Here is a 57671-nt window from a genome sequence, read left to right as displayed (position 1 = left end):
AGGAAGCCGGGCCTCTGCCCGGCTGCGATCAGCCCCCTCGCCTCGGCCATCGCCTCGCGCGCGGTCATTACAGGTTTCACCATGCCACGCGGGCGCGCCGTTGTGGCGTACAGCACCGTGCAGCCTTCCAGCGCGTCATCGAGATCATCGCTGACGCGGGCGGATGTGTAGAGGGGCGAACCGGCGCTCATCGCCTCGGCGCGCTCATTGGGCCAGCCGTCGCGCGGCGCATGGATGCGCAAATCATCAAGGCCGAAATTGGCCATCACTCGCATGGCCGCGCCGATATTCTCGCCCATTTGCGGATTGACCAGCACGAAAGCGGGGCCGGGCACGCCTGCGCCCTCACTTGATGACATACCTGCCCTTTCTTAAACGGGTGGGCGATGCTAGATGACCGCCCGAACCAGTAAGGCCCACCTCTAGCGCGTCCCTTCGCGCGCCCTCAAGAGAAGAGCACACCGCACATGGCAAAGATCAAAGTCGATACCCCCGTTGTTGAGCTTGATGGCGATGAGATGACCCGGATCATCTGGGATCTCATCAAGCAGAAGCTGATCCTGCCCTATCTCGACATTGATCTGAAATACTACGACCTCTCCATCCAGAAACGCGACGAGACCGATGACCAGATCACGGTCGAAGCCGCCGAGGCGATCAAGCATTACGGCGTCGGCGTGAAATGCGCCACAATCACCCCGGACGAGCAGCGCGTGGAAGAGTTCGGCCTGAAGAAGATGTGGCGCTCGCCCAACGGCACGATCCGCAACATCCTTGGCGGCGTGGTGTTCCGCGAACCCATCGTCATCAAGAACGTGCCCCGCCTTGTGCCGGGCTGGACCAAGCCGATCGTCATTGGCCGCCACGCCTTTGGCGACCAGTATCGCGCCACCGACATGGTGGTGAAGGGTCCGGGCAAGCTGACCATGACCTTCACGCCGGAAGATGGCAGCGAGCCGATCACCCACGAGATTTTCAACTTCCCCGGCGGCGGCGTCGCCATGGGCATGTATAATCTGGACGAGTCGATCCGCGATTTTGCCCGCGCCTGCCTGCGCTATGGCCTGGACCGTGGCTGGCCGGTCTATCTGTCGACCAAGAACACGATCATGAAAGCCTATGACGGGCGCTTCAAGGACATCTTCGAGGAAATCTACCAGAAAGAGTTCAAGGCCGATTTCGACGCCAAGAAAATCACCTATGAGCACCGCCTGATCGACGACATGGTGGCAGCGGCCATGAAATGGTCCGGCGGCTATGTCTGGGCGTGCAAGAACTATGATGGCGACGTGCAGTCCGACACCGTGGCACAGGGCTTTGGCTCGCTCGGCCTGATGACCTCGGTGCTGATGACGCCGGACGGCAAGACGGTGGAAGCCGAAGCCGCCCACGGCACGGTCACCCGCCACTATCGCCAACACCAGCGCGGCGAGCAGACCTCGACCAACTCCATCGCGTCGATCTACGCCTGGACGCGCGGCCTCTATCATCGCGGCAAGATGGATGGCAATCAGGCCGTTATCGACTTTGCCGAGAAGCTTGAGCTTACCGTCACCAAGACGGTCGAGAGCGGCTATATGACGAAAGACCTCGCGCTTCTGGTCGGCGACCAGCAGGGCTGGCTCTCCACCGAAGGCTTCCTGGACAAGCTGGGTGAGCGCTTCGCCGACGCGATGAAGAATTAGGGCTTATTGCCTGGTTTCATGTAAAAAGCCCCGCTGGAAACGGCGGGGCTTTTTTTGTTGTATTGGCGGGCTGGAGGCTACCCCCTCGTCATTCCGGCGAAAGCCGGAACCCAGTCTTTTTGAGAAACGCTGGGTTCCAGATAAGCGCTGACGCGCTTTCTGGAATGACGATGTAGAGGGCGCGCGAGCCAAATTGGCCTGACTTGTCCGAATACCTATCAACCGGGGGCTGCCCCCGAGCTGGGAGCCATGAGGTGGCGACGCGAGCCCTCTACCCTCCGAACGCCTCCTCGCACGGCGCAAAGCGCGCCTCCAGCGCGGCCAAATCGTCAGCGAGGATCAGTTCCTGATTGACCGGAAAGAGCGCGTCCTGGACCGATATGATGTGGTCGCGGGTGGTGCGGCCATCAGCGACGGCCTGATCCAGCCACTCAGCCGTTTCCATCATCAGGTTTTCAGCAAACTGCGTATCGGCGAGATATTGCGTCATGATACCGGCCTGCGCGTTGCAGTAGATGTGCAGGTCCACCTCGTTCACCTCCGGTGCGGGCGTGAAGACGAGGCTGGCGGCAATAAGGGCGATCATGGCGTGTCTCCTGTCTTGGACATGCACTAGAGCCTGCGCCGGACCAACGCGCCTGCCAACTGACAAACCGTGTCAGCGCCACCCCTGCCTTGCCAAGCCCGGCAAATGGCGTATGCGTGGGGCCATGAGCGAGCTTGCCCAACGCCTTGTGTCCGGAGACCGCGCCGCACTGGCGCGCGCCATCACGCTGGCTGAATCCACCCGCGCGGATCATCAGAGCGAGGCACGCGCGCTGCTGACGCAGGTGATGAGCCATACGGGCGGGGCGGTGCGCATCGGTCTGACGGGCGTGCCGGGCGTTGGCAAGTCCACCCTGATCGAGGCGTTTGGCACCTTCCTCACCCGTCAGGGCCACAAGGTGGCCGTGCTGGCGGTGGACCCGTCCTCCACGCGCACCAAGGGTTCGATACTGGGCGACAAGACGCGCATGGGCGCGCTGGCCACCGATCCCAATGCCTTCATCCGCCCCTCGCCCTCTGCCGGCACGCTGGGCGGGGTGACGCGCAAGACGCGCGAGAGCCTGCTCCTGTGCGAGGCGGCGGGGTTTGATGTCGTCATCATCGAGACGGTGGGCGTTGGCCAGTCAGAGACCGAGATTGCCGGCATGGTCGACGTGTTCGTCGCCCTGATGCTGCCGGGCGCGGGCGATGAGCTGCAGGGCATCAAAAAGGGCCTCTTGGAGCACGCCGAGATATTGTTCGTGAACAAGGCCGATGGCGAGAACGAGAAGCGGGCGAAACGCGCCGCGCGCGATCTGGAAGCCGCACTGCACCTCTTCACGCCGGCCAATCCGCACTGGCAGCCCAAAGTGCTGACCGGCTCCGCCATTGAGGGGCGCGGCATGGACGCGCTGTGGGAGGCGATTACCGCCCACCGCAGTGCCATGCAGGGCGCGGGCGCGTTTCAGGCCCGGCGGCGCGAGCAGCAGGTCGGCTGGATGCGCGCCATGGTGGAAGCGATGGTGCTGGAGCGCTTTCACGCGAGCCCGGCTGTGCGTAGCGCTTTGCCCGGTCTGGAAAGCGATGTGGCCAGCGGCACCCTGCCCGCAAGCGAAGCGGCAGAGCGCGTGATCGCCCTGTGGAACAAGGCGCGGCTGGACTAGCTCTCCGCCAGTTCCTTCGCCTGCCCGACCCAGTCATCGCGCACGATACGCCCGCGTGCATTCAGAAGCGCGTCATACTTCTCGATATCGGCGGCGCTCCACGCGGCGACCTGGCGGAAATGGAAGACGCCGGCCTCGGCCAGCGTGCTTTCCGCTTTCGGTCCCAGCCCCTTGATGCGGGTCAGATCATCGGGCCCGGCCGTTGCGTCTGCGCCCGTCTTGGCTGCAACCGGCGCAGGTCTTACCGTTTCGGGTTTCGCCGGCTCTGGCGATGACATGGGCTTAGCCGGCTCTGCGGCAGGCACAGGATCGGCGGCGACGGGCTTTTCCCGCGGCGGCAGGCGCAGCGTGCCTTCGGGACGCGCGCCGCGCAGTATCCAGCCAATCACCCCGCCCAGCAGCGCCGAGAGCGCCAGCAAGACCCACATATGCCACATCAGCCACATCATTACGGTTCGATCCTAACTTGCTTCGGACACGTCTTCAGCGCCGCCACGCGCAATCACTTCCAGCGTGACCCCCGTCTCCCCGGCCGGGCCGCTGGCGCGCACCATCAGGCGCAGCGGATCGGCCCCGCCCGCAATCAGCGGTGACATCAAACCTTCAGCAATGGCGGTTCCTGAGCGTGATGGCGTCGTGATCACAAGCTCGCCGCGCTGGCAGCGCGAAAAGGCAGACCCCGCCTCTGCGAGCGCCTCCACGGCATCTGGCGATATCGGCAGGCGCGCCTCCAGCGCACTGCCATCCGGCCCCAGCGCAGCCTGCACCAGAAGGTCACACAGCGCGACAGACCGCAAAGGCGCAGCAAAAACGGTATTGCCCGCGCGCACATGGGCGGCTGAGCCAAAGGGTGGCGGGGGCGACATCATTCCACCGGCAACGCTCTCGCCTGTCTGGGTGCTGCCAGCAAAGCCGGCAAGCGCAAGCCCCTCATCAAGCAGAAAGGCCGTGCCCTCCTCCAGCCGCACCAGCTCGCCCAGAAGCAGACGCACAGCCGCTTCCCAGCCATCGGGCATCTGGCCTGCAGACTCTTCAAGAAACACATCTGCATCGACTATCAGCACACGGGCGATTTCCTCGACGCGGGAGGCCGCACCGGGATCGGGCGCAAAGCCGCGAACCACCAGCGCGTTGCGGTCCAGATCCGCGCGCAGGGCAAGGCCAGCTTCCGGCAAGGCAAGGCGTGTCTCGTCCACTACGCGCGTAACACCGCCCGCAACAGCGCCGCCCGCCCAGTCGGCCTGGCGTACCGCCCTTACCGCGCGGGCGCGGGCATCTTCGGAAGGGGCATAGCCAGAGATGATGGCGCGCTGGCCGCGCATCTCCACAACCGCCCATCCCTGCTCGCCCACGCGCTCCAGCCCTGCCTCTGCGGCCGCGCCAAGACGCGCCTCCATGGCGCGCGCTGACCAGGGCGAAAGATACACCGCCCATATCCCGAACAGGATGAAAACACCTGCGGCAATCAGCAGGCCACGATGACGAATCAGAGGGGCGAAACGGTTCATGTCCGCCACTCTAGCGCGAATTGATTACGGGTTTTAGGGGGAAAGCGGAACTGAAAGCCCCCTACTCCCTGATCTTCTCATAGGCAGGCAGGGTGAGGAATTCCTCGAACGCGTCATCCAGCGCCAGCGATGTGAGAATGTCCTCAGCCTCGCCGAACCGGCCTTCTCCCCACGCATTATCGCCGATCTCGGCGCGGATGGCTTTGGCTGCCTCGCCAATCACCTCTTTCACGTAAGCGGCATCGACCACGCGGCCCTCCGCCGTCTTCGCGCCGTGCGTGCGCCATTGCCAGAGCTGGGCGCGGCTGATCTCGGCGGTTGCCGCGTCTTCCATGAGGTTATGGATTGGCGCAGCGCCCCGCCCCTGCAGCCAGGAGGCGATATAGCGGATGGCGACATCGGCGTTCCCCAGCACGCCCGCATGCGTGACCGTGCCTTCCGGCGCGGTCAGCAGCGCTGCGGCATCTTCGGTCACGTCCGGGATTTTGGAGAGCTGGTTCGGGCCGGTCATCACGGCGTCGAACGCCTCCATCGCGACCGGCACCAGCGCCGGGTGGGCGACCCATGCGCCGTCATGGCCGATACTCGCTTCGCGCGTCTTGTCGGCCTTCACCTTGGCGATGGCGGCTTCATTGGCGGCATCATCGCCCTTCACGGGGATGAAGGCACTCATCCCGCCCATGGCGTGCGCGCCGCGCCGGTGACATACGGCGATCAGCCGCTGGGCGTAGGCGGCCATGAAAGGCACCGTCATCGTCACCTGGCCCCGGTCGGGCAGGATGGCTGCCGGATTGGTCTTCTGACGCTTGATATAGCTGAAGATATAGTCCCAGCGCCCGGCATTCAGCGCGGTGATGTTCTCGCGCAGGACGTAAAGGATTTCATCGAGCTCGAACGTCGCCGGGATCGTCTCGATCAATATGGTGACGCGCACGGTGCCTGTGGGCAGGCCCAGCACCGTCTCGCAATGGCGGATGACGAGCGACCAGAGCTGCGCCTCCTCCATCGTCTCCAGCTTGGGCAGGTAAAAGTAAGGCCCCGTGCCGTTCTTTTTCAGCTGGGCGTGATTGTGCAGCAGGTAAAGCGCGAAATCGGCAAAGCCGCCGCTCATCGGCGCGCCGTCAATCTCGATATGGGCTTCATCCAGATGCAGGCCGCGCGCCCGCACGATGAGGACCGCATGGTCCTTGTTCAGCGCGTAGGACTTGCCGCTATCGGGATCGGTGTAATCGATTTTCTTGTGGACGGCGTCGCGCAGATTGACCTGCCCGTCCATCATGTTGGTCCATGACGGGGTGGAGGCGTCCTCAAAGTCCGCCATGAAGCATTTCGCGCCGCAATTGAGCGCGTTGATGATCATCTTGCGGTCCACCGGACCAGTGATCTCCACGCGCCGGTCAGCCAGATCAGCCGGGGCGGCAGGGACGCTCCATTCGCCCGCCCGGATCGCGGCGGTATCGGCGCGGAAGCCTAGCGTCTCAGCGCCGGAATCCAGCCGTTTCTGACGCTCGGCCCGCGCCGCCATCAGGCACTTGCGCTCGCCATCAAAGCGCCGGTGGATGTCTGCCAGCAGGGACAAAGCCTCGCCGGTCAGGATCGTCTCGTAACCGGGACGCATCGCGCCCTTTATTTCAACGCCTGCGGGCGGGGTGATGGCTTGTCCGGTCATGTGCATGTCCTTTTTTACTCGTTTTCCCGGCGCAAGCCGGGATCCAGAAAAGTTGACTGGGCACCGGCTTGCGCCGGTGAAACGCAAGAGGGGAGCGATGTCCTCCCCCGTTTACGGGGGAGGTGTCGAGCGCCAGCGAGACGGAGGGGGGAAATTTATTGCAATCCCCCCCTCGGCCCTTCGGGCGTTCGAAGCTTCGCTTCTCACCCCGCCCGTAAACGGGGGGAGAAAACATGGGAAGCAGGGTCCCAGATCAGATTTCCAACTTCCCCGCCGATACCACAACCCCGTCGCGGTCAGCATAAAGCCAGTCTCCGGGTGCGAAGGTCACGCCAGCAAAGCTGACAGAGATGCCGCGCGTGCCGAGGCCCCGCTTGTCGGTTTTACGCGGGATGAGGCCGAGGGCCAGCACGCCCAGCTGTTCGGCCGCCAGCTCGTGCGCATCGCGCACCGCGCCATGGACCAGAATGCCGGCCCAGCCGTTGGCCGCCGCAAGCTTTGCAAGGTCTCCGCCGACCATGGACCGGCGAAGGCTCGCCCCGCCATCGATGACCAGCACCCGGCCCTCGCCCGCCTCGCTCAGGGCTTCGCGTACCCGCGAATTATCTTCATAGGCCAGAATGGTCTCGATAGGGCCATGAAACACCTGCCGCCCGCCATAATGGGTGAAGAGCGGCGCCAGCGCGCGCACCTTGTCCGGGTAGGTGTCGCAGAGGTCTGCGGTGTGGGGCATGGGTTTTGTCCCTCGTCCTTCGAGCACCACGTGTCCGATGGATGAGGGGCGCATCAAGCATTCCCCCGTCCTTCCAGACACAACTCTCAGCGTCATTCCGGAAAGCGCGTCAGCGCTTATCCGGAACCCAGAGATCATCAAAAACGCTGGGTTCCGGGTCTACGCTGCGCTTCGCCCGGAATGACGCATAAGAGGTGCGAATTACTCCGCCGCGCTCGCCTTGAACTGGGCGGTTTCGGTGCTTTCGCCCATGGCGGTCGTGGAGGCATTGCCGCCCGACAGGGTGAGGTTCACCTTGTCGAAATAGCCGGTGCCCACTTCGCGCTGGTGGCGGGTGGCCGTGTAGCCATCCTTCTCGGAGGCAAACTCGGCCTGCTGCAGCTCGGAGTAGGCACCCATGCCACGATCGCGATAGCCGCGTGCCAGCTCGAACATGCCGTAATTGAGCTGGTGGAAGCCAGCCAGGGTGACGAACTGGAACTTGTAGCCCATCGCGCCCAGCTCGCGCTGGTAGGTCTCGATCGTGGCCTTGTCCAGATTGGCTTCCCAGTTGAAGGAAGGCGAGCAGTTATAGGCCATCATCTTGCCCGGATAGGCTTTCTGGATGGCTTCGGCAAAGCGCTTGGCCTCTTCCAGGTTCGGCTTGGAGGTCTCCCACCACAAGAGGTCAGCCACTTTCGCGTAGGCAAGGCCGCGCTTGATGCAGTGTTCCACGCCAACGCCGCTCTTCAGGCGGAAGAAGCCTTCTGCAGTGCGGCCCGCATCGAAATCGATAAATTCGTGGTCGCGCTCGTCGATATCGGAATTGATGAGGGTGGCTGATTCAGCATCGGTACGCGCGACGGTGATGGTCGGCACGCCCATGATGTCCGCGGCCAGGCGCGCGGCATTGAGATTGCGCTCGTGCTGGCTGGTCGGGATCAGCACCTTGCCGCCCAGATGCCCGCACTTCTTCTCGGCTGCCACCTGATCTTCAAAGTGGACGCCGGCAGCGCCCGCCTCGATGAAGGCCTTCATGATCTCAAAGCAGTTCAGCGTGCCGCCAAAGCCGGCTTCGGCATCGGCCACGATGGGGGCAAACCAGTCGCGGCTTGCCTTGCCGGTCTCGGCCACTTCGATCTGGTCGGCGCGCTGGAGCGTGCGGTTGATCTTGCGGGCCAGCTCCGGCGCGGAATTGGCCGGATAGAGCGACTGGTCGGGATACATCGCGCCTGCGGTGTTGGCGTCGGCGGCAACCTGCCAGCCGGACAGGTAGATGGCTTTCAGGCCAGCACGCACCATCTGCATGGCCTGATTGCCCGACAGGGCGCCCAGCGCATTGATGTAAGGCTCGCTATTGAGCAGCTGCCAGAGGCGGGCCGCGCCGCGCTCGGCGAGCGTGTGGCTGATCTGCACGGAACCGCGCAGCTTGATCACCTCTTCAGGCGTATAATTGCGCTCAATGCCGTCAAAACGGCCCGGTGCGGCGGCGGGGACGAGATCGTAAAATGTGGTCATGGCAGACCTCCTCAAGCTAAAACTTGTAGGTTTCATACACCCAGCAGCCGCGAACGGCACATATGACCGCATATAAAAGCGGAATGCGTGTCGCATATTGATGCAAATCAATTTGTGTGGTTGTAATTATTCATACATGGAGCTAACGCTGATGGACGCTGGCCAGCAGGAAAAACTATATGCGGGCGCGCGCTTGCGCAGGCTGCGCCGTGAGCTGGGCCTGTCACAGGCAGAGTTCGCCGAAACCGTCGGCATATCGGCAAGCTATCTGACCTTGCTGGAGCGCAATCAGCGCCCGGTGACGGCACGCGTGCTGCTGGCGCTGGCCGAAAGCCATGATGTGGATGTACGCGCCTTTGCGGCCGAATCGGACCGCCAGACGGTCAGCGATCTGACGGAAGCGCTCGGCGATCCGGTGCTGAAAGGCGCGGAGCTGGACCAGCGCGATATAAGCGAGCTGGCCGACGCCCATCCGCGCGCGGCCGAGGCCATGGCGCGCCTGTTCCAGGCCTATCGTGAAGCGCAAGGCAATGCGGCTGAGCTGGCCTCGCGCCTGGCGGACGGGCCTTCAGCCCCCACGGGCTCGCTCCTGCCGCTGGAAACGGTACGCGACGCGCTGGACAACGCGCAGAACCATTTTCCCCAGCTGGAGGATGCCGCCGATGCCCTGCGCGAGGCCGCCCGTCTTGACGATCTCGGCCGGACGCAAGGCATGCATGACTATCTGCGCCGCCAGCACGGTGCGGCGGTGCGCGTCTATGATGACAGCGTAATGGCCGGCACGCTGCGCCGTTTCGACTTTCATGCACGCAAGCTTCTGCTGTCCGAACTCCTGTCGCCTGCCGGCAAGGACTTTCAGACCGCGCTGACCATGGTGCTGCTCGACTGCGCTGACGTGCTGGACGCTGTAACCGCGCGCGCCGCCCTGCCAGATCCTGTCACCGCGCGCCTCCTGCGGGCCAATCTGGCCGGATATACCGCTGCCGCCCTTCTCATGCCCTATGACAGCTTCCATCAGGCCGCTGAAGGCACCGGCTATGATGCCGAAGCGCTGAGCTACCGCTTTGGCATCAGCTATGAGCAGGCCGCCCATCGGCTGACCACGCTGAACCGCCCTTCCCGGCGCGGCGTGCCCTTCTTCCTCATGCGCATCGATCAGGCGGGCAATGTGACCAAGCGCTTCGGTGGCGGGGTGATCCCGTTTGCGCGCTCTGGCGGGGGATGCCCGCGCTGGCCGGTGCACGATGCCTTCCGCATGCCTGAGCGCAGCCACACCCATACCGTCGAGCTTTCCGATGGCACTCAGTACGTATCCGTTACCCGCGCCGTGACCCGCCCCTTGCCGGGCGGCGGCGCAGCGCTGCAGGCCGTGGTGCTGGGATGTGAGGCGAAACACGCGGCAAGGCTGGCACAACAGCCTGCAAGCAGCGCGTCCATCGGCATCGGCCTGACTTGCCGGCTATGCGAGCGCGTTGACTGTGCCCAGCGCGCCTTCCCGCCACTGCAGCGCAGCCTGAAGATCGAGCCCCACACAAGGCCGGTTGCGCCCTTCGCGTTCAGCTAGGTTTGAAAGAAAAGGGCCGGAGCAATGCTCCGGCCCTTCCCGTCTCAAGGTTTGAATGAAACCTAGAAGCGCGTGCGCAGCGTGACGCCGTAAGTGCGCGGGGCACCCAGGAAGGCAGCATAGCTGGCCGTGTTGCGCGGCTGGGTCCATTCCCCGCCATCGGCACCCGCCGTGCCACGGCGGCCTTGCGCGAAGGCGTCAAACGCGACCTGAGCGTAGGTCTCGTCGGTGAGGTTGCGGCCCCACAGTTCGAGGAACCAGCGCTCATCATTCGAGCCAACACCGATACGGGCATTAAGCAGGGTGAACGATTCCTGGAACTTCTCCGGGTCGTTGTCAGAGCCGGTGTTATAGCCGGACACATAACGCGTATCGAAGCCCATGCGGGTGATCAGATTGCCACCCAGATCGCGCTCATAATTGACCGCGAGGTTGAAGAAGTGCTCCGGTGAAAGCGAGAAGCTCTCCCCCTGCAGCGCCGCGATCAGCGGATCGGTGGTGGTGATCGTCTCATAGCGGGTGTTCACGTAGGCATAGCCACCTGAAATATCGAGACCGTCCACCGGGGTCAGCCAGAGGAAGTCAAACTCGGCGCCGTAGGAGCGCGCCTCGTCCACTGACTCCACCACGAACGCCGTGCCGTTGAACGTGTTCAGCTGGAAGTCCTCAATGTCCTGGTAGAAGAAGTTACCATTAAGCTGCAGGACATTGCCGAACAGGGTCGACTTGAAGCCAGCTTCCCATGCCGAGATGGTTTCCGGCGCGAACGACGTGTCCACATTGGTGTAGCCAACGCCCGGGGTAAGCGGACCGTTGAACTGGCGATCGAGGTTGAAGCCGCCGGCCTTGAAGCCGCGCGAATAGCCACCATAGATCATCACATCGTCGGTAAGATCGAACTGGGCACGCAGCGTGCCGGAGACTTCCTCGTCGGTGCGCGACTGGTCATAGCCGGTATTGTCCAGACCAGACCGGGCGTAGGGCAGACAGATATTGCCGATGGCAACAGCACCGCCGGTAATCGTGGCAGCTGGAACGCCGCCCAGTGTCGCAGCCTGGACCCACCCGCTGACCGGGTTCAGGCCGAACGCGCCCTCAAGAGCGGCACAGGCCGCCGGAGAGTTAGTCGAGAAGCTCGCCGTCAGGTCTTTTTCTTCACGCGTGTAGCGCAGGCCGCCCGTGATCGCGAAGCGGTCTGTGAGCTGGTAGGTATTGTGCGTGAAGATGGCCCAGCTGGTGGCGGTCTGGTTGTAGATGTCCTGATTGACACCCGAACCCGCCGTGATGGCAGCCCCCGGAGGAATGCTCACCGCACCGCCCGTCAGGTTGAAGACGGTCTGGCTGACGCCAGCCGGAGACGGCGTACCGCTCGGCGCCGTCAGCAGAATGCCCAGGAAGGGCTCCCACTGCGTGCCGAAACGGATGGCATCGCCCAGTTCCAGCTCTTCACGCGAGTAGAACCCGCCGATCAGCCAGTCGAGATTGCCGCGTACGCCTTGCAGGCGGAATTCCTGGCTGAAACGGTCCAGATCGGTGAAGTTGCCGTCCAGACGCGAGGCAATGTCGAGGCCGGAATAGTCGATGTCCTGCGTGCGCTCATTCTCCCAGTGGCGGAACGCCGTGATGGAGGTGAGGGTCGCGCCGTCAAAATCCACATCGAACTCCGCCGACAGCCCCCAGTCCGTCACGTCCTGCTGATAGGGCGTGTTGGCGAAGGCTTGACGGGCAGACGGGTTGGCCGGGCTCAGGACCTGGCCGCCGAGTGAGCCGACAATGGCCGCGATGGTCGGATCGTAATCCCACTGCACGGCCGAGCAGCAGAACTCGCTACGATCGGAGAAGTCGGCAATGAAGCGGCCGGTCACGGTTGCGCTGGGTGTCCAGAGCAGCTGGCCGCGAATGGAGTAATAGTCCTGGGTTTCAGAGTCGGTGACCGTTGTCGTGCCGCCCTGGCGCAGGTTCATGGTGGTGAAACCATCGCGCTGATGGGTGACAGCAAACAGGCGGAATGCCAGCTGGTCTTCAACAATCGGGCCCGTGATGGAGCCGGACAGGCGGCGAAGATCATAATTGCCGACCTGAAGCTCTGCCTGGCCGCCAAACTCGAATTCGGGCTGCTGCGTCATGATGTTCAGAACGCCAGCCGAAGTGTTCTTGCCGAACAGCGTGCCTTGCGGGCCGCGCAGAACCTCGATGCGCTGCAGCTCGCCCAGATCGCCGAAGCCCACACCGTTACGGGCGCGGAACACGCCGTCAATGTAAACGCCGACGGAGCTCTCAAGACCGAAATTGTCGCCCACCGTGCCCACGCCGCGCACGCGCGCCGTCGTGATCGTCTCCGACTGGGTGGATGTAACCATCAGACCCGGCGCAAGGACGATCAGATCCTTGATGTCACGGACGCCGGAGTTTTCCAGCTGAACCTGGTTAAACGCCGACACAGCCACCGGAACCTCTTGCAGGCTCTGTTCGCGCTGCTGCGCTGTAACGGTGATCACTTCGAGCTGGCGCTGGGCGCCGGGCTCGTCGGCAGACTGCGCAAATGCGCCGCCAGCCAGCACGATCGGTGAAGCTGCGGCGAGTAGCGCCGCGCGCACGGATGCCATTTTCATTGAATTCCTCCGCGAATACCGGACGGGGAGCGCCCGCATTTCTTGTTGCAACGCAGCATTTCTCTGCGCTGCAACCAGACTGTCCTTATTCGCGCAGAAGAGAAGGCCCCGCTGGCCAATATCTACAGAAAACCGTCGCAAAAGCCGACCTCCTGCTGCACTCGCGTCGAACGTGTTGCGTTGCGAACACGCAACTGCGTAAAATCCCCACCATGTATTGGCAATATTTATGCTGCAGTTGCAAATACACTATACGCATCCGCAGCATACCGTCCGGATGCCAATTTGCCCAAGCAAAATGCTGTCTGACGGCAGTAATCCGGTCATGGAAAAAGGCCGGAGCGATCGCTCCGGCCTTCTCTCCTCCCTGACGGTTCTGATGACCGTTTAGGGTCTATGGATAGATCGTATCAGAATCGCGAGCGCAAAGTAACACCATAAGTACGCGGCGCACCGAGGAAGCCACCATACGTTCCCGTCTGAGCGAACTGATCAAACGCAACCTGCACATAGGTCTCGTCGGTAAGATTGCGTCCCCAGAGCTCAACGGCCCACTGACCATTCTCGCTGCCGATGCCTACACGCCCGTTGAACAGCGCAAAGGACGGTTGCGCCTTGCCCGGAGCCAAATCCGATCCGGTATTGTAATCGGACACCCAGCGCGCATCACCTGCCAGCTGGAACAGCAGATTATTGCCGATCGGCTGCTGGTAGATGAACTGGCCGTTCACCGAATGCTGCGGCGTCAGAGAGATACGCGAACCCGGCAAGCGAGACAGGGCGGGCGGCAGTGTGCCCAGATTGTCGCCATACCGCGCATCGACGTAGGCGTAGCCACCAGAGATATCGAGCCCGTCAACAGGGGTGGCCCAAGTGAAGTCGAATTCAACGCCGCGCGATTCAATTTCGGCGACGTTCTCCACGACGAAGGCAAGACCAGTGAAGGTGTTCAACTGGAAATCATCAATCGTCTGGTAGAAGAAGTTTCCGTTCAACTGCAGCGAGTTGTTAAACAGCTGCGACTTGAAACCGATTTCCCACGAATCCACCGTCTCAGGACGGAAGGAGCTATCCGGATTGACATAGCTTCCGCCCACGGTCGGGCCGTTGAACTGACGGTCGAGATTGTAACCACCAGCCTTGAAACCGCGTGAATAGCCAGCGTAGATCATGACATCGTCGGAGATATCCAGCGTTGCCCGTATCGTGCCCGATAGCTCTTCGTCGGTGCGCGACTGGTCATACCCGTTTGCGTCGAGGCTGGAGCGGGCATAGGGAAGGCATATCAGTGGAGCGAGTCCGGCCAGCGGTGTGCCGGCAGTTCCTGCGATGGGATCAGGGCCGAATATGCCTTCCAGGAACGCACAGCCGGGCGTCGGTCTGGTGGAGAAACTGGCAACGACATCCTTGGTCTCGCTGGTCCAGCGCAGACCACCCGTAATCGCAAAATTCTCAGTGAGTTGATAGGTGTTATGCGTAAACACCGCCCAACTCTCGCTGCGCTGATCATACACGTCCTGATTCACGCCAGACCCGGCCGGCAAAACTGATCCCGGCGTGAATAACGGGACGCCCGCCACGGTGTTCAGTGTTTGGGAAAGGAAAAGCGGGTTCGGCGCAAGTCCTGCACCCGCGGAGGCAGCCAGACCGAGATAGAACTCCCAGTCCGAGCCAAAGCGGATGGCATCATTGAGGTCAAGGTTTTCGCGCGAGTAAATGCCGCCGACCAGCCAGTCTAGCGGGCCATTGACGCCGGTAAGGCGGAATTCCTGGTCGAACCTTTCAACGCGGGTCGAGTTCCCGTCAGCCCGGTAACCGATGTCGGCCGATGTATAGTCAACATCCTGGGTCCGGTCATTTTCCCAGCGGCGCCATGACGTCACGGAAGTCAATGTCGCGCCGTTGAAATCAAAATCAAATTCTGCAGATATGCCGCGATCAGTCACGTTCTGCGCGTATTCCCGGTTGGCAAAAGCCTGACGGGCAGACGGATTGGCCGGATTGAGCACCTGCCCGCCCACTGCTCCAATAAGCGCTGCTGGCCCAGGTGCTGTCACATATTGCGCAGCGGAACAGCAGAATTCGCTACGGTCAGTGAAATCAGCGATAATCCGGCCGCTTACCATCGCGTTGGGCGTCCACAGTAATTGCCCGCGGATCGAGTAGTAATCCTGATCATCAGACTGTGTAGTGCGTGTGCCGCCCGGCTCGCGAACAGTGAGGTTCATGTAGCCATCACGCTGGCCGCGAACGCCATAAAGCCGGAATGCCAGCTGGTCCTCCACGATGGGCCCGGTGACGAAGCCCGATGCGCGGCGCAGGTCGTAATTACCAACCTGCAGCTCGGCACCGGCACCAAACTCGAACTCCGGCCCGCGCGTTACTACGTTCAGAACACCCGCTGACGTATTCTTGCCAAACAGCGTGCCCTGCGGACCGCGCAGCACCTCGACGCGTTCGATTTCCCCCAGATCACCGAAGCCCACCCCGTTGCGGGCGCGGAACACGCCATCGATGTAAACACCGACTGAGCTTTCAAGGCCAAAATTGTCGCCAACGGTCCCGATGCCGCGAATCCGAGCGGTCGTGATGGTTTCGGATTGCGTCGACGTGACCATCAGCCCTGGAGCCAGTGATATGAGGTCCTTGATATCCCGCACACCCGCCGCTTCCAGCTGTTCGGCACCGTATGCGCCGATTGAAATCGGCACCGACTGGGCAGCTTGCTCACGCTGCTGCGCGGTTACCGTAATTACCTCAACCTGGCGCGGAGACGAGTCCTGTGCCTGCACGCTTGCTGTAAAGACGAGCGGCGATGCTGCTGCCAGCAAAGCCACCTTCAACAGTGAAACTTTCATCGCGTTCGTTCCTCCCGCTCCGGGAGTTCCGCCCCGGATATATTTGTTGCAGCGCAATACAGCACTGTACATCCGAGATTGGCTGATCCGCCATGCAAGTAAAAGCGGGCCAATCCGAACAGCAGGCGGGAAATTCGGCGTTTCTGACCCATATAGTCCGAAAAGAGCCCTTATGTTGCAAAACTGACACGCAATTTCGCTGCTCATTATTTGTTGAATCTGAAACTATTTTTTGCAGATGCGAAGCGCGTAGCGCCAGCGCAGCAAATCAGGCCGATGCCGAGGGCCTGGCCCTTACGGCTTCCAGCCACCCCGCCAGTGCGTCGTGATTTCCAGACGGCGCGATCTTCACCCACGCCGCGAACTCGACAAAGACGAAAGCGGCTATGTCCGCGACTGAAAACGCATCCCCCGCAAGCCACGGCGTGTCCCCAAGACGCGTGTCCAGAACATCAAGAAAACGATGCGCCCTGGCCCGGCCGCGTTCTGCCAGTTCGGGTATCTGCTCCACCGCATGCGGGCCCGGCAAGGCCCGTCCCGCCATGGCTCTCGAGCTGTTTCGCAACACCTCCATGATGGCCATCAGCCCCTCGAACTCGGCTCGCCACAGCCATTCGGCCACCCGCGCCTTCTCCAGCGGTCCGGTACCCATCAGCGGCGGGTCAGGATACACCTCCTCCAGCCAGCGCGCGATGGACGCATTATCACACAAGGCCTCCCCCTCCGGCGTCACCAGCACCGGCACCGTGCAGGCCGGATTGACCGCCCGGAACTGTTCGGAAAATTGCTCCCCATTGCGCAGATCGATTTCCACCCGCCTCACCTCCACGCGCTTTTCGGCAAGGATCATGCGCGCACGTCTGGGACTGGGCGCGGTAGCACAGTCATAGAAAATGATAGTCATGGTGGGGCCTCCGCCTGGGTTGCGCGCCGGGATGCTGTCCCGGTTCACCGTCAGGGCAATGCTTGGGACACAAGGCCTGCCCCGATTCTGCCCAGATGTGTCCAAAATGGCCTTATTCTGTCCAAGTCCTGACGCGAAGCATAATTACGGTTAATACGGGTTGAACACTAACGGAGGGGGGCCTCCTCATGTCATCGTATGAATTGAGAGATACTATTATACGCCGGCGTCCCGAATACCGCACCGCGGACACCACTGTTTCGGGAGACGTCAGACAGATGAGCCGTATTGACCAGAAGACACACCAGATTGTCGACCGGCTGAGCGACGCCTTCTATCGCGCGGCGGGTGATTTCAACGCCTATCTGGATTTCAGGGCTACGCGCGGCCGGATGTTCGGCGGGGCACTGCCGCCCCATCGCTGGGTGCAGCGCGCGGCGCAGTATCCTGACAGCCATATCATGCACTTCTCCATTCTGGCCGCCCTCATCCTGTTTGAAGGCCTGGCCAACGCCTATTTCTTTTCCAAGGCATCAGACCTCGGCCTGCTGGGCGGCTGGATCCAGGCCATCACGGTGGCCTTCACCAACGTCATTGCGGCCTTCTTCCTGATCGGGTTTGTCGGCCTTCGCAGCCTGTCCAATCCGGACCGGCCCTTCTCCTTCATCGCGGCGCTGATCGGCGTTCCTGTTGCGCTGAGCTTTGTTGTCTTCCTGAACTTCTCGGCCGCGCACTATCGCGACCTGCTGGAGATCAACGAGGCGGTTCTGGCAACGGGCACGCTGGCCGGTACCGGCGAGATACTCGCCCCTGTCACCCGCGCGCTCACCTTCCAGCCGTTTGAAACACTTGAAGCGCTGCTGCTGTTCATCCTGGGCATCACGTTTGCCGCGATTGCCGCCTTCAAGGGCGCGACCTTTGATGACCGCCTGATCGGCTACGGCGCCGTACAGCGCCGTGCCATCCGCTCTGCCGCCCACCTCGCCGCCGTCATCAAGCAGGTGCCGCTGGACCGCAGCCAGGAGCCGCAAGGCGTCAGCAACACAGTCGGCAGCAGCACCTATGAAGACGCGGTCCGGCTGAAGCTGGATATTGACGCCTTCTTTGCCGAGCAGACCCAGCGCGCGCTCAACCGCCACCGCGAAGCTGCCGATTTTCAGGATGACGCCGCCCGTCATGGCAGCGAGACCCGCTCGCGCGACGACAAGCCGCCCTTTCCGGGCTAGTATCCGATTGGCCGGTGCGGGGGCGCTGGCAGAAAAGGGGCTGGAACCATGAGAGGCAAGGATCTTGTAGGCCTGTTCAACATGGTGGTTGTCGCCGGGGTGCTCGGCGCAATCAGCTATGCGGCTCTGGTCCTGCAGCCAGAAGAGTATGATCCCGAAACGCTCTGCCTGGTCGGGGAAACACCTCCGCACACGGTCATCATGATTGACCGTACCGAGGTCCGCTACACGCCCTCGCAGGCCCGCCGGATCAACGACGTCATCCTTGCCGCACGCAGTCAGCTGGAAATCGGCGAACGCCTCTCCCTTTTTGAGCTGAACCATCGCGGCGAGGTACGCAATACCAACCGCTTTTCGGTCTGCAATCCGGGGCGCGGCGACCAGATCAACCCGCTCTATCGCAACCCGAACCGGGTGCAGGCGCGCTACGACGCCCTGTTTGACCGCCCGCTGAACCGCGCGCTCGACGGGTTGATGGATCTGATCGACTCGCCCGTCACCCCGCTGCTGGAGTCGCTGGCCGAGCTGGGCAATAGCGAGGATTTCAACCCCGCTGTCCCGCGCCGGCGCATCATCCTGATCTCCGACATGCTGCAGAACACGCAGCTATATTCGGTTTACGGCCCCGCCCGCGCGGACCTGGCCAACCGCCTGCCTGATCCGTCGGTGATCGCGCGCCAGATCGAAGCGCGCTATGGCCGCACTCTGGCTGGCGTAGAGATCGAGATACTGTTCGTCGCACAGGATCATGATGGCTGGACGCCGGAACAGCGCGCCGCCATCCGCGCACACTGGCAGGCCATTTTCGCCCAGCTGGGCGTGCGCCAGAGCTGGCAGGAATTCGCCCAGTAGGGGAAATGTTCCGTCTGAACTCCCGGCCAAGCGCAGCGCAGAGCCGGGACCTCGTGCAGAATAGTCCTGAGAGAGGCCCCGGATACCGCTGCGCGGTTCCGGGGTTTCAGTGACAATATTGTCTTGAAACCGTGGACATCCAAAGGGCCATCAGGGGAGCTGCCCCGTATGGCCCCTAGCTGTCTCTGGGGAAAGTCCCAGAATTTAACTGCGCTTTAACTATACCAATTATTTCAGCAATTTACCAAAAATAAAGCACGAATTTTTACCGGACTGAAACGCTCCCCGGTGTTTACTCTGCTCACGTTCAGGACGGGTCGGGATGGACTTGGCTCTGGGCAGCCAGCGAGCAAAACAACAAGGAGTAGTGGGATGAAAAATCTGGTTTCGCGTTTCTTCAAAGACGAATCGGGTGCAACGGCCATCGAATATGGTCTGATCGCCGCCCTTATCGCCGTTGTGATCATCGGTGCTGTGACGGCACTCGGCAACGGCCTGACCGGCACCTTCAATGAGGTCGCCGCTGAACTCGGCGCAGGCGAATAAACTTCCGGCCAACGCCAAATCCCGACCCAGAGTCGGCTGGATGGGCCGCCCCTTGAAGGGGCGGCCTTTTCAGTTTGGGCACTAATTTATCTCCCGTATGGAGGCGGGAACTTCCCTCCCGCGCCCCGCCGGTATACTCACTGGCACCATGACAGATCAGATCATACCGCTCGCTGACGGATTTGCGCCCGCCACGCCGGATGCGTGGGAAGCGCTTGCCGTCAAGGCACTCGCTGGCAAGCCCGTCGACTCGCTGGTGCGCCGTACGCGCGACGATGTTGCACGCGGTCCGCTGTTTGCGCCTCACAATGCGGCGGCGCCTGATGCGGCGCTGCCCGGCACACCGCCCTTCGCTCGCGGGCGCGTACTGGCGCGCGATGCGTATCTGCCCTGGGCGATGCGTCAGGCGCACGACACCGCCGCTCCGCGCGAAGCCAATACCGCCATACTGGCCGACCTGGCAGGCGGGGCGAGCGAGATCACGCTGGAGATCGACCCGTCCGGCAAATCGGGAATCGCCGCGCGTAATTCAGACGAGCTCGAAGCGGTCCTCGCCGATGTGATGCTGGATCTCGCCCCGGTCCATTTGCGCGCGGGCGCGTGGGATATTGAGGCGGCCGGCCTGCTGCTGGACGTGCTGGAGCGCCGGGATGCGGTAGCGGGCGGCGGGCTGGGCCTGTCAGCCGCGCTGGGCCGGGAGGCAGGCAAACGCATCGCGCTAGCCACGCGGGCGCGCGAAATCTCGCCTGCCATCCGCGCTTTCCGGGCTGATGGACGCGCCGTATTCGAAGCGGGCGGCACCGAGGTTCAGGAGCTGGCTTTTGCCGCTGCAAGTGCCGCCGAGGCCATCGACGCGCTGGTAAAGTCGGGCTGGGATGCGGGCGACGCCGCCGCCACGATAGAGGTGGAACTGGCCGCCGACACCGATATTCACCTGACCATTGCCAAGCTGCGCGCCATGCGCCTGATCTGGGCGCAAATGATGGATGCGTGGGGCGTCAGCGATGAGCGCGCCGCCCTATACCTGCACGCCACGACCGGCGAACGGGGCCTGTCCGCCATTGATCCGTGGACGAACCTGATCCGTGCCGCCTGCGCAGGCTTTGCCGCCACGGCGGGCGGGGCAGATGCGCTGACCATCACACCGATGACGCGCGCCGCAGGGCGCTCCACGCCCTTCTCACGGCGTCTTGCGCGCAATCTGCACATCTTGCTCGCCGAAGAGACCCATGCCGGAAAGATCAATGATCCGGCAGGCGGCAGCTATCTGCATGAAACGCTCAGCCATAAGCTTGCCGAAGCCGCATGGGGCGAAATGCAGCGCATCATCGCGCTTGGCGGTGCCAGCGCGGCGTTGCGTTCCGATATATGGAAAGCCGATATCGCCAAGGCCGCTGAGGGGCTGATGAAGCTGGTCAGCACGGGCAAGGAGCCGGTTATCGGCGTCACCAGCTTCCCGGATCTCGATCCGCGCGCCCTGAAAGCTGAAGACAGCGACTACACCCCGCCCGCCTTGGCCAACTCTGCCTTCGCAGACGCGCCGGTGGACGCGATCCCCCTGCCCGCACCGATGCGCACAGCCGCGCCCTTCGAGGCTATCCGCGCCAAGGTCGAAGCCGCCGCGCCGGGGCCGGTTTTCCTCGCCACGCTTGGCACTTTGCCGGAATTCAATGCCCGCGCGGGCTTTGCCATCAACCGGCTGGGCGTGGCCGGGCTGCGCGCAGCGCCTGCCATGGCCCATGACAGCGTAGAAGCATGCGTTGAGGCGTTCAGAAGTTCCGGCTCTGCCCTCGCCATTATCTGCGGCACGGATGACGCCTATGGCGCGCACGCCGCCGGGCTCGCCGCAGCGCTGAAAGCCGCCGGTGCAACATCCGTCTGGCTGGCCGGGCGGCGCGACAGTGCGCCAGCGGAGGCCGCCATCGATCACGCGATCCATATGCGCTCTGACGCGCTGGAAGACGCCCGCCTTGCCGCGCGCGCGATGGGAGTGGATGCATGACCCGTCAGACCCCGCCCGATTTCACGCGCCTGCCCTTCAATCCGCCGCGCGCAGCGGCCAGCAAGGCCGCCCGCCCGGACGGCTGGATGAGCCCTGAAGGCATCGAGATCGCCCCCGCCTACGGACCGCAGGACACCGCGCCGCTGGACTTTGCAGGCGGCCTGCCGGGCCTTGCCCCCTTCCATCGCGGCCCCTACCCGACCATGTTCGTGCAGCGCCCGTGGACGATCCGCCAGTATGCGGGCTTCTCCACGGCAGAGGATTCCAACGCCTTCTACCGGCGCAATCTCGCCGCCGGGCAGAAAGGGCTTTCCATCGCCTTCGATCTGGCCACGCACAGGGGCTATGACAGCGATAATCCGCGCGTCATCGGCGATGTCGGCATGGCCGGCGTGGCGGTCGATTCCATCCTCGATATGCGCCAGCTTTTTGACGGCATCCCGCTGGACCAGATGAGCGTGTCGATGACGATGAATGGCGCGGTGCTGCCCGTGCTCGCGCTCTACATCGTCGCGGCAGAGGAACAGGGCGTAAAACCGGCTCAGCTTTCAGGCACGATCCAGAACGACATCCTGAAAGAGTTCATGGTGCGCAACACCTATATCTACCCGCCTGCGCCCTCCATGCGGATCATTTCGGATATTTTCGCCTTTACCTCGGCGGAAATGCCGCGCTTCAACTCCATCTCCATCTCCGGCTACCACATCCAGGAGGCTGGCGCCCCGGCGGACCTGGAGCTGGCCTACACCATCGCCGATGGCCTCGAATACATCGCAGCCGGCGTAAAGGCCGGGCTGGACGTGGACACATTCGCCCCGCGCCTCTCCTTCTTCTGGGGCATTTCCATGAATTACTACATGGAAGTGGCCAAGCTGCGCGCCGCGCGCCTGATCTGGGCGAAGCTGGTGAAGGAGCGCTTTGCGCCGAAGTCCGACAAATCTCTCTCCTTGCGCGCGCACAGCCAAACCTCCGGCTGGTCGCTGACCGCGCAGGACGTGTTCAACAATGTCGCGCGCACCACCATCGAGGCGATGGCCGCCGTCGATGGTCACACCCAGTCGCTGCATACCAATTCGCTGGATGAGGCGCTCGCCCTGCCGACGGACTTCTCCGCCCGCATCGCGCGCAATACCCAGATCGTGCTGGAAACAGAAGCGCATCTGACCGACACAATCGATCCGTGGGGCGGGAGCTGGTTCGTTGAGCGCCTGACCCACGATCTAGCGGCCCGCGCGCTGGCCCATATCGAGGAAATCGACGCGCTGGGCGGCATGGCGAAAGCCATCGAGGACGGCACGCCGAAACTGCGCATCGAGGAGGCGGCTGCCAAGACACAGGCGCGCATCGATTCCGGCCAACAGACGATTGCGGGCGTGAACAAGTTCCGCCTGACCGAGCCGGAAGACGTGCCGGTGCTGAAGGTGGACAATGCGGGTGTGCGCCGCCAGCAGCTGGAAAAGCTGAAAAACCTCAAAGCCAATCGCGACGGGGCGAGGGTGGAAGCGGCGCTGCACGCCCTCACCCGCGCGGCAGACGAGAAGAGCGGCAATCTGCTGGCGCTGGCCGTCGATGCGGCCCGCGCGCATGCCAGCGTAGGCGAAATTTCCGACGCGCTGGAAAAGGTTTATGGCCGCCACAAGGCCGCCATCCAGTCGATACAGGGGGTGTATTTGAAAGCCTCAGGCAATGACGAGAAGGTCCAGCGCGCGCTGGCAGCCGCCGACGCCTTTGCCGAGGCCGAGGGGCGCCGCCCGCGCATACTGATTGCGAAAATGGGCCAGGACGGCCATGACCGGGGCCAGAAGGTGGTCGCGTCCGCCTTTGCTGATCTTGGCTGGGACGTGGATATCGGCCCGCTCTTCCAGACGCCCGAAGAAGCCGCACGCCAGGCCATCGAGAACGATGTCCATGTCGTCGCCGCGTCTTCGCTGGCCGCCGGACACCTCACCCTGGTGCCGGCCCTGCGCGATGCGCTGAAAGATGGCGGGGGCGGTGACAAGCTGATCGTGGTGGGCGGCGTGATCCCGCCAGAAGACGTCTCCACCCTGCGCCAGATGGGCGCCGCCGCCGTCTATCCGCCCGGCACGGTGATCGCCGACAGCGCGATTGAGCTGATCGAGAGGCTGGGCAGCGCGCGCTGACCGCCCCCTTATTTCGTCATTCCGGGCGGAGCGCGGCAGCGCGCAGACCCGGAACCCAGCGTCTTGTGAAAAATGGGTCCCCGCTCGGGGGCGGGGACCCCGGTGTTTCTGGCTATTAACTCTCAACCGGGTTCCCGGGCTTGACCCGGGATCCAGAGATCATAAAGCGCTGGGTTCCGGATAAGTGCTGACGCACTTTCCGGAATGACGAGAAAAGAGGCTCGGTAAGCGCCGCCTAACCCGCCAGCACGGCGCGGATGGCGGCCAGCGCTTCCTCGCCCTTGCTGGCATCGGGGCCACCGGCCTGCGCAAAGTCGGGACGGCCACCGCCGCCCTTGCCGCCAATCGCCTCTGACCCTGCGCGCACCAGCGCCACGGCGTCGGCTGCGCTGCCCGCCAGGTCTTCAGTCACCCCGACGGCAATCGCGGCCTTGCCATCATTGATGCCGACAAAGGCGGCGATGCCGGAGCCCATCTCCGCGCGCGCGGCATCGACAAGGCTGCGCAATTCCTTGCCGCCCACGCCTTCCACGATGCGCCCGGTGAACTTCAGATTTCCAATGGTTTCAACGGCCTGCGGCGCAGCGCCGCCGCCCCCACCCATGGCGAGCTTTGTTTTGGCGTCGCTCAATTCCTTTTCCAGCTTGCGCCGTTCATCGACCAGCGCAGACAGGCGCTTTTCCAGCTCCGAAACCGGGACTTTCAGCGTATCGGCAGCGGCCTTGGCGATGCTAGCCTGCTGCTCCAGATATTCACGCGCGGCCTCGCCCGTCAGCGCCTCGACGCGGCGCACACCCGCGGACACGGCGCTTTCACCGACAATCTTGAACAGGGCGATATCGCCGGTGCGGCGCACATGGGTGCCGCCACACAGCTCCACCGAATAGGCCTTGTCCGGCTCGCCCGGCTTCTGCCCGATAGTGAGCACGCGGACCTTGTCGCCGTATTTCTCCCCAAACAGCGCGAGAGCGCCCTTGGCAATGGCTTCTTCCGGCGTGGATTCGCTCGTCTCGGTCTCATCATTCTGGCGCACGACCGCGTTCACCTCCGCCTCGATGGCGGCGATGTCGGCAGGCGAAAGCGCGCGGCCATGGGAGAAGTCGAAGCGCAGCCGGTCCGGCCCCACATAGGAGCCTTTTTGCGAGACATGCGGACCCAGCACATTGCGCAGGGCCGAGTGCATGAGGTGGGTCGCCGAGTGGTTGGAGCGGGTGCGGTCACGCCGCTGCGCGTCAACCAGCAGCTCGGCCTCCTCACCGGCCTTGATGGAGCCGCCTTCGAGCGTGCCGATATGGGCAAACACATCGCCTGCGCGCTTTTTAACATCCTCGACGACAAAACGCGCGCCGCCGGCAAAACGGATTTCGCCGGAATCGCCAATCTGACCGCCGGACTCGGCGTAGAAGGGCGTGCGGTCGAACACGAGTTCACCCCGCGCGCCCTCGGCCAGAGTTTCCTTCATGCCGCCATCGGCGATGATCGCCTTGAGCGATCCCTTCGCCGACAGCTCGCTATAGCCGAGAAATTGCGTCGGGCCGGTGACATCGCGCACCGCGAACCAGACAGCGTCACCCGCGGCATCGCCGGAGCCCTGCCAGTGCGCGCGCGCCTCGGCGCGCTGGCGGTCCATGGCGGTGTTAAAGCCCGCCTCATCGACGCTTAAGCCCTTGGCGCGCAGCGCATCCTGCGTCAGGTCGAGCGGGAAGCCATAGGTGTCGTAGAGCTTGAACGCGGTTTCACCGGGCAAAGCCGCGCCTTCGGGCAGATCGGCAATCGCCTCTTCGAGAAGCGTCAGGCCACGGCCGAGCGTGCGCTGGAAGCGCTCTTCCTCGCCGCGCAGCGTCTCCTCGATCACGGGCAGAGCGCGGCTCAGCTCAGGGAAGGCATCACCCATCTCGGCGGCCAACACTGGCGCCAGCGTGTAGATGACCGGCTCGGTGGCGCCCAGAATATGCGCATGGCGCATGGCACGGCGCATGATCCGGCGCAGCACATAGCCACGCCCCTCATTGGAGGGCGTTACGCCATCGGCGATGAGGAAGCTGGTGGCGCGCAAATGGTCTGCGATCACGCGGTGGCTGGCCAGCGCGGCGCCCTGCGCCTTCACTTTGAGCGCCTCTTCGCCGGCTTTGACAAGGTTGGCGAAGAGATCAATCTCGTAATTATTGTGCTTGCCCTGCAGGACAGCCGCCACCCGCTCCAGCCCCATCCCGGTATCGATCGAGGGTTTGGGCAGAGCGCGGCGAGAGCCATCGGCCTGCTGGTCGAACTGCATGAAGACGAGATTCCAGATCTCGATAAAGCGGTCGCCATCCTCGTCCGGGCTGCCCGGAGGGCCGCCGGGAATGTGCTCGCCATGGTCGAAGAAAATCTCAGAGCACGGACCGCACGGGCCGGTATCGCCCATCATCCAGAAATTGTCCGACGTCGCGATGCGGATGATCCGCTCATCCGGCAGGCCTGCAATTTTCTTCCAGAGTGCGGCCGCGTCATCATCGTCGGCATAGACCGTGACGAGCAGCTTGTCCTTGGGCAGGGCAAAGTCTTTCGTCACCAGCGTCCAGGCGTGGTGGATTGCCTCTTCCTTGAAATAGTCGCCGAAGGAGAAATTCCCGAGCATTTCAAAGAAGGTGTGGTGGCGCGCCGTGTAGCCGACATTATCAAGATCGTTGTGCTTGCCGCCTGCGCGTACGCATTTCTGCGAGGATACGGCGCGCGGATTGGCGCGCTTTTCAGCGCCAGTAAACACGTTCTTGAACTGGACCATGCCCGCATTGGTGAAAAGCAGGGTCGGATCGTCCTTGGGCACGAGCGGGCTGGAGGCCACCACTTCATGGCCGTTCCCTTCAAAATAGCCAAGGAACTGGGCACGTATGTCGCGCAAGCGCGTCATGGCAGTCTCCGCTCATCTGCAAAATTTCACTTACCGTTGCGCACATATACGAACGGGCGCCCGGCTTAGCCAAGCGCCCGCTGCAATGCAATGCGGTTGAGAACTGCGAAGACGCCCTACCCGGCCGCTTCCGCCGCATCATCCAGATCATCATCCTCGCCCGGACCGACCAGCATTTCCTCGGCAATGAGGCCGGCATTGGCACGGATCTGGTTCTCGATCTTCTCCGAAATCTCCGGGTGATCGAGCAGGAATTTGCGGGCGTTTTCGCGGCCCTGACCGATGCGCTCGGAGTCATGCGAGTACCAGGAGCCCGATTTTTCGATGATCCCGGCCTTCACGCCCAGATCAATCACCTCGCCCATGCGCGAAATGCCTTCGCCATAGAGAATATCGAACTCCACCTCGCGGAAAGGCGGCGCCACCTTGTTCTTGACCACTTTCACGCGCGTCTGGTTACCGATCACCTCGTCACGGTCCTTGATCGCGCCGATGCGGCGAATATCGAGGCGGACCGAGGAATAGAATTTCAGCGCATTACCGCCGGTCGTCGTTTCCGGATTGCCGAACATCACGCCGATCTTCATGCGGATCTGGTTGATGAAGATGACAAGACAGTTGGACTTGGAGATGGAGCCGGTGAGCTTGCGCAGCGCCTGGCTCATCAGACGGGCCTGCAGGCCCGGCAGGCTGTCGCCCATATCGCCTTCCAGCTCGGCACGCGGCGTCAGCGCAGCGACAGAGTCGATCACCAGCACATCAATGGCGCCAGAACGCACCAGCGTGTCGGTGATTTCCAGCGACTGCTCACCCGTATCAGGCTGGGAGACCAGCAACTCACCCACATCCACGCCCAGCTTGCGGGCATAGACCGGATCGAGCGCATGTTCCGCGTCGACGAAGGCGCACACGCCGCCGCGCTTTTGCGCCTCGGCAATGCAGTGCAGCGCCAGAGTCGTTTTGCCCGAGCTTTCAGGGCCGTAAATCTCGACGATCCGCCCTTTGGGCAGGCCACCAACGCCCAGCGCAATGTCCAGCCCCAGCGAGCCGGTGGACACCGCCTCGATATTCTGGTTCGGGCGGGCACCGAGCTTCATGACTGAGCCCTTGCCGAACTGGCGGTCGATCTGCGTGAGTGCGGCTTCGAGTGCCTTGGACTTGTCCATATCGGTGTCTTTCACCAGTCGGATTGCGGAAGATGCCATCGGTTCGGTTCCCTTATTTCACGCATCGCCCGGATCGGCAATTGCGCTGCGTTGAGGGAATCTGTACCGGATTTGTTCACAGAACACAAGTGGAACATTTATGCGCGCCGCGCGGGCCTCAGCGCCCCAGCTCGTCCTTCACGCGCTGGGCCAGCGCCTCCAGGCTGAAGGGCTTGGGCAGGAAGGAAATATCGAGATCCGCCGACAGGGTGTGCGAGAAGTGTTCCTCGGCATAGCCCGAAATGAAGATCACGCGCGCATTGCCGAGATACTGGGTAGCGGCTTTCAGTAGCCCCGGACCGTCCAGCCCCGGCATAACCACGTCGGAGATGATGAGATCAAACTCGCCGGGGCGCTCTTCGAGAATCGCCAAGGCTTCTTCGCCATCCTCGGCCTGTTCCACCTCATAGCCGCGCTTTTTCAGCGTCGCCGCCGTAATGGTGCGTACCGGCGCTTCATCCTCCACCAGGAGGATGCGCCCGCGCCCGGCGAGGTCAGCAGGTTTACGCTGCACCGGCACTTCAGCCTTGCGCGCTTCGGTCTTTGCGATCTCCTCTGCATCCGGCGTGTGGCCGGGCAGATAGATCGAGAAAGTCGTGCCCTCACCGGGCTTCGAGCGCGCAAACAGGAAGCCGCCGGACTGCTTGACGATGCCGTACACGGTGGCAAGGCCGAGGCCCGTGCCCTTGCCGGGCTCTTTGGTCGTGAAGAACGGCTCGAAGATTTTTTCCAGCGTGGCCTCATCCATGCCGGAGCCTTCGTCGGCGACGTGAATGGCCGCCCATGGCCCGTCCTTGACGTCCGGCGCGCCAGCCGCGCGCACGATGGTGGCATCAACGCCTTCGGTGGAGATGGTCAGCGTGCCGCGCCCCTTGCCTGCCATCGCGTCGCGCGCATTGGTGGCAAGGTTCATCAGCGCGTTGGCAAGCTCGTCCTTGTCAATGCGTACCAGCGGCACATCCCGGCCATGACGCACTTCCACGCGCACCCATTCTTCCACGCTCTGGCGCACCAGGTGTACGGTATCGGCGAGCGTCTCGGTCAGATCGACAGTCTCGACGCGCAGGGTCTGCTTGCGGGCAAAGGCCAGCAAGTGCTTGATCCGGCCTGCCGCCTGCGCCACCACGCCATTGATGTTCTGCAGGTCCGGATAGGTCGGATCCCCTACCGGATGGCGCAGCAGCAAATTGTCGGTATTCAGCCGGATCGCGGTCAGGAAATTGTTGAAGTCGTGGGCCACGCGCGCCACCAGCTCACCGACCGCTTTGAGCTTTTGGGCCTGCGCGTACTGGCCTTCCAGCTCGCGCAAAGCCGTGATGTCCACCAGATAGGCCGCCCGCTTGCCCGAACGCGCCGGCGACAGGAAGAGATGCACGTCGCGCAAGCCGTCCGACGATTTCAGCTTGAGCGCCACCGGCTCGCTGCGCCCTGACATGGCCGCAGCAAAGGCCGCCTCCGCACTGTCTCCGAGGCTCCAGTCGAACAGGCTTTCAAATGCCTTGCCCGGCAGCGCCGCGCCGCCCGACAGCTGCACCAGGGCCGGATTGGCATCCTCGATGATCGAGCGGGCCGGGTCGGCGCCGTCAAGGCGCGCCACGCCAAACGGCGCGCTGGCAAACATGTCATCGAAGGTCCGTCCAGTACGCCCGCCCGTGTGCTGGGCAATCATCTGGGCGACGCCGGGGGGCGTGCCTGCCGCTGTCAGCCCGTAAACCACGGCGCGCGCGCGCACAGGGCGCCCCTCATCCCACTCAACGGCGAGGGTAATCGGGCTTTCAACACCTTCGCGAGCCAGCAGCCGCGCATCAAGGCGTACAACGCCCTTCTCGCCACGCGTTTTCAGGAAGCCCTTGGCCATGTCACCGGCCAGGAAGTCTTTCACCTTCAGGGCCTGCCCCTCAGGCACATCCAGCCAGGAGCGCAAGGTCGCATTGGCGGCCAGCACGCGGCCCTCGCCATCGGCCATGAACAGGCCCACCGGCGCATGCTCGGCCCAGTCCGGCGTTCCGGCTTCAGCTTCCAGCGTGTCGCCTGCGCGCACTTCGGTGAAGCGCCACAGCGCGCCGCCCTGCGGCACCGGATCAATGGAAACGCTATACACGCCGCCACCGGACTCTCCGAGCGCGGTAAGGGTTTCACGGGCGGCCTCGCCCGATGCGGCTGCGCGCGACAGACGGTAGAGCGCGCCGCCCGAACTGCCCGGCCACAAACGGTCCGGCGCTGGCAGGGCAATGCCTGCAGTCAGCGGCATCACGGTCTTTGCCAGCTTCTGGTAGGCGTTATTGGCCCAGATCGCCCGCCCACGCACATCGGTGATGAGTATCGGTTCGCCCGCCGCATCAATGGCGGCACTGACCAGCGCATCAGCCTTGGGCCGGACCGCAGGCTCAATGCGCAGCGAACGCGCGGCGCTCTCCCCGGCGGCCAGCGCGAACATGAGAATGAAGGCGACGAACGCTATGCCCGACAGCAGCACAAACCCGTGCCAGCCCGCCGTCGACGCGGCAATGAGCGAGAAGCCGGCCGCCCCAAGCGCCAGCAGGCCCGAAATCCAGAACACGGTGCGCGCCAGCAGCGTGATCCGGCTCTGACGCTCTCTGGGAAGCGACTGCTTACGCACCGACACAGGTCCGGTACTGCCCTTCGCGGGCTTCGGATCCGGCTTTGCGGCCTTGTCTGTGCGGGCGGGGGCGTCGGTCATCACGGCACTCCGTGTGGGAAAAGCGATTCGGCCACTGGTTTGACTGATTCAGGTTAACCAGTTTTCCGCGCCCTGACGAAAACTTCTGCGGCAGGCCGCCCGCTTGCGCGTGCCGATTACGAGCCAGGCCAGCGCTTCTATTTCGAGGACCGGGACGGGATCGAGTACGAGGTGGTGAGCTATTCCTAGCGCCGCTTCTTGAGCGACAGGACATAGCCGATCACCTTGGCGACAGCGGCGAAGTGCTCAGGCGGGATCACCTCGTCGAGATCGACGCTGGCGTGCAGGGCGCGCGCCAGCGGCGGATCCTCCACGATGGGCACGCCATGCTCCTCGGCGATCTCGCGGATTTTCAGCGCCACCGCTTCCACGCCCTTGGCCACACATATCGGCGCGGCCGTCACACCCTGCTGGTATTTCAGCGCCACCGCGTAGTGGGTCGGGTTGGTGATGACGACAGCCGCCTCCGGCACGGCGGCCATCATGCGTTTGCGGGCCCGCTCCTGACGTATCTGGCGCAGGCGCGCGCGCACCATCGGGTCGCCTTCGGACTCCTTGAACTCATCGCGGATCTCGCGGCGGCTCATCTTGTTGCGGTCATAGAATTGCTGGCGCTGGAAAATGTAATCGGCCAGCGCGATGATCGCGAACACCGCCAGCGCCGCCAGCATGAGCTGGATGGCAATCTCACGGAACAGCACCAGAATCTGGGCTGGCGCCACGGCAGGCAGACCGGCCAGCAGCGACTGGCGCGGCCACAGCACAATGGTGATGGCGATGGCCACCAGCGCCATCTTGGCGAGGCCCTTGACGAAATTCACCCAGCCCTGAGGCCCGAGAATACGCTTCACGCCTTCGACAGGGTTCAGCTTGCTGAGCTTGGGCTCCAGCTTGGACGTGGTGAAGATCAGCCCATGCTGGACAAAATGGCCCGCCAGCGCCGCCGCAATGATCGCCCCGAACGCCAGCCCCATGACCAGCAGGACTTTCATCACCGCAGCCAAGGTCAGCACCAGCGCGCCGGTATTGTCGAGCGACATCTCGTGAGGCTGGGACAGGAAAACCGACAGCTCACGCGTCAGCCCTGCACCCATGGACGGCCCGAAGGCGGCCAGCACGCCAAGGCCTGCCGCCAGGATAAACCAGGCCGGGATTTCCTGGGATTTGGGGACGTCGCCTTTCTCGCGCGCCTTGTCCAGCTTTCGCTGGCTTGGCGGCTCGGTCTTTTCGCTCTTGTCTTCACCTTCTGCCATGTGATCCTCACATCAGCGTTGCGGTGAAGGCTTCAAAGCGTTCCAGCCAGACCATGGCGATGGTGCCAAGGGCGAGCGCGAAAATGGTGAAACCGATCAGGATGTTCACCGGCATGGCGACGAAAAATATCTGCACCTGCGGCATCATTTTCGAGAGCACGCCAAGGCCCAGATAGAAGACGAGCCCGAACAGGACCAGCGGGGCGGCCAGCTGGATACCGATATTGAACGCGCTGATGAAAATATCCACGGCCCATTGCGCCGCATCACCCCACATGGGCACCTGACCGGCCGGCATCATCATGTAGGAGCCGGCCGCCGCCTGCAGCAGCAAATGGTGCAGATTGGTGGTGAAGATCAGCACGATGAAAAGCAGGTTCAGGAAGGCCGCCGGCAAGGCGCCGGTCTGACCTTGCGCCGGGTCAAACGCCTGGGCCATGGCAATACCGCTCTGATAGCCGATCACCTGACCTGCCACGGATGCGGAGGCCAGCAGCATGCGTGCAACGCCGCCAATCATCAGGCCAATGACCGCCTCGCCAGCGACATAGCCAGCAAGCCCGCCGAGCGTATCAGGCTGCGCGGGCAGCATCGGCGCCACGACCGGCCCGATGGCAAAGGAGAATGCCAGCGCGAAAGACAGCCTGATGCGGATCGGGATGCCCGGCTCGGCAAAGCCCGGCAGCAGCATGAGGATTGCGCCCATGCGGGCGAACACCAGCGCGGCGGCAAAGACGATGGCAGGAAGATCGAAGGTCAGAATCATCGCGGCTTCAGCCTGCCGCGATTCTGTCCGCGATATTGGTCATGAATGCGCCCAGCACCGCGCCCATCAGCGGCATGAAGACAATCAGCGCCAGAAAGATCGCGAAAATCTTCGGCACGAAGACCAGCGTCATCTCCTGGACCTGCGTCAATGCCTGAAATAGTGCGATGATGACGCCGACAGCCAGCCCGACAATCATGATGGGCGCGGCCATGGCAAGCATGGTCCAGATGGCTTCCCGGCCAACATCAAGCACTTCTGCGCCCGTCATTCTGTCAGGCTCCCGCTGGCGTTACGTGTTGGTCCAGACGCCATTGCGCCGGTTAAGAAAGGTTAAACATCCGTTTACCCTGTTTACGCGTTATCGCGCCGCCACCGCTCCATGGAACCGGAAATCGCAAACGTTTCCCGGTATTTGGGCGAACCTGACGGACGAGGCGGGCGCTCCGATGTCAGCGCCATGATTTCAGCCAGCTTGTTGTGCGCAGCGCCCGCCTGCCCGGCCCCGATATAGGCGTGCAGCTCAACGAGTGCGTTGGACAGCGGATCGTGAGCGCGGATCACGAAATAGGGCTCATCGTCGGCAAGATCGGGCAGGCAGTCGAACTGCGAGGGATTGGCCTTCGAGCCAAGCGGTGCATCACTCATTGTTTCAACCCTTTCCAGCCGGGACATGGGAACCGCCGAAAAGCGGCCTGCAGTCGGCAGTTCTAGCCGATTCCCTGCCCGCTGGCATTTACGCACATACCCTCTTTTCGGCGCCCCCGTTGATTGCCAAATATATCGATGCGCGGCGGACACCCTTGCGGCCCGCGCGCAATATTTTTTGAGCGTTCTTTTGTCTGGAGTTTCCCATGACCACCGAGACCGCCGCGTCACCGGCGCGGCTCACCCTGTATGCCATCATCGCCGCTGTGACCGGCTCGCTCTTCATCACCGTTACCGGCTTTCTGACCGTCGCGGCCGTGATCTGGGCGCTGGGCATGACCCTGCATCTGCCCATGCTGGCCATCGAGATCGGCGAAGTGCTCGCCGGTATCGGCGCAGTGGTGCTGACCGTGATCCTTATCCGCGGCGCCCTCGCGCTGGAGCGGCAGAGACTGACCGGCGAACTGGTCTGACATTCAGCGTCAGCCGGGCCAGCCCGTCTTGCCGTTGCCATAATTGACCGCGCACACTTCCCCCGGATACGCCATCATCTGGCGGCAACGGGGAGGAATGCGTGATGACAGTTCGCGTGATAACGGGCGCTGCAGTGCTGGCTGCGCTTGCACTGGCAGCATGCGGCAATGGCGGTCAGGACGGTGGCGATCGCTATCGCGGCGATGCGGCAGTAGACGCCGCCTCTTCGCCGCAAATGTATGAGATGGCACTGTCCTCCCGGCAGGCCAGCCCTGCTCCGCCCCCGCCGCCACAAGCGGGCGCGCAGGATGAACAGGCGGCTCTGCTGGCCTATGCGCACAATTATGGCCTGCGCCTGCCAGCCCGCGTGCTGGCCGACGTTCACACCGCCCACCAGCAGGCCTGCGCGGCAGCCGGTGGCAGTGTCTGCCGCGTCGTCAGCGCGACGATCAATGATCCTGATGGCGAGCGTCCCTCCGGCGCGCTGGAGATACGCGCCCGGCCGGACTGGATCGCCAGCTTCCGCGAACGCCTGGCGGGCGAGGTCGATGAGGCCGGCGGCAATATCCAGAGCGAAAACACCAGCGTTGATGATCTGACCACCCAGATTGTCGACGGCGAAGCACGCCTTCGCGCCCAGACGGCCCTGCGTGACCGGCTGCAAGCCCTGCTGGAGACCAATGAAGGGCCTATGGCTGATATACTGGCCGTCGAGCGGGAACTGGCCCGTGTCCAGTCCGACATCGATGCGCGAGCGAGCGTGATCGCCGCGCTGCGCACGCGCGTCGAGACATCCCGCCTGACGCTGCACTACCAGCCCATCGTCAGCCAGACTTCGCCAGTGCGTTTCAACCCGATCATGCAGGCACTGGAAGACTTTACAGATACGCTCTCCGAGGGCGTGGCAGCGGTGATCGTGTTCATCGCCGTGATCCTGCCCTGGCTGATCCTCATCATTCCGGCAGTGTTCCTGATCCGCTGGCTTCTGGCACGGCGCAAGCGCGGCAAGGCCGCAGCAAGGCCATCATAGCCCATAACCGGGCCTGCGCCGTTGCCGGTGAACGGCAACGGCGCGTTAACCACGCTCCTTAACGCCGTTCTAAACCGGCTGGCGTATCGTGCCTGCGATTTCGCCTCATCGGGTGAGAAGCAGCGGAGCCTGTCATGGCCAAGGCCATCTTTCACAAGCACCAGCGCGTATTCGTCCATCCGGTCGGCACTTGGGCGCTGGTAGAGAAGGTCAAGCCGCAATGGGTCCGCGACGTCGAGGAGCCGGTAAAGGTCTTCTACGATTGCGGGCTGGGGCGGGATTTTCAGGCACACGAGCTTTCCGTAGAGGATAGCGGCGGCGAGAACACCGGCAGCAACTGGCGCATACTGCGCGCAGCCAATAAATGGCAGACGCCGGAGGAATGCGCCCACCATCCCTTCCCCGGCACCTATCCGGTAGTCGTAACCGACCAGCAGAACTGGGGCGGCTGGCGCACGCCGGGCGCTGAATATGACCGCGATCCGCACCGCATCGAGACGCAAGCGCGCCTGATCGCGCAGGCGCCGCGCCTCCTGGCCCTTGCTGAAGCGATGGCGCGCGCCGTTGCCGACAACCCTGAATGCGGCCCCGAACTGGTGGGGCTCGCCCGCCAGATGTCAGAGACCGTCCGCACTGTGCGCGCAAGGCCGGGCGAGCCGGGGAACGCGGCCCGCCAGGCCGCCGAATAATACCTCACGGACGCTGGACGTTTACCGGCCTGCAACCCTATTCTGGCGGGTATGATTCGAGCCCGGAAAGCGCGCAACGCCGACACACGGCGTCAGGCCGGTCGGCTGGCCATGAACGGGCCTGCCAGCGGCCGTGCGCGCCTGTCCCGGCTCGTGCTCATTTTCCTGATCATATTTGCTGGCGTTTTCGGTGCCGTCATCTGGGCCAAGCTGCAGATGGAATGGACCTCTGCACGCGCAGAGGCGGAAAACCGCCAGGCCCGCAGCGCCGCCTTCATCGCGGAAAGCGTCTCCGGGCGCTTGTCCGAGATACGCGGCGCCCTGAGCTTTGCTGCCGCCAGCCTGGCCCGGCCGGGTGACGAAGAGAGCCAGCTTGCCATTGTAGAGGCAGTTACGGGCTCGTCTTACGTGTCGGGGGCGGCGCTCTGGCTGCCCGACAGCACGCCACTGACAGCTGGAAGCGTGCCCGCTGATCTGGCTGCAGCCGCCGATGCAGCGCTTGGCGGGCCGCAATGGGTAGCCGGTATTGCGGGCGACACTGCCCATGTCGTCCTGGCAGCGCCGGTTCCACTGCCGGACCGGCGCGTAGGCACGCTGCTGGCCTTCGCCAGCCCGTCCGAACTGATAAGCGCGGACCGCGCCGCCCGTATTGCCGTGCTGACTGACAGCGTGGGCCGCACGCTCGCGCTATTCCCGGAAGCGCCGGTTTCCGGGGCGCCGCTGGCAGCCGAGCGGTTCGGGCTGCAGAGTTCTGACGTCCGGGCGCTGGGCGATTCCGGCGGCGGCGCCATGACAGGCGCGCGCCTTGGCGAGACCGAGCAGGTGCTGGGGGTGGCCCGGCTGCGTGACGCCCCCTTGTACGTCTACGCCGTTGGCCCGGCAGGGCTCGACGCCATGGCCTGGAACATGACACTCATTTTCCATGCTCTTCTGTTCTTCGGGCCGCTGTTTACCGCCATCGCGTTTTACGTCGTGCTGCTGATGCAGACCGGGGCGCTGAAAAAGGCTGAAGCGCGCCTGCGTGATTCCGAGCGCCGCTTCCGGCTGGCCATCGAAGGCGCGCGCTGCGGCGTCTGGGACTGGGATCTGGAAACCGACGCCGTTTTCATCACCGACTCCTTTGCTCGCATGCTGGGGCTGGATGATGCAGCCAGCATGTCCGGCGCCGAGTTTCTCCAGCTGTTGTCGAACGAGGACCGCTCCCGCCTGCGCACGGCTATCCGGGCCGCATCCAGAGCGGAGGAAGTGGATCTGGAGGTTCGCGCGCAAAATCTGGCTGTCTGGGTGCAGATGCGCGGCCGCCCTCTGGCCACTGACGGGGCCGGACCGGGACGCCGGCTCGTCGGCGTCGCGATTGATGTGACCGAGCGTAAAGGCGCGCAAAAGCGCGTACTCGCCGCCGAGACCCGGCTGCGGGCCGCGCTAGAGTCCATGACGGAGAGCTTTGCCTTGTGGGATTCGCGCCGCCGCCTGGTGCTGTGGAACCGCAAATTCCGCGATTTCTTCAACCTGCCTGAAGGCTCTCTGCGTGCGGGCATGGCGTATGAGGCTGTAGAGGCAGCGGCGTCCGGCTCTATAGCCAATGTCCACGCCAGCGAGAATGACGGCGAATCCTACCAGATGGAGCTGAATGACGGGCGCTGGCTGCATTATTCGGAACGTCAGACCGCCGATGGCGGCCTGGTCAGCGTGGGCGCGGACATCACGCTTCTCAAGCAGCAGCAGGGCGAGCTGCGCGATAACCAGGAGAGGCTGCGTCAGTCCTATAACGAGCTCGAAACCTCATCCCAGCAGATCAGGGAGCTCGCCAGGAGCCATCACGAGGAAAAGCTGCGCGCCGAAGAGGCCAACAGGTCCAAGTCTGAATTCCTGGCCAATATGAGTCATGAGCTGCGCACGCCGCTGAACGCCATTATCGGCTTCAGCGAGATGATGCAGAAGCAGATTTTCGGCCCGCTCGGCCATGACCGCTATATCGAGTATGCCGGCGACATCCACAATTCGGGTGGCCTGCTGCTCTCGCTCATCAACGACATCCTCGATATGTCGAAGATCGAGGCGGGCAAGATGAGCCTGCAGACCGAACCGCTCGATCCGGCTGCCGTTATCGATCAGTGCATCCGCCTGATCGGCGCACGCGCGCAGGAAAAGAGCCTGCAGGTACGCGCCGAATGCGGTGATCTGCCAGAGATTGATGCCGACCCGCGCGCGCTCAAGCAGATATTGCTGAACCTGATGTCAAACGCGGTGAAGTTCACGCCGGAGGGCGGCCGCGTCGTGGTGCGCGGGTTCGAGGCCGCTGACGGCATTGTGCTGCAGGTTGCCGATACCGGCATTGGCATCGCGGAAGAAGATTTGCCCCGGCTCGGCCGGCCGTTCGAGCAGATCGAGAGCCAGCATTCCAAGAGCTATCAGGGCTCAGGCCTCGGTCTGGCCCTGTCGAAATCGCTGGTGGAGCTGCATGGCGGCGAGCTGCGTATCGACTCGGTGCTGGGCAAGGGCACCACCATCTCTTTCACCATTCCCCGGCATCAAAATCAGCCGGGCGGCAATGGCAGCGGCGATACCAGCGCCGTCAACGAGGCCGCAGAATAGTCTATTCGGGCCGTTCGCCACCGTGATGGTGACGGCGTTCTTCGCCCGGCCTTTCACCACCTCGCCTCATGCCCCGCCCGCGCGGCGCGTAGGCCGCCTCCAGCGCGGCCCGGCGGGCCTCCGGCTCGAGGTCCGAAACGATACCGAGGATTACCTCTTCACCCGCTGCATCCAGCTGCGAGCGCAAGGCGCGTATATCGGCCGTCAGAGCCAGCAGCGCGGCTTCGTCGAACTCATCGGCGCGCAGGAGGGCGTTCATCTCGCGGCGGCGTGCAATCATCTCGCCGAACAGGGGACGCAGCTCACGCAGACCCTCGCGCAACTCCGCGCGGGCCGCCTCGCGGCGCTCCTCGGGCAGCGCGGCAATAAAGGCGCGCGGATTGAAGCCGCCACTGCCGGGCATGTGCCCGCCCGCTTCATGGACAGCGCCCGCCGGCGTCAGCGCGCGCTGGGCAAGTATCCCCGCCAGCACACCATTGGCGCCCAGCGACACGACAAGAAGTGCAATCCAGAAGCGCCGCCCCTCAAACCAGTTCATCAGCGCACCTCACCATCAATGAAATCGACCACCTCTTCATAGGCAGGGTCTGCAAAGCTGGAGAATGCCATGGCATAGGCCGCATCGCTCTGGCCGGCACCGCCAAGGCTTGCACCGCCCCAGCCAAGCCCCAGCCCGGCACTGAGCGCGAGCACTGCCGCCAGCCGCGCCCATTCAGGGGCAAAGCGCGCCTGAGCCTGCCCGGCGGCGAGTATGCGCCCTGCAAGACCGGCAGAGGGCGGTTTGGCCCGCGCCGCTTCCAGCAGCATGTCGAGTTCGCCGTCCTCGGCCATCAGCCTGGAGGTTATCTCGCGATGGCTTTCCATGAAGGCCAGCGCGCCGGGGCGCTCTGCCTGCGGCCAGCGCTTCAGGTCAGCACCATACGCAGAGAGAAGTGTGGAAAATCGTGTCTCGTCCATCATATCGGGTCCCCCTGGCTCTGATCGCCACGCCCATGAGCCAGCGTGTTAATGAGGTCGGCAGCGTTCTCTGCCAGGTGCTCGCGCAGGCTGCGCCGCGCTCGTGACAGCAGGGATTCCATCGCTTCCACACTGACCTCCATTATCTCTGCCGCCTCGATATTGCCCAGCTCCTGAAAATGACAAAGTTCAAGCGCCAGGCGCTGGCGTTCGGGCAGGGCAGCAACAGCGGCGCGTACGGCCTCCTGACTGTCCTTGCCCGCGAGTACGCTGTCCGCATCCGCCTCGCCATCTGCCCGCTCATAGTTTTCGGGCATGCTGGTTTCGCGGCGTTTTCTCAGGCGGTCATAACAAAGATTGACCGCAATTCTCATCACCCAGCTATCGAAACGCGCCGTGCCGGGCTTCCATTTGTGTGCATGGCGCCAGACCTTCAGATAGGTCTCCTGGGCCACGTCTTCGGCTTCGCTGTTATCGCCCAGCAGGCGCCAGGCAACGCCTGTGATCTTCGGCAGTGTCCGGGTAATGAACGCCTGCATGGCAACGCTATCGCCCCGGGCGAGCGCGCGCGCCAGCGCGGCGTCGCTGTCAGGGACGGCGCCTTTTCCCGAGCCGGTAATGACCTGCAGAACCGGCCGGATGGACGCCTCCCTGACAAGCTGACCTTCAGTCGCTCTAGTCGCGGCTGCGGCGCTGGCGGCGTTCACCGCGCTCACCCCGTTCACCGCGTTGAGCGCGCATTTCCGCCATACGTTCCTGCACAGCGGCGACGGTGACGGAATCATTACCTTCACCAGCCCAGCGGTCAAACATGGCATTACCGCGCGCCTCGAAATCAGCGCGGGTGATCTCGCGATCGGCACGTTCGCTGCGCTCGCCGCCTCGCTCGCCCCATTGACGGCGGCGTTCACCACCTTCGGAAGCACGCTCTGCACGGCGTTCAGCCCAGCGCTCACGCATCAGCTCACGGTCGGCCGCATTGATGACGCCGTCATTATTGGCGTCCATGCGGTCAAACATGGTGTTGTGATGGGCCAGAAACTCGGCGCGGGTGATGACGCCATCGCCGTCAGCATCAATGCTGGCGAGACGTTCGGCAAAAGCTTCAGGATTGGCGCGCGGGCCGCGATGGCCCCAGCGATGGCCGCGGCGTTCACCGCGTTCGCCAGCTTCAGATTCCTGCACGGCCGTCTCAGCGGCAACAGCGCTGACAGACATGACCGGCACGGAGGTAAAGCCGAGCGCCAGAGCGGCTGCGGCAAATTTCAGGGAGGTTTTCATTGCGTCGTAACTCCGATTGCTTCGGTGAGCAGTTGTCCCTCTGCACCCATTCAAACGAAGTGCGGCGCTCCTATCCGTCGCGCGCCGATGCTCTTTCTTCTACCGTCTTGATAAATATGGCTCTTGTCTGGTCCGCGAGCGCCTCTACCCGCGCTCTTAGCGCTTCGAGATTGGCGCAGCCTGCCGCCTGGGCCAGGCGCCGGGCGAAGGGTTCGCTGGCATCTTGCGGATCAAATCCGCTGCCATGGGCCAGCCGGGTCAGCTGCGTCACCGCCTCATAAAGCGCATGCGCCTCCAGCAGGGTGTGAGCGTCCGCCGCCTCCAGCCAGCCTTCACCTGCCAGTCTTTCCAGGGCCTTGCGCGTTGAGGGCTCGCAGCCCAGACGCCCCGCCACCAGCCCTGCCTGCGCCACGAACTCGATGTCCATGAGACCGCCCTGGCGCAGCTTGAGGTCCCACGATGAGGCCGCAGGCTTGTCGCGCTCCAGACGGGCGCGCATGTCGCTGGCGGCCTTGCACACCTCTCCCTCGCTCAGCGTGTGCGCATTGACCGCATCGGCGATGGCGCGGGCGATGGCGCCATTGTCACCATTCGATGCGACAAGGCTCGCGCGTGTCATCGCCATGCGCTCCCACACCCACGCCTCCTCGCGGTAATAGGTCGCGAAGCGCTGCAGCGAGACCGCTACAGGCCCCGCGGAACCCGACGGACGCAAGGCCAGATCAACCGGGTAGAGCGCCCCTTCCTCGGTCGGGGCAGACAGCGCTGACACAAGGCGCTGGGTGAACCGCGTAAACCAGACCGGCGCTTCGAGCGGCTGGGCACCGTCGGACTGCTCGGCTTGCGGTTGGTACACGACAATCAGATCCAGATCGGAATCAGCCGACAGCTCCCCGCCGCCCAGCTTGCCCATGCCCAGCACATGCCACCTGCCGGGCGCGGCTCCGTGACGCCGCCCCATCTCGCGCTCAGCGGCCCCGGACATGGCCATCACGCTATGGCGGGCGAGGATGGAATAGGCGTGGGCCGCCTCGCTGGCTCCGGCGCGGCCCCGTAGGAGCTGCGCGCCTATGCGCAGGCGCTCCTCACGCACGAAGCGGCGCGCGGTGTTCATGGCGTCCTCGAAGGTCTCCCCGCGCGCCAGACGCTCGGTCAGCACTTCCTGGCTGGCTGGACCGGTCTCCGACAGCGGTGCCGCAAACGCAGGCTCCAGCATCACATCCAGAAGTGCCGGGCGCTTGCCGATCTCGTCGGCAAGGCTCGGTGCGAGGCCCAGAATGGCGATCAGCTCGTCCGCCAGCGCCGGATGCGCGGTCAGGAGCGATAGCGGCTGGACGCCCGAAGGCAGCCCCTCAAAGAAGGCCGCAAACCGGGCAAAGGCGGCATCCGCATCCCCAGTCGCGCCAATGGCTTCCACCAGACGCGGTGCCAGACGCGAGAACAGCCTGCGGGCCCGCTCAGTGCGCGCGGCCCGCGCCCTGCCCGCCGCCCAGCCCGATAGCTGATGCCAGATGCGCACCGGATCGGAAAACCCCAGCCGGGAGAGTGTCTCGAGCGTGTCAGGCGTCGGCTCCACCCCGGTCAACACCAGGCTGCCTTCATGGGTGGCGAGGCTCTCGCCCTCCTCGAACTGCTCGGTGAAGGCGTTGTGTACGGCGCGCAGCGTATCGGCCACACGCGCGTCAAACGCCTCGAGCTCGGCATAGCCGGCAAGGGCGGCAACACGCGCCCGGTCGGCATCATTTCGGGGAAGCGTCTGTGTCTGCTCATCGTCCAGCATCTGGATGCGGTGCTCGACATGGCGCAGGAAGGTGTAGCTGTCAGCCAGCACGCGCGCCGTACCGGCCTCGATCAGCTCTGCCTCGCGCAAGGCCTTGAGGGCTGACAACGTACCCGCCACGCGCAGCTCCGGCTTTCGCCCGCCAAACACCAGCTGCAGCACCTGGGCGTAGAACTCCACCTCGCGTATGCCGCCAAGTCCGAGCTTCACGTCATGTCCGGCGACATTCAGCTCTGCGCGATTGCCGACGGCCTGTATCTGCTTGGCCAGCGCGCGAATGTCTTCGACGGCAGCGAAATCGAGCGTGCGCCGCCAGATGAAGGGTTCCAGATCGGCGATGAAGGCGTTACCGGCTTCGATGTCGCCCGCTACCGCGCGCGCCTTGGCATAGGCGGCCCGTTCCCAGTTCTGGCCTACCGCCTCGAAATAGTGACGCGCCATGTCGCCATTGACCGCCAGCGGTGTCGAGGACGGGTCGGGGCGCAGGCGCAGATCGGTGCGGAAGACATAGCCCTGCGGCGTCATTTCGCTCATCAGGCGCACAAGGCGCTGGGTGAGGCGCGTGGCGAGCTTTTGCGGCTCTTTCCCTTCGGGCACGATGAAGCGTTCGGCCTCCCAGACAACAACCAGATCAATATCGGAGGAGTAGTTGAGGCTCTGCGTGCCCAGCTTGCCGAGCGCCAGCACGGCAAATCCGGCCACCGCACCATCGTCGCCCGCCAGCCCCATCTCCCGCGCCGCAAAACCCAGCGCGCCCTGCAGGGCAGCATCAGCGAAGGCGGAGATGGTGGCCGTTGTCTGTTCCAGCGGCCATGCGCCAGACAGATCGGCCAGCGCCGTGGCCAGATGGATATCCATCTTGGCCTCGCGCAAGCCCCGCATAAGGTCAGCCTCGGTGTCACATGCGCCTGCCGGGCGCGCGCTGGCAATAACCGCCTCGCACACCGATTCCGGGCTATCCGTGGCCAGCGCCAGCAGGGTGTCGGCGCGCCGCTCCATCAGCCGGGCCAGATAGGGCGAGGCCGACATCACCGCATCAAGAAACTCCGGCGGCCAGGCGGACAGTGCAGCGGACGGAATATTGGCGCGCCGCTGAAGGGCAGCGTCAGCGTCGCGGACAGGAAGCGCTGTAGTGATGCGTTGGGAGACAGGGGCGATCATGGGACGCAAACTGGCCCGCGTCTGACCCTCAAGGCAAGCGCCTCACTCGCGATAGGCCGGGAAACGCAAGGCGATGCGCAGCCCTGTCCCCTCACCGCTGGATGAGCCGGGACCATCATCGAGTGTCAGCTCGGCGCCGTGGACCTCGGCAATTGCGTGGACCAGTGACAGGCCGAGCCCCACACCGGGCAGGTTCCGGCTGGCCTCCAGACGCACGAACCGCTCCAGCACGCGCGGACGGTCCTCTGCGGCGATGCCCGGCCCTGTGTCCGTGACAGACAATTCCACTTCTCCACGGGAGGTGGATCGAACCCGCAGCATGATGGCGCCGCCCTCGGGCGTGTACTTGATGGCGTTGTCCACAAGGTTGGCAATCGCCTGCGCTACAAGCTCGCGATCACCCAGAATGGTCAGGCCCGGATGCGTATCCATTGCGAAATCATGGCCGGTTTCCTCGCATACCGGCTCGTAGAGCTCGGCCACGTCGGCAATGATTTCGGCCGGATCGAGCGTTTCAAACGCGCGCCGCCGCTCGCCGGTCTGCAGGCGTGAGAGAGACAATACCGCGTTGAAGGTTTTGAGCAGTTCGTCAGAATCGGAGATGGCCTGCGCCAGCGCGGCCTCACGGTCGGCCAGATCGCCTTCGGTCACGAGCGCCGCTTCCAGCCGCCCGCGCATGCGCGTCAGCGGCAGGCGGAGATCATGAGCGATGGAATCGCCCGCCGAGCGCATGCGCTGCATGAGGCGCTCCACGCGGTCCAGCATGTCGTTGAAGTTGGAAGCGAGGTCATCAAGCTCGTCGCCGGAGAAATTGCGCGGCGCACGGCTCTGCAGCCGTCCCGCCATCACTTCACGGGCCGCTGCATTGATGTCGTCGAGACGGCGCGAGAAGCGCCGGCTGACCACCGCGCCTGAAACAATGCCCATCGCCACAGCGAGGCCCGACGCAATCAGCACTGCGTTGAGGATATAGGTGACGAAGCGCGCCTCGTCCTCGACATCAAGGCCGACGAAAAGCGTGTATCCGCCTTCCAGCTCGCTGATCAGGCCGCGCGCCGCCCGGCTAGGCTCTGCCGCCGTCTGCCCGCCAAGCGGCGCACGCTCATAGGTGAAACGCACACGCCCCTGATCGTCCGGCGTGATGGCAGGAAGATTGGAAATATTGCCCGACAGCCGACGCCCGGATGGCTGGTTGAGGAGATAAAGAAACTCCCCGCCTGCCACAGAACGCTGGACGATATAGCGATTGGCCGCCGCGGCCCCTTCAGCCCGGAAGCGCGCCTCAATGGCAACGCTTTCCTGCGCGATGGCATTGTCGGCGCGGCGCACGCCCGCGGTAACAGTCGCCGCATACACCAGTGCCAGAATCACGAAGCTGGAAAACGCAAACAGCGCCGCCGACAGCAGGGTCAGCCGGAAGGCCGTCGTACGGGTGAAGGAGGGCAGGATGAACCTGCCACCCGTCCCCGGAGTGGACAACGGCGCGTCGCTCACGCCTGCAGCCGGTAACCGGCCCCGCGTACCGTGTGCAGCATGGTCGACCCGAACGGTTTGTCGATCTTGGAGCGGAGCCGGGAAATGTGGACATCGATAACATTGGTCTGGGGGTCAAAGTGATAGTCCCAGACCTTTTCCAGCAGCATGGTACGCGTCACCACCTGCCCGGCATGGCGCATCAGGAACTCCAGCAGACGGAACTCGCGCGGCTGCAGGAGCACATCCTCCCCGCCGCGCTTAACCGTACGCGCCAGGAGATCCATCTCCAGATCACCCACGGCAAGCTGGGTCTGGACCGAGCCCGGATCACGCCGGCGCGCCAGCACCTCAACACGGGCGAGTAGTTCAGCAAAGGCATAAGGCTTGACCAGATAATCGTCAGCGCCGGATTTAAGCCCGTCCACCCGGTCATCCACCTCGCCCAGAGCGGAGAGGATGAGGATCGGGGTTGCCATGCCTTCGGCACGCAGCGTCTCGATCACGGACAGCCCGTCACGCCGGGGCATCATCCGGTCAACGACCAGCACGTCATACTGGCCGTCACGGGCCATATCCAGGCCCTCCTCGCCGTCATGGGCTGCGTCGCAGACATGCCCCGCCTCGCGCAGGCCCCGGCACATGAAGGCCGCTACCTGCTTGTCGTCTTCCATGATGAGAACGCGCATGCCCGGAACTCCCGATCCAGATAGTGATTATGCCGCCCTATTCAGCGTCCAGCCGGAGGGCGACATAGCGCACCCCGCCCTGCTGCCGGGCTACCAGAACAAGCACCGCGTTGCGGTTGCTCTCGCGCGCAGCCGCCACTGCGGCCCGCAAATCCTCGACGCTGCTGACATCGCGGCCACCTGCTTCCAGAATGACATCGCCGGTGCGGATATCGCGGCGCGAAGCTTCGGAATCTGAGCGCACACCACTTACCAGAAGGCCGCGCGTTCCACTGGCACCTACACGCTCGCGCGCAGCATCGTCCGCCGGAGCGAGGCTCATGCCGAACACTTCGTTGCGCGAAGGCTGGACTTCAGGCGTGGATGACGGCGTACCGGCATCCGGGCGCTCCGACAGGCGCACGCGGATGGTGCGTTCACGGCCGTCACGGATCACGCGCAGCTCGACCCGCTCACCGGGCGGCACCGAACCGATGCGCTGGAACAGTTCGCGCTGCTCGTTCACGGTCTGGCCGTCAATGCGGATGATGACGTCGCCGTTCTGCAGTCCGGCTTGGGCGGCCGGGGTTCCGGCGATGACTTCAGCAACCAGCACGCCGCGCCGGTCACGCGGCAGGCCAAGGCTCTCGGCGAGATCAGCGGTCAGCGATTGCGGCGCAATGCCCAGATAGCCGCGGCGCACTTCACCGCCCTGGATAAGCTGGTCGACAACCGATGCCGCCAGATCTGAAGGAATGGCAAAGCCGATGCCGACATTGCCGCCCGTAGGCGAGAAGATCGCAGAGTTCACGCCCACCACATTGCCATTGAGATCAAAGGCCGGCCCGCCGGAATTGCCCCGGTTGATGGGGGCGTCGATCTGCAGGAAGTTCGTGTAGAGCTGGGTATTGCCCAGAGGGCGGCCAATCGCGGAGACGATACCGGCCGTCGCCGTGCCGCCAAGGCCGAACGGGTTGCCGACTGCCACGACCCAGTCACCCACACGGATGGAGGGGGTGCGGTCCAGGCTGACATGGGCAAATTCCCTGCCCGAGCCGTTCACCCGCAAAAGGGCAATGTCCGTCGCCGCATCCCGGCCTACCACTTCCGCCGGAAACTCGGAGCCATCTGACAGCGTCACCGTGATCTCGCTCGACCCGGCAATGACGTGTTCGTTGGTTACAAGCAGGCCATCAGCGGAGATGAAGAAGCCTGACCCTTGCGACCGGCGCTCGCGCGGCTGGGCCGGGGCGCCCTGCCCGCCAAAGCGCTCGAAGAACTCGCGAAACTGGGGCGGAATGTCGGACAGGTCCGGCACGCCGCGCGGATCGACGCTGCCCGCCGCTTCAATGGATACAACAGCCGGGCTGACCCGTTCGATCAGGTCGGCAAACGACATCGGCGTGCCGGGCGGCATGGAAGCCGCGCTTCTGGCGGTCTGGGCCGATGCGCCCGGAGAAAGCTCCATCGGCATCAGGCAGACACTGCCCGCAAGCAGGGCGGGGATCAGAAGCGAACGGAAGGCGCACGGTGACATCATGAGAAATCCTCTGGCGGTTGGGTGTGGTTTGACCCCGCTTGCAAGGGCGGAGCCAGATCGTCCCTGACCGCGTTCATGAACGGGTCAGGCTCTACGCTCTATTACCAAATGGTGACGAAGCTGTAATGATAAAGGGGGTCAGGTCTCGTCACCCGCATAGGCGGTGTCGATATGGGAGCTGCGTTCCAGCGTGCGGTGGACCGGACACTTGTTCGCAATCTCGACGAGCTTGTCTGACTGCTCTGGGCTCAGCCCGCCCTCAACCGAAATCGTACGGGTAAACACATCGCGCGGCGGCTGGCCCTCTTCGGCGTCGCTTCTGGCATGGGTCACGTGGGTCGAGATACGCCCCAGCGCCCAGTTCTTCCGGTCTGTATACATCCGCAAGGTGATGGTGGTGCAGGCGGCGAGCGCGGTTGAGAGAAGCTGATAGGGAGCCGGACCGGCATCAAACCCGCCAAGCTCCTCCGGCTCGTCGACCAGAAAGCGCGCTTCGCCTGTCGATGCCCAGCTCAAGTAAGCGCCCTTGCCTGTTTCCTGCACGAGGGCTGAGTTATGGCCCGGCGGCGAGGCGGGCGCAGCAGGCAGCGGATCGTTCAGCGCGTAGCGCTCCGCCCAGGCTGCGATGACCTTGGCTGCGTGGCCCGCATGCGCGGCGCCGGTCAGCAAATGATCGCCATCATCAAGACTGAGAAAGCTCTTGGGATGTTTCGCAGCAACGAACAGCCGCGTCGCGTTATCGATACCGACAATCTCGTCGCGCGGCGCGTGCGCGACGAGCAGGGCCGCTTTCAGCCCCTTGGCAGCGTCCAGCACGTTCTGTCCGGCAATGTCGTCAAGGAACTGCTCGCGGATGGTGAAGGGCCGTCCCGCCAGCTGGACGCGCGCCTCGCCGGTCTGGTGGATCGTGTCCACATCATCGGCGAACTGCTTCTCCACATGAGCCGCATCGGCAGGTGCACCAATAGTCACCACCGCCTTCACTTCAGGGAGTTTCGCCGCCGCCACCAGCACCGCCGCGCCGCCAAGCGAATGCCCGATCAGGATAGATGGCGCCTCATAGTGCTGGCGTAAATGATCGGCAGCGTGCACCAGATCTTCGATATTGGAGGAGAAATTCGTATTGGCGAACTCGCCGTCCGACTGCCCCAGCCCGGTGAAATCAAAGCGCAGGACCGCAATGCCGTGAGCTGCCAGTTCGCGCGCCACCCGTGCGGCCGCCAGCGTGTCCTTGGAGCAGGAGAAACAATGCGCAAACAGCGCATAGCCGCGCGGCGGCGCCTTGGGCCGGTCCAGCCTTGCCGCCAGCGTCCCGCCCTGGCTGCCCTCAAATTCCAGCTTTTCCGACCGCATCTCACCACTCCTGCTTTGCCTTGACGGCAGGAGTGTCCGGCAAGCAGCTTGCCCTTACAAGCCGTCCTTGGCGGCCTTGCGGCGCATGCTGGTGAACAGGAGCGCACCGCCCAGTGCCAGAAAGATCAAAGGTGCCAGCCAGAGCGGCAGAGTGCGCGCTTCCACCGGCGGGCGCATCAGCACTTCATGGCCAAAGCGCGCCACCAGCGCGGTGCGCACGGCTTCGTCTTCGCGCCCTGCGGCAATCTCCTCGCGGATGAAGCGGCGCATATCGCCCGCCATCGGCGCACTGGAATCCAGCACCGACTCGCCCGCACACACCATGCAGCGCACTTCACGCATCAGGCCTTGCGCGCGCGCCTCGTCAGCCGGTGCCAGTTCGGGCGCGGCCTGCAGGGCCAGGGCCATCAGAAGCGCGGCGATCATGGCAGCACCGCGCGTTGGCGGCGGGTAAGCACCTGCGCTATCAGCGCTGAAACCCCGCCCAGCACGATCAGCGTCGCGCCAAGGCCCAGCATCCAGACCAGCGGGTGGAAGGCGGCGCGGATTTCGTAAGCCGCACTGCCATCCTCGCGCGGACGCGCCTCGCCGATGGAGACATAAATGTCGCCAGTGATGGACGAGCCCAGCCCCACTTCGCGGGTATGCTGGTCAGCCGCCCAGTAGAAACGCCGCTCCGGGCTGATTGTGCGCCCGTCCGACACGGCAAGCGTGGCACGATCCGCCAGATAGTTCGGGCCATCGGCGCGGCGCACATCGGTGAGGGTCAGCGTGTGTCCGGCAATCTCTATGCTTTCACCGCGGCCGAGCGCGCTGTTTACATCCGGCGGGCGCGAGGCATCGGCTGCCGCGCCCAGCGCGATGAAGCCGACCCCGGCATGCGCCATGGCCCGGCCGGCAGCGGCGAATTTCAGCGCGCGCGTCTGTGCCAGCGGGAAGGCTTTCGCGATGTCCATCACGGCCCCGGCCATCGCCCAGACGCCCAGCGCCCCGCCAATCACCGCCAGAACCGGCGCGCCAAACCAGACCAGAGCGATACCCGCCAGCGCCGCCGGCACCAGCAGCAGCGCGGCACGGATCTGCTTCAGCGCCGGTTTCGCGCCGCCATTCGACCATGGCAGAAAGGGCGCCAGGGGCATCAGAAGGAGCGTCAAGACAAGCAGGGGTGTCGCTGCGGCATCAAAATAGGGCGGTCCAACCGAAACCGGCGCACCGCCCAGCATCTCCACAAACAGCGGGTAGAGCGTACCGACCAGCACCACGCCTGCAGCAGCAGCCAGAAGAAGATTGTTTGCGCCGATAAACGCCTCGCGGCTGGTCGGCTCAAACCCTTCACCCTCGCCCAGATGCCCGGCACGCAGCGCGAAAAGACCAAAGCCCGCGACGGCTGACACGCCCAGCATGCCCAGAATCCAGACGCCCCTCTCAGGGTCGAGCGCGAAGGCGTGTACCGAGGTGATAACGCCCGAGCGCACAAGGAAGGCGCCGAGGATCGACAGGACATAAGCCAGCAGCGCAAGGAAAACCGTCCAGCCGGGAAACGCCCCGCGCTTTTCGGTGGCGATGGCGGAGTGAACCAGAGCCGCTCCCAAAAGCCAGGGCATGAAGCTGGCGTTTTCGACCGGGTCCCAAAACCACCAGCCGCCCCAGCCGAGCTCGTAATAAGCCCACCACGCGCCCAGCGAGATACCGGCCGTCAGGCTCGCCCAGGCGCCCAGCGCCCAGGGCCGCAGGGCGCGGGCAATATCGCGTCCGCTGATTTTCTGGATCAGGCCCGCCGCAGCAATGGCGAACGCTGCCGACAGGCCGACATAGCCCAGATAGAGGAGCGGCGGGTGAATGGCCAAGGCCGGATCCTGCAGGATCGGGTTGAGATCGCGTCCCTGCAGGGGCGCCGGGTCCAGCCGGTCGAACGGGTTGGACGCAAACACTAGAAAGGCGAAGAACAGGGTCTGCAAAAGCCCTTGCAGGCTGACAGCGCGCGCCCTGAAAGCCGGCTCGGCCGGCCCCACCCGCGTCAGGCCATAACCGAAGAGCGCCAGAATGAGGCACCAGAGCAGCATCGAGCCTTCATGCCCGCCCCAGGCCGCCGTGATTTTGTAGAAAAGCGGCTTGTCGACATGGGAATGCCCCGCGACATACGCCACCGAGAAATCTGACTGGACAAAGGCCGCAATCAGCAGCGCAAAGCCCAGAGCCGAAGTGAGAAGCGCTGCAAGGCTGGCCGTCCGTCCGGCAGCGGCATAGGGAGAACGCCCGCCCTGACTGGCCCCAGCCCAGCTAAGCGCCATCTGCGCCAGTGAGGCGATCAGGGCCAGCGCGATCAGAAAGCGGCCAAGCTCGGCGATCATGTCCGGCTTTGCCCGATGCGTGCCTGACCGAGCGTCCAGGCATCGCGCCCGGTGCTGCCCGGCAGCGCACCTTGCGCCTCGGCGCTGGCAAGCGCCGAAGCCACTTCCGGCGGCATATAGGCTTCGTCATGCTTGGCCAGCACGCGGCTGGCCACGAACAGGCCGGTTTCCTCGAACGCGCCTTCAGCCACAATGCCCTGCCCCTCACGGAACAAGTCAGGCAGCGACCCGGCATAGGTAATACGGATGTCTGCGATCGTGTCGGTTACCGAGAAGCTTGCACCGCCCGATGCGGGACGCTCCACCGATCCTCCGATCACCAGTCCGCCAACCCGGATGCGCTGGCCCGGCAAGGGCGGCGCTTCGGCGACCATGGCCGGCGAGTGGAAAAAGGTCATCGCATCACGCAAGGCAAAACCTGCCAGCACACCGGCAGACACCAGCACGCCGGCAGATGCCAGCACGACCCAGAGACGTTTGCGCGCCTTGATCACTCTGTTTCACCCTCTGCTTCAGGCCCCAGACCGCCCGCCCGTTCAAGCGCGTTGAGGATAGCGCCGATACCGGCATCTCCGCCAGCGCGCGCACGGGCCTCGGCTACGGCCGCGCGGGCGCCTTCGCGGTCATCAAGCACCGCGCGCACACGCGCCAGCACCATCCAGCGGGTTAAATCATCCGGATCCGCCTCAAGTCCAGCCTCCAGCCCTGCGACCATTCGTGCCACCATTGCGTCGGGGCTTTCATCCGGGTCCATAGCCCCGGCATCCATCGTCTGCGGGCCGCCAGCAGGACGCGAAAGCAGATCAGCTGCACGAACGGCAATCGCCTGCCGGAAAGGGTCATCGGAAGGCAGGCGCCCGACAATGCCTGCCCAGTAATCCAGCGCCGCCTCGCGATCACCGGCATCATACGCCGCAGCGCCCAGGAAAAAGGCCGGCTCCGGCAGGGTGGTGTCCAGCTCCATTGAGGCGGCAAATGCGCGCTCGGCTTCGGGCGTGACAGTGCCTTCGTTGAGATTGACCAGCGCCTGTCCAAGATCGGACAGCACGCGCGCGTCTTCCTGCACGCGCACGGAGCGTTCCAGCATCGCAATGGCTTCCAGATGACGCCCGTCAAACGCGAGGAACCGGCCCAGCATGGCCAGCGCTTCAGGATTGCCCGGTTCACGCCTTACGATGGCGCGCAGGCGTTCCTCCTGCTCCTCCCCCGTCAGCTCGTCCGGCGGTATCGCGGCCAGCCGGGCTTCGGTCTCCGCATAGGGCCGCCCCTCCAGACCGGGCTGTCCGCCGACCAGATAGATGCCCAGCGCACCGACCGCTAGACCCGCCATGACGCCAAACGCTACCAGCCGGTGCATGGGCGAGGCGGCGCCTTTGGCCAGCGGGGATGCAATCCACATCGCCACACCCACGCCCAACGCTGCAATCATCAGCGTGAGAGCAATCATGGCGTACCCTTCGCAAAAACCAGAACCAGATTATTGGCTGGCATTTCCAGCCGTTGCAGGAGGGAAAACCCGTATCGCGCCGCCAGCGCCTCGACATCCTCGCGCGCCCGTACGCCCCAGCGCGGATCGCGCGCCTTCAGGCTGGCATCAAAGTCCAGATTCGACGGCGCGGTATCCGCTCCCTCCAGAAACGGGCCGTACAGGATCAGAAGGCCGCCCTCCTCCAGCAGCGCTGCAGCCCCCTCAGCGAGACCTTCAGCGGCCTTCCAGGGCGCGATATGAATCATGTTGGCGCAGAACACTGCAGAAAGCGGCAGTGGAACGGCCTGCCACCAGCCTGATTGCTGCGTGTCCAGATCAAGCGCGGGACCAATGCGCCCGGCGCCATCGCGGGCCCAGTCATCAATACTGGCGCGCGAAACCGCGTCTGGATCGCTGGGTTGCCAGTGAAGATCAGCGCGCCCGGTCACACAAGCCAGCGCATGCTCGCCAGTGCCGCTGGCGATTTCGAGCACCCGCGAGCCTTGCGGCAAAACCCTCGCAAGCGCCGCGGCGATGACATCACGATTCCGGCCCGCACTGGGCGAGCTTAGGCGTGCGCCGGTCTGGCCGCGGTTCTCAAGAGCGATGGACGATGAACGGGTCATCCTGCCTACATAGGCTGCTGGCCGCTCGGGATAAAGCCATTCACGCGGCGCGTGCTGCGGCCGCGCGCCGCAGGAAGACCGACGCAATATCCTGTTGTCCCATCGCCGTCATCAGCCGGGCGATGACCGCAGCACGCTCCGTCAGATCGCTATCGCCCGGAGTGCCTCTCATCTGTGCCAGCAACATTTCCGAGGCCATGTCGAAGCGCTGGCCGATCCGGTCCAGCACCCCGGCATGCGCGCCGCCAACGGCCGCCCGCGACGCATCATCACGCGTCAGCCGCAAAAAGGTGCAAAACACCTCCATGCGCGTGGCCGCCGACGCCAGTGCTTCGCCAGAAAGCTTCAGTCTTGCCGGCAACGGCTTGTGCGGATCGGGGACCGTCTTGTCGAGCTGGGTCAGGGCGGCCGCATGGATCGCCTCCATCTGGGCCGAGGCACGCTGGCGCAGGGCCAGTATCTGGCGCCCCCAGCCGCCATCCTTGCGGATGCCGATTTCCCGGCTCATCCCCACCGTGACCGTGGCAAACTGGGTCAGGGCAGCGGCCATCTCGCGCGCAGCCTCGATACTGGCAGGTATCTCGGCAAACCCGCTGACATAATAGGCCGCATCTTCCAGCAGGGCGTCCCCTATGGTGGAAACATCGGTGCGCGAAAGCAGGAAGTCATCGTCGCGCCGTACAATCTTCTCGAACACGCGAAGTATGGCCCAGGGGCGTGTCAGGCGCGCCATGACCAGATAGAGAAACCAGACACCTGCGTCCGGGTCCACCTTGCAGGCCTCGTCATACTGGTCGCGCAGCGTCTGGGCCAGTTCCTCACTTAGCTCGGAAACCTCTTCCGGAATGCCTGCCATGGCTGCGCGCAGGACCGGCGCCGTCCGCAGGATGGTTGCCAGATCGCGCACCGCACGGAAATCACTGACCCCCAGCCGGTGGCGCAACTGCTTGGTGGCGCGCGGATCGTCATGCAGCTCGTCGAGCGTGGCCAGGATACGCCGCGAAGCATCGGCCCTTAGCCCATCTTCGGCCCTGTCATCGGGCGGCAGGAGCGGGTTTGCGCACCGCGCCTTCATGTCCGAGGTAATGTCAGGCGCGAGCGTTTCGTCCAACCAGCCCCACACGGTTGCCAGCATGGCAGGCGGGATATGCGCCAGCGATGGCCGGGCAAGGGCCGGATCAAGGCTCAGCGGCGCCAGAGGCGCGAAAAAACGCTCCCGCGCATAGACTTCCGCCTTTCTGGTGCAGGCATGAAGCAGCTGGGCCATAGCCTCATCACCTGTCCCTGCCGCCTCCACGATGCGGGCCGACAACGCCGCAGGCAGGGCGCTCATCAGGGCGCGCAACTGGGCGATCTTGGCGGGTGTCAGCGTGGTCATTGAAGCGGCCAGGATGGAAAATCCGGGGTCCAGCGTCACATTTTGCGGTTAATGGCGCGTTTCGCCTGTGCGGGTCACGCCGGGCAGCACCAGACGGGCACTCAAACCGCCCAGAGGGCTGGCTTCCAATGCCAGCGACCCGCCATATGCTTTCACCAGATCACTGACGATCGACAGGCCAAATCCGGTCCCCGGTGCCTGCTCGTCCAGCCGCACACCCCTGCCCAGAACGCGTTCGCGCGCCTGCGGGTCCAGACCCGGCCCGTCATCGTCCACGCGGAGCACAATCGAGCTGTCCGCTCCGGTGCGGGCACTGACCTGCACCGCGCCAGCGGCCCATTTGCACGCATTGTCGATAAGATTGCCGACAAGATCTTCGAGATCCTGACGCTCGCCGCGAAACACCGGATCGCCTTCGACTTGCCAGTCGAGCTTTACATCACGGCGCGCATAGATGCGGCGCAGCGTCCGGCCGAGATCCTCGACCACCTCGCCAACGGGGGTTCGCGCGCCAATGGCCTTGGCGTTGGCGGCGGCTCTGGCCCGCCGCAAATGGTGCTCCACCTGTCCGGTCATCGCATCGGTCTGGCGGCGGACAAGATCACCCAGCCGGGTGTCATCGCCGCGCGCCTCGTTGGAGAGCACGGTAATCGGCGTTTTCAGGGCATGCGCAAGATTGCCCACATGGGTGCGCGCCCGCTCCACCACCTCGCGCGAGTGATCGATCAGCGCATTCAGCTCGGTAGCCAGCGGCATCATTTCGGACGGGTACTGACCGGAAATCCTGTGCGTTTCGCCGTCACGCACACGGGCCACGGCGCGCCGCAATTTCAGCACCGGAGACAGGCCAACGCGCACCTGCACCACCACGCCAACGGCCAGCAGGATCGCGAAGCCGGCAAGCAGGCCGGCCGCAACGAGGCCGAATGTCCAGACACGCGTGTCGGACGGACGCCGGTCTTCCGCAGCGATGATGATGACAGGCTCTTCCAGCCCCGGCAGGACGACGGCCCGCGCCGAAAGGCGCAAAGGCTCACCGTCCGGTCCCGCCGCGTTGCCCGCGACAGGCTGGCCATTGGCGGCAATCGCCGCCGCCCTCACGCTGTCAGAGAGAATAATGGTTTCATCCCACAAGGAGCGGGAGCGCTCGACAGGCTCCGCATCAGCGGGCGCACCGGCCCGGCTCACCTGCCAGTAGCGGCCGGAGAACACCTGGCCAAATCGGGGGTCCAGCAACTCGCGCGTCAGCACGACGCCGCCATCGGGCGTCGCTTCGAGCTGGATCAGCAGGAACTCGGCGATATTGGCCTGCCGGTTATCAAGGTCGGTCAACACGGTCTGGCGGAATACCGCCGTCAGTGACACCGCGCCGACCGTCAGCAGGATGAGTCCCCAGCTGAGCGCGAGAAGGCTCAGCCGCCTGAGCAGCGATCCGCGTTCGATCAGCGTGTCACTGCTTTCAGCGCTCACCCCGCCTTGGCCCGCGTGTCAGGACCGGGCGCCACCAGCCGGTAGCCCAGCCCGCGCACGGTCTCGATCCGGTCATTGCCGATCTTCTTGCGCAGGCGGCCGACAAACACCTCGATCGTGTTGGAATCGCGGTCGAAATCCTGATCGTAAATGTGCTCGACCAGCTCGGTGCGCGAGATCACGCGCTCACGATGGTGGATCATGTAGGAGAGGATGCGGAACTCGTGCGAGGTCAGCTTGACCAGCTGGTCGCCGACAAACACCCGCGCGCCGCGCGTATCCACAGACAGATCACCCATCTCGATCGTTGAGCTGGCGTGCCCCGCCGCCCGCCTGGTCAGCGCACGCAGGCGCGCCAGCAATTCTTCAGGGTGGAAGGGCTTGGTGAGATAGTCGTCCGCGCCCGCATCAAACCCCGCCACCTTCTCGCTCCAGCGGTCACGGGCGGTGAGGATCAGAACGGGGAAGTCGCGGCCCGCGCTGCGCCAGCGCTCCAGCACGCTCACGCCATCAAGGCGCGGCAGGCCGAGATCGAGCACGACGGCATCATAGGGCTCGGTATCGCCCATGAACCAGCCTTCCTCGCCGTCACCGGCCTCATCCACGGCATAGCCGGAATGGTCCAGCACGTCTTTGAGCTGGCGGCGCAGATCGGGATCGTCTTCAACTATCAGGGCGCGCATCAGACACACTCCGTTGAGCAAGGTACAAGCATTACATGACCCGGCCAGTGGCCGCATCAACGCGCACGTCGATCCGATGGCCTTCCTGGGTCAGTATTTTCACGATGTAGTAGGCAGAGCCCGATCGCACGAGCTCGACATCAAGAACCTGCGCGCCGGGATAGCGGCGGCGCACATTGTCGATGGCGACGCGGGCGGGCACGACATTGCCCGACTGACGCTGGTCACGCGCTTCATCGGCCGAATAGCGCGAGCGCGGGTCAAACGCCTGCGCCTCGCCTGACACGTCAGACGCACGCGCATCGGCGGCCGCAAGAGCGGCCAGGCAGGTCACGAGAAGGGCATAGCGTTTCATCATGCCGACATGTTTCGCACCGGAGCGCTGAACCTTATCTGAACGACAGTGTCATTCTGCAGACATGCAGGCTCCGGGCCAAGCACGCATGCATTAGCTCTTTAAACGCCTGCGCGGGTCATATCCCGTCGGTGGACGCCAGCTTTCTGCAAATTCTTCCAGCTCAGGATCACCTGATGGCAGATCGACCATCAGCCGGATGAGCTGATCGCCACGCTGCCCGCCGCTTTTGGGCGCGCCGCGCCCCTTCAGACGCAGCACCGCCCCGGAACTGGCGCCAGCGGGAATACGCACCTCCACATCGCCATCCAGCGTGGGCGCGCGCACCTGCCCGCCCAGCACCGCTTCTTTCAGCGATATGGGAAGGTCGAGGCGTATGTCATCGCCCTCGCGGCGGAAATGGGGATGGGGCGCAATCCTGATCTCGACGAGCAGCGCGCCGGGCGGTCCACCCGATAGCGAGCCATGGCCCTGCCCTTTCAGGCGCAGCACCTGCCCGTCATTGACGCCTGCCGGGATGGTCACATCCAGCGCCCGCCCGCCGGGCAGCGACAGGCGCTTTTTCGTGCCCAGCACCGCTTCGGGCAGGCTGATGCGCACTTCAGTGCGCAGATCAGCGCCCTTCTCCGGCGCGGACCGGCGGCGCTGTCCGCCTGCATTCTGGGCCGCGAACAGATCGGCAAAGATGTCGCCCAGATCCTCAAAACGCCCTTGCGGCCCGCGCTGGCCCGGCCCGGCACCGGGGCGTGAACGGTAATGGTATTGGGGCCGTTCCTGGCCCTGCCCGTCCACCTCGCCCCGGTCGAAGCGCGCGCGCTGTTCGGGATCGGACAAGAGCTTGAAGGCCTGCGTCACCTGCTTGAAGCGTTCCTCGGCTGCCTTGTCGCCGGGGCGCGCATCAGGGTGCAGCTCTTTGGCCAGCTTGCGGTAAGCCTTGCGGATCTCGTCCGCCGGGGCACGCTCCGAAACGCCCAGAATCGCATACGGGTTCATCATGGTGCAGATGGGATAGCAGCGCTTTGACCACTTGGCGATGTGGCGTGCTGCAGGGCTCAGGACAAGGGGGCAGGCAGTGCGCCTTGCGCCGGGCGGCCCGGCCCGGTCCGCGCTGACATTTGTGCCACCTGCCAGTAGGCACCAGCGGGCAGTTCCAGAGCCGTTTCAGACGGAACAAGCATTGAGGGCAGCGTGCTTTCGCCCGTCCACAGCAGCGCCCCGGCATCGTCGCTGATTTCTACCCGGTAGAGCTCTTGCGCCTCGCCCAGCGACACCTCTCCGATACCCCAGGCATCGCGTCGCGCCTCGCATAGGCTCGGGCGGGCGGTCGCCCTTGCAGGCCGCGATGCGGCCTGAGTCCCCGGCTGGCCTGGAAGGGCGCATCATTATTG

At 64.2% G+C, this 57671-nt stretch carries 49 protein-coding genes (1 of these 49 running past the window's edge); 12 read left to right on the top strand and 37 right to left on the bottom strand.

The features are described 5' to 3' along the window. Positions 1-359: the 5' portion of an RNA methyltransferase gene (locus ACTIGC_RS10165; RefSeq protein ID WP_439634291.1), read on the bottom strand. It extends 400 nt beyond the left edge of the window; 359 of the gene's 759 nt are visible here — the first part of the coding sequence; the start codon lies at positions 357-359; the stop codon falls past the left edge of the window. 108 nt (positions 360-467) lie between these two features. On the opposite strand from ACTIGC_RS10165, the gene ACTIGC_RS10160 reads away from it, so the two are divergent. Further along, a complete protein-coding gene (locus ACTIGC_RS10160) occupies positions 468-1685 on the top strand; it encodes an NADP-dependent isocitrate dehydrogenase (RefSeq protein ID WP_439634290.1) in 1218 nt (405 codons plus the stop codon). A 271-nt stretch (positions 1686-1956) separates the two neighbouring features. Here the strand turns inward: ACTIGC_RS10160 and ACTIGC_RS10155 are convergent, their stop codons facing one another. Next, entirely contained in the window at positions 1957-2271 is a 315-nt protein-coding gene (locus ACTIGC_RS10155) for a hypothetical protein (protein ID WP_439634289.1), read from the bottom strand. Positions 2272-2395: 124 nt separating this feature from the next. Here ACTIGC_RS10155 and meaB point away from each other — a divergent pair, with 124 nt between their 5' ends. Beyond that, positions 2396-3373, top strand: coding sequence for a methylmalonyl Co-A mutase-associated GTPase MeaB (gene meaB / locus ACTIGC_RS10150; RefSeq protein WP_439634288.1), 978 nt, complete (start codon positions 2396-2398; stop codon positions 3371-3373). Here the strand turns inward: meaB and ACTIGC_RS10145 are convergent. From ACTIGC_RS10145 to aceA, 5 genes are all read right to left on the bottom strand, one after another. Next, positions 3370-3822: a hypothetical protein gene (locus ACTIGC_RS10145; RefSeq protein ID WP_439634287.1), complete on the bottom strand. Its 453-nt coding sequence runs from the start codon at positions 3820-3822 to the stop codon at positions 3370-3372. The genes meaB and ACTIGC_RS10145 overlap by 4 nt on opposite strands. A 12-nt stretch (positions 3823-3834) precedes the next feature. Beyond that, positions 3835-4881, bottom strand: a complete 1047-nt coding sequence (locus tag ACTIGC_RS10140; protein ID WP_439634286.1) for a hypothetical protein — start codon at positions 4879-4881, stop codon at positions 3835-3837. A gap of 61 nt (positions 4882-4942) precedes the next feature. Beyond that, positions 4943-6550 (bottom strand): malate synthase A, encoded by a 1608-nt coding sequence (gene aceB, locus ACTIGC_RS10135; protein WP_439634285.1) that lies wholly within the window; start codon positions 6548-6550, stop codon positions 4943-4945. Between the two features lie 253 nt (positions 6551-6803). Then, the gene (gene rraA / locus ACTIGC_RS10130) at positions 6804-7283 is read right to left on the bottom strand and encodes a ribonuclease E activity regulator RraA (RefSeq protein ID WP_439634284.1); all 480 of its coding nucleotides are present in this window, start codon (positions 7281-7283) and stop codon (positions 6804-6806) included. Between the two features lie 201 nt (positions 7284-7484). After that, on the bottom strand, positions 7485-8780 hold the full coding sequence (aceA, locus tag ACTIGC_RS10125) for an isocitrate lyase (RefSeq protein WP_439634283.1): 1296 nt from the start codon (positions 8778-8780) through the stop codon (positions 7485-7487). Positions 8781-8931: 151 nt separating this feature from the next. Here aceA and ACTIGC_RS10120 point away from each other — a divergent pair, with 151 nt between their 5' ends. After that, positions 8932-10344: a helix-turn-helix domain-containing protein gene (locus ACTIGC_RS10120; RefSeq protein WP_439634282.1), complete on the top strand. Its 1413-nt coding sequence runs from the start codon at positions 8932-8934 to the stop codon at positions 10342-10344. Positions 10345-10406: 62 nt separating this feature from the next. Here the strand turns inward: ACTIGC_RS10120 and ACTIGC_RS10115 are convergent, their stop codons facing one another. The 3 genes from ACTIGC_RS10115 to ACTIGC_RS10105 form a co-directional block, all read right to left on the bottom strand. Next, positions 10407-12956, bottom strand: coding sequence for a TonB-dependent receptor (locus tag ACTIGC_RS10115; RefSeq protein WP_439634281.1), 2550 nt, complete (start codon positions 12954-12956; stop codon positions 10407-10409). 410 nt (positions 12957-13366) lie between these two features. Next, on the bottom strand, positions 13367-15814 hold the full coding sequence (locus ACTIGC_RS10110; RefSeq protein ID WP_439634280.1) for a TonB-dependent receptor: 2448 nt from the start codon (positions 15812-15814) through the stop codon (positions 13367-13369). A gap of 268 nt (positions 15815-16082) precedes the next feature. Continuing rightward, the gene (locus tag ACTIGC_RS10105) at positions 16083-16718 is read right to left on the bottom strand and encodes a glutathione S-transferase family protein (RefSeq protein WP_439634279.1); all 636 of its coding nucleotides are present in this window, start codon (positions 16716-16718) and stop codon (positions 16083-16085) included. A 278-nt stretch (positions 16719-16996) separates the two neighbouring features. Between ACTIGC_RS10105 and ACTIGC_RS10100 the strand changes: the two genes are divergently transcribed. The 5 genes from ACTIGC_RS10100 to scpA all read left to right on the top strand — a co-directional run bounded on the left by ACTIGC_RS10100 (position 16997) and on the right by scpA (position 23485). Further along, a complete protein-coding gene (locus ACTIGC_RS10100) occupies positions 16997-17944 on the top strand; it encodes a hypothetical protein (RefSeq protein WP_439634278.1) in 948 nt (315 codons plus the stop codon). Between the two features lie 48 nt (positions 17945-17992). Further along, a complete protein-coding gene (locus ACTIGC_RS10095) occupies positions 17993-18796 on the top strand; it encodes a hypothetical protein (RefSeq protein WP_439634277.1) in 804 nt (267 codons plus the stop codon). A 372-nt stretch (positions 18797-19168) separates the two neighbouring features. Beyond that, a complete protein-coding gene (locus ACTIGC_RS10090) occupies positions 19169-19342 on the top strand; it encodes a Flp family type IVb pilin (protein ID WP_439634276.1) in 174 nt (57 codons plus the stop codon). A gap of 148 nt (positions 19343-19490) precedes the next feature. Continuing rightward, on the top strand, positions 19491-21344 hold the full coding sequence (locus ACTIGC_RS10085) for a methylmalonyl-CoA mutase family protein (protein ID WP_439634275.1): 1854 nt from the start codon (positions 19491-19493) through the stop codon (positions 21342-21344). Then, entirely contained in the window at positions 21341-23485 is a 2145-nt protein-coding gene (scpA, locus tag ACTIGC_RS10080; RefSeq protein ID WP_439634274.1) for a methylmalonyl-CoA mutase, read from the top strand. Before ACTIGC_RS10085 ends, scpA begins: the two co-directional genes overlap by 4 nt. Before the next feature lie 235 nt (positions 23486-23720). Here scpA and alaS read toward each other — a convergent pair whose 3' ends face one another. From alaS to ACTIGC_RS10045, 7 genes are all read right to left on the bottom strand, one after another. Continuing rightward, positions 23721-26378 (bottom strand): alanine--tRNA ligase, encoded by a 2658-nt coding sequence (gene alaS, locus ACTIGC_RS10075; RefSeq protein ID WP_439634273.1) that lies wholly within the window; start codon positions 26376-26378, stop codon positions 23721-23723. Positions 26379-26494: 116 nt separating this feature from the next. Then, the gene (gene recA, locus ACTIGC_RS10070; protein ID WP_127567596.1) at positions 26495-27583 is read right to left on the bottom strand and encodes a recombinase RecA; all 1089 of its coding nucleotides are present in this window, start codon (positions 27581-27583) and stop codon (positions 26495-26497) included. Between the two features lie 118 nt (positions 27584-27701). After that, complete coding sequence (locus ACTIGC_RS10065; protein WP_439634272.1) at positions 27702-30284, bottom strand: ATP-binding protein; 2583 nt, start codon at positions 30282-30284, stop codon at positions 27702-27704. 185 nt (positions 30285-30469) lie between these two features. Continuing rightward, complete coding sequence (flhB, locus tag ACTIGC_RS10060; protein ID WP_439634271.1) at positions 30470-31537, bottom strand: flagellar biosynthesis protein FlhB; 1068 nt, start codon at positions 31535-31537, stop codon at positions 30470-30472. Between the two features lie 7 nt (positions 31538-31544). After that, entirely contained in the window at positions 31545-32303 is a 759-nt protein-coding gene (gene fliR, locus ACTIGC_RS10055) for a flagellar biosynthetic protein FliR (RefSeq protein WP_127567602.1), read from the bottom strand. Between the two features lie 7 nt (positions 32304-32310). Continuing rightward, positions 32311-32574 carry a flagellar biosynthesis protein FliQ gene (gene fliQ, locus ACTIGC_RS10050; RefSeq protein WP_439634270.1) on the bottom strand — a complete coding sequence of 88 codons (264 nt, stop codon included), beginning with the start codon at positions 32572-32574 and terminating at the stop codon, positions 32311-32313. Between the two features lie 83 nt (positions 32575-32657). Beyond that, the gene (locus ACTIGC_RS10045) at positions 32658-32951 is read right to left on the bottom strand and encodes an aspartate decarboxylase (RefSeq protein ID WP_188451963.1); all 294 of its coding nucleotides are present in this window, start codon (positions 32949-32951) and stop codon (positions 32658-32660) included. A 206-nt stretch (positions 32952-33157) separates the two neighbouring features. Between ACTIGC_RS10045 and ACTIGC_RS10040 the strand changes: the two genes are divergently transcribed. The 4 genes from ACTIGC_RS10040 (at position 33158) to ACTIGC_RS10025 (ending at position 37739) form a co-directional block, all read left to right on the top strand. Beyond that, the gene (locus tag ACTIGC_RS10040; RefSeq protein ID WP_127567609.1) at positions 33158-33424 is read left to right on the top strand and encodes a hypothetical protein; all 267 of its coding nucleotides are present in this window, start codon (positions 33158-33160) and stop codon (positions 33422-33424) included. 104 nt (positions 33425-33528) lie between these two features. After that, complete coding sequence (locus ACTIGC_RS10035; RefSeq protein WP_439634269.1) at positions 33529-34455, top strand: DUF4349 domain-containing protein; 927 nt, start codon at positions 33529-33531, stop codon at positions 34453-34455. A gap of 134 nt (positions 34456-34589) precedes the next feature. Further along, a complete protein-coding gene (locus ACTIGC_RS10030; protein ID WP_439634268.1) occupies positions 34590-35144 on the top strand; it encodes a hypothetical protein in 555 nt (184 codons plus the stop codon). Positions 35145-35195: 51 nt separating this feature from the next. After that, positions 35196-37739, top strand: a complete 2544-nt coding sequence (locus ACTIGC_RS10025; RefSeq protein ID WP_439634267.1) for a PAS domain-containing sensor histidine kinase — start codon at positions 35196-35198, stop codon at positions 37737-37739. Between the two features lies 1 nt (position 37740). Here ACTIGC_RS10025 and ACTIGC_RS10020 read toward each other — a convergent pair whose 3' ends face one another. The 20 genes from ACTIGC_RS10020 to ACTIGC_RS09925 all read right to left on the bottom strand — a co-directional run bounded on the left by ACTIGC_RS10020 (position 37741) and on the right by ACTIGC_RS09925 (position 57554). Then, on the bottom strand, positions 37741-38277 hold the full coding sequence (locus ACTIGC_RS10020; RefSeq protein ID WP_439634266.1) for a periplasmic heavy metal sensor: 537 nt from the start codon (positions 38275-38277) through the stop codon (positions 37741-37743). After that, positions 38277-38699, bottom strand: coding sequence for a hypothetical protein (locus tag ACTIGC_RS10015; RefSeq protein ID WP_439634265.1), 423 nt, complete (start codon positions 38697-38699; stop codon positions 38277-38279). The genes ACTIGC_RS10020 and ACTIGC_RS10015 overlap by 1 nt, the downstream gene beginning before the upstream one ends. After that, on the bottom strand, positions 38696-39412 hold the full coding sequence (locus ACTIGC_RS10010) for an RNA polymerase sigma factor (RefSeq protein ID WP_439634264.1): 717 nt from the start codon (positions 39410-39412) through the stop codon (positions 38696-38698). The genes ACTIGC_RS10015 and ACTIGC_RS10010 overlap by 4 nt, the downstream gene beginning before the upstream one ends. Further along, on the bottom strand, positions 39372-39977 hold the full coding sequence (locus ACTIGC_RS10005; protein ID WP_439634263.1) for a hypothetical protein: 606 nt from the start codon (positions 39975-39977) through the stop codon (positions 39372-39374). Before ACTIGC_RS10005 ends, ACTIGC_RS10010 begins: the two co-directional genes overlap by 41 nt. Before the next feature lie 70 nt (positions 39978-40047). Further along, positions 40048-42918 (bottom strand): bifunctional [glutamine synthetase] adenylyltransferase/[glutamine synthetase]-adenylyl-L-tyrosine phosphorylase, encoded by a 2871-nt coding sequence (locus ACTIGC_RS10000; protein ID WP_439634262.1) that lies wholly within the window; start codon positions 42916-42918, stop codon positions 40048-40050. 42 nt (positions 42919-42960) lie between these two features. Then, positions 42961-44412: an ATP-binding protein gene (locus ACTIGC_RS09995; protein ID WP_439634261.1), complete on the bottom strand. Its 1452-nt coding sequence runs from the start codon at positions 44410-44412 to the stop codon at positions 42961-42963. After that, positions 44409-45080: a response regulator transcription factor gene (locus tag ACTIGC_RS09990; RefSeq protein WP_127567628.1), complete on the bottom strand. Its 672-nt coding sequence runs from the start codon at positions 45078-45080 to the stop codon at positions 44409-44411. Before ACTIGC_RS09990 ends, ACTIGC_RS09995 begins: the two co-directional genes overlap by 4 nt. A 37-nt stretch (positions 45081-45117) precedes the next feature. After that, positions 45118-46599, bottom strand: a complete 1482-nt coding sequence (locus ACTIGC_RS09985; RefSeq protein WP_439634260.1) for a Do family serine endopeptidase — start codon at positions 46597-46599, stop codon at positions 45118-45120. 138 nt (positions 46600-46737) lie between these two features. Next, the gene (locus ACTIGC_RS09980; protein ID WP_439634259.1) at positions 46738-47952 is read right to left on the bottom strand and encodes a bifunctional alpha/beta hydrolase/OsmC family protein; all 1215 of its coding nucleotides are present in this window, start codon (positions 47950-47952) and stop codon (positions 46738-46740) included. Between the two features lie 54 nt (positions 47953-48006). Then, entirely contained in the window at positions 48007-48378 is a 372-nt protein-coding gene (locus tag ACTIGC_RS09975; RefSeq protein ID WP_439634258.1) for a cytochrome c-type biogenesis protein, read from the bottom strand. Next, positions 48375-50303, bottom strand: coding sequence for a heme lyase CcmF/NrfE family subunit (locus tag ACTIGC_RS09970; protein ID WP_439634257.1), 1929 nt, complete (start codon positions 50301-50303; stop codon positions 48375-48377). The genes ACTIGC_RS09975 and ACTIGC_RS09970 overlap by 4 nt, the downstream gene beginning before the upstream one ends. Next, positions 50300-50797 (bottom strand): cytochrome c maturation protein CcmE, encoded by a 498-nt coding sequence (ccmE, locus tag ACTIGC_RS09965; RefSeq protein WP_439634256.1) that lies wholly within the window; start codon positions 50795-50797, stop codon positions 50300-50302. The genes ACTIGC_RS09970 and ccmE overlap by 4 nt, the downstream gene beginning before the upstream one ends. Continuing rightward, on the bottom strand, positions 50794-51750 hold the full coding sequence (locus ACTIGC_RS09960) for a tetratricopeptide repeat protein (RefSeq protein WP_439634255.1): 957 nt from the start codon (positions 51748-51750) through the stop codon (positions 50794-50796). Before ACTIGC_RS09960 ends, ccmE begins: the two co-directional genes overlap by 4 nt. Next, positions 51747-52397 carry a DUF938 domain-containing protein gene (locus ACTIGC_RS09955; RefSeq protein WP_439634254.1) on the bottom strand — a complete coding sequence of 217 codons (651 nt, stop codon included), beginning with the start codon at positions 52395-52397 and terminating at the stop codon, positions 51747-51749. The genes ACTIGC_RS09960 and ACTIGC_RS09955 overlap by 4 nt, the downstream gene beginning before the upstream one ends. 40 nt (positions 52398-52437) lie before the next feature. After that, positions 52438-53775 (bottom strand): hypothetical protein, encoded by a 1338-nt coding sequence (locus tag ACTIGC_RS09950; RefSeq protein ID WP_439634253.1) that lies wholly within the window; start codon positions 53773-53775, stop codon positions 52438-52440. A 48-nt stretch (positions 53776-53823) separates the two neighbouring features. After that, the gene (locus tag ACTIGC_RS09945) at positions 53824-55245 is read right to left on the bottom strand and encodes an ATP-binding protein (protein WP_439634252.1); all 1422 of its coding nucleotides are present in this window, start codon (positions 55243-55245) and stop codon (positions 53824-53826) included. Beyond that, positions 55242-55928 carry a response regulator transcription factor gene (locus tag ACTIGC_RS09940; protein WP_127567642.1) on the bottom strand — a complete coding sequence of 229 codons (687 nt, stop codon included), beginning with the start codon at positions 55926-55928 and terminating at the stop codon, positions 55242-55244. Before ACTIGC_RS09940 ends, ACTIGC_RS09945 begins: the two co-directional genes overlap by 4 nt. Positions 55929-55959: 31 nt before the next feature. Next, positions 55960-56286 carry a PepSY domain-containing protein gene (locus ACTIGC_RS09935; protein WP_439634251.1) on the bottom strand — a complete coding sequence of 109 codons (327 nt, stop codon included), beginning with the start codon at positions 56284-56286 and terminating at the stop codon, positions 55960-55962. Positions 56287-56376: 90 nt separating this feature from the next. After that, positions 56377-57279: a DnaJ C-terminal domain-containing protein gene (locus ACTIGC_RS09930; RefSeq protein ID WP_439634250.1), complete on the bottom strand. Its 903-nt coding sequence runs from the start codon at positions 57277-57279 to the stop codon at positions 56377-56379. Between the two features lie 56 nt (positions 57280-57335). After that, positions 57336-57554, bottom strand: a complete 219-nt coding sequence (locus ACTIGC_RS09925; protein ID WP_439634249.1) for a hypothetical protein — start codon at positions 57552-57554, stop codon at positions 57336-57338. Positions 57555-57671: the final 117 nt, after the last annotated feature.

The sequence above is a fragment of the Glycocaulis sp. genome (genome assembly GCF_051859565.1).
In the GTDB taxonomy this organism is placed as follows: domain Bacteria; phylum Pseudomonadota; class Alphaproteobacteria; order Caulobacterales; family Maricaulaceae; genus Glycocaulis.
Note: the sequence above shows the minus strand (reverse complement) of the source record. Positions and strands in the feature narration are given on the sequence as shown.

Excerpts from the sequence above, each read along its gene's own strand:
- fliQ (WP_439634270.1), bottom strand. The coding sequence starts at position 32,574 with ATGACGGGCGCAGAAGTGCTTGATGTTGGCCGGGAAGCCATCTGGACC.
- aceA (WP_439634283.1), bottom strand. The coding sequence starts at position 8,780 with ATGACCACATTTTACGATCTCGTCCCCGCCGCCGCACCGGGCCGTTTT.
- ACTIGC_RS10025 (WP_439634267.1), top strand. The coding sequence starts at position 35,196 with ATGATTCGAGCCCGGAAAGCGCGCAACGCCGACACACGGCGTCAGGCC.
- ACTIGC_RS10100 (WP_439634278.1), top strand. The coding sequence starts at position 16,997 with ATGAGCCGTATTGACCAGAAGACACACCAGATTGTCGACCGGCTGAGC.
- ACTIGC_RS10085 (WP_439634275.1), top strand. The coding sequence starts at position 19,491 with ATGACAGATCAGATCATACCGCTCGCTGACGGATTTGCGCCCGCCACG.
- ACTIGC_RS10065 (WP_439634272.1), bottom strand. The coding sequence starts at position 30,284 with ATGACCGACGCCCCCGCCCGCACAGACAAGGCCGCAAAGCCGGATCCG.
- ACTIGC_RS09935 (WP_439634251.1), bottom strand. The coding sequence starts at position 56,286 with ATGATGAAACGCTATGCCCTTCTCGTGACCTGCCTGGCCGCTCTTGCG.
- ACTIGC_RS10030 (WP_439634268.1), top strand. The coding sequence starts at position 34,590 with ATGGCCAAGGCCATCTTTCACAAGCACCAGCGCGTATTCGTCCATCCG.
- ACTIGC_RS10105 (WP_439634279.1), bottom strand. The coding sequence starts at position 16,718 with ATGACTATCATTTTCTATGACTGTGCTACCGCGCCCAGTCCCAGACGT.
- ACTIGC_RS10090 (WP_439634276.1), top strand. The coding sequence starts at position 19,169 with ATGAAAAATCTGGTTTCGCGTTTCTTCAAAGACGAATCGGGTGCAACG.
- ACTIGC_RS10145 (WP_439634287.1), bottom strand. The coding sequence starts at position 3,822 with ATGATGTGGCTGATGTGGCATATGTGGGTCTTGCTGGCGCTCTCGGCG.
- recA (WP_127567596.1), bottom strand. The coding sequence starts at position 27,583 with ATGGCATCTTCCGCAATCCGACTGGTGAAAGACACCGATATGGACAAG.
- ACTIGC_RS10160 (WP_439634290.1), top strand. The coding sequence starts at position 468 with ATGGCAAAGATCAAAGTCGATACCCCCGTTGTTGAGCTTGATGGCGAT.
- ACTIGC_RS09980 (WP_439634259.1), bottom strand. The coding sequence starts at position 47,952 with ATGCGGTCGGAAAAGCTGGAATTTGAGGGCAGCCAGGGCGGGACGCTG.
- ACTIGC_RS09985 (WP_439634260.1), bottom strand. The coding sequence starts at position 46,599 with ATGATGTCACCGTGCGCCTTCCGTTCGCTTCTGATCCCCGCCCTGCTT.
- ACTIGC_RS10035 (WP_439634269.1), top strand. The coding sequence starts at position 33,529 with ATGACAGTTCGCGTGATAACGGGCGCTGCAGTGCTGGCTGCGCTTGCA.
- ACTIGC_RS10045 (WP_188451963.1), bottom strand. The coding sequence starts at position 32,951 with ATGAGTGATGCACCGCTTGGCTCGAAGGCCAATCCCTCGCAGTTCGAC.
- ACTIGC_RS10015 (WP_439634265.1), bottom strand. The coding sequence starts at position 38,699 with ATGATGGACGAGACACGATTTTCCACACTTCTCTCTGCGTATGGTGCT.
- scpA (WP_439634274.1), top strand. The coding sequence starts at position 21,341 with ATGACCCGTCAGACCCCGCCCGATTTCACGCGCCTGCCCTTCAATCCG.
- ACTIGC_RS09955 (WP_439634254.1), bottom strand. The coding sequence starts at position 52,397 with ATGACCCGTTCATCGTCCATCGCTCTTGAGAACCGCGGCCAGACCGGC.
- ACTIGC_RS09940 (WP_127567642.1), bottom strand. The coding sequence starts at position 55,928 with ATGCGCGCCCTGATAGTTGAAGACGATCCCGATCTGCGCCGCCAGCTC.
- ACTIGC_RS10005 (WP_439634263.1), bottom strand. The coding sequence starts at position 39,977 with ATGAAAACCTCCCTGAAATTTGCCGCAGCCGCTCTGGCGCTCGGCTTT.
- ACTIGC_RS10000 (WP_439634262.1), bottom strand. The coding sequence starts at position 42,918 with ATGATCGCCCCTGTCTCCCAACGCATCACTACAGCGCTTCCTGTCCGC.
- ACTIGC_RS10140 (WP_439634286.1), bottom strand. The coding sequence starts at position 4,881 with ATGAACCGTTTCGCCCCTCTGATTCGTCATCGTGGCCTGCTGATTGCC.
- ACTIGC_RS10110 (WP_439634280.1), bottom strand. The coding sequence starts at position 15,814 with ATGAAAGTTTCACTGTTGAAGGTGGCTTTGCTGGCAGCAGCATCGCCG.
- ACTIGC_RS09975 (WP_439634258.1), bottom strand. The coding sequence starts at position 48,378 with ATGATCGCCGCGCTTCTGATGGCCCTGGCCCTGCAGGCCGCGCCCGAA.
- ACTIGC_RS09970 (WP_439634257.1), bottom strand. The coding sequence starts at position 50,303 with ATGATCGCCGAGCTTGGCCGCTTTCTGATCGCGCTGGCCCTGATCGCC.
- aceB (WP_439634285.1), bottom strand. The coding sequence starts at position 6,550 with ATGACCGGACAAGCCATCACCCCGCCCGCAGGCGTTGAAATAAAGGGC.
- ACTIGC_RS10040 (WP_127567609.1), top strand. The coding sequence starts at position 33,158 with ATGACCACCGAGACCGCCGCGTCACCGGCGCGGCTCACCCTGTATGCC.
- ACTIGC_RS09950 (WP_439634253.1), bottom strand. The coding sequence starts at position 53,775 with ATGACCACGCTGACACCCGCCAAGATCGCCCAGTTGCGCGCCCTGATG.
- ACTIGC_RS10155 (WP_439634289.1), bottom strand. The coding sequence starts at position 2,271 with ATGATCGCCCTTATTGCCGCCAGCCTCGTCTTCACGCCCGCACCGGAG.
- fliR (WP_127567602.1), bottom strand. The coding sequence starts at position 32,303 with ATGATTCTGACCTTCGATCTTCCTGCCATCGTCTTTGCCGCCGCGCTG.
- ACTIGC_RS09930 (WP_439634250.1), bottom strand. The coding sequence starts at position 57,279 with ATGATGAACCCGTATGCGATTCTGGGCGTTTCGGAGCGTGCCCCGGCG.
- ACTIGC_RS09990 (WP_127567628.1), bottom strand. The coding sequence starts at position 45,080 with ATGCGCGTTCTCATCATGGAAGACGACAAGCAGGTAGCGGCCTTCATG.
- ACTIGC_RS10115 (WP_439634281.1), bottom strand. The coding sequence starts at position 12,956 with ATGAAAATGGCATCCGTGCGCGCGGCGCTACTCGCCGCAGCTTCACCG.
- alaS (WP_439634273.1), bottom strand. The coding sequence starts at position 26,378 with ATGACGCGCTTGCGCGACATACGTGCCCAGTTCCTTGGCTATTTTGAA.
- flhB (WP_439634271.1), bottom strand. The coding sequence starts at position 31,537 with ATGGCAGAAGGTGAAGACAAGAGCGAAAAGACCGAGCCGCCAAGCCAG.
- ACTIGC_RS10020 (WP_439634266.1), bottom strand. The coding sequence starts at position 38,277 with ATGAACTGGTTTGAGGGGCGGCGCTTCTGGATTGCACTTCTTGTCGTG.
- ACTIGC_RS10095 (WP_439634277.1), top strand. The coding sequence starts at position 17,993 with ATGAGAGGCAAGGATCTTGTAGGCCTGTTCAACATGGTGGTTGTCGCC.
- meaB (WP_439634288.1), top strand. The coding sequence starts at position 2,396 with ATGAGCGAGCTTGCCCAACGCCTTGTGTCCGGAGACCGCGCCGCACTG.
- ACTIGC_RS10120 (WP_439634282.1), top strand. The coding sequence starts at position 8,932 with ATGGACGCTGGCCAGCAGGAAAAACTATATGCGGGCGCGCGCTTGCGC.
- rraA (WP_439634284.1), bottom strand. The coding sequence starts at position 7,283 with ATGCCCCACACCGCAGACCTCTGCGACACCTACCCGGACAAGGTGCGC.
- ACTIGC_RS09960 (WP_439634255.1), bottom strand. The coding sequence starts at position 51,750 with ATGATTGCTCTCACGCTGATGATTGCAGCGTTGGGCGTGGGTGTGGCG.